This is a genomic window from Cytobacillus oceanisediminis 2691, from assembly GCF_007678455.1.
Lineage (GTDB): Bacteria > Bacillota > Bacilli > Bacillales > Cytobacillaceae > Mesobacillus > Mesobacillus oceanisediminis_A.
On record NZ_VEEP01000009.1, the window covers coordinates 204,820 to 262,490 of the forward strand.

The following is a 57,671-nucleotide window of genomic DNA, read 5'->3' on the forward strand; positions in this document are numbered from 1 at the left end:
CTTTTGCTCCGCACCTCGGTCCTGACCATGAAATGGCTCAAATCCTGTTTTTCGATGATTTCTTCCTCTTGGATTGGTTTTGTAAAGCTCGGCCAGCCGCAGCCCGCATCATATTTATCCCGGGAGCTGAATAACGGTTTTCCTGAGACGATATCTACATAAATCCCTTCCCTCAGGTCATTCCAATATTCATTCCGGAATGGTGGTTCTGTCCCATTGTTTTGTGTCACTTCATATTGCATCGGCGTCAGCCTTTTCTGTAAATCTTCTTGATTCTTTTTCATTTTCTACTCCCCCAATGTTCCCGGATATAAGCTTCACGTCCTGAACCTTTATGATAAGCATTATATCGTTCCGGATTTTTTTTATAATAACCCTGATGATAGGTCTCAGCAGGATAGAAGGTCTTCGCCGGCAGAATTTTTGTCGCAATTGGCTTCGAGAACTGTCCGCTCTCACCAAGCTTCCTTTTCGACTCTTCAGCAAGCTGCCTCTGTTCTTCATCATGATAGAAGATGGCGGTCTGGTATGATTGGCCCCTGTCATAAAACTGTCCGCCCGGGTCGGTCGGATCGATTTGCTGCCAATATAAATTCAGAATCTCCTCGTAAGGAAATACCTCCGGATCAAATGTAATTTGCACAGCTTCATAATGGCCGGTAGTCTCACTGCAGACCTCTTCATATGTAGGGTTTTCCTTCGTGCCTCCTGTATAGCCCGACACAACACTGTAGATTCCCGGCTGCTCATCAAATGGCTTCACCATACACCAGAAACAGCCTCCGGCAAATGTCGCAAGCGCCCGATTTCCTTTATTCATGATTCCACCTCTTCCAATTTCTAAATAACTCCACTTAAATACTTATTCCCTATTGTATAACTTTTAAAGCAAAAAACCCATTCATTACACTCAACAGTAAAAGCCCCTTCCGGAGAAGAAGCTTTTTGCTTTTGATTATTTGAATTTTGTTTTTTTGCGAATTTCTTTATTGATATTTTTCCAGTGCCTTTTTTCTTCAGCTTGTGCTTTCTTATCCACCTTCCGGTCAATATAAGCCAGTTCTTTTTGCAGCTTTTTATAGCTGGCCAGCCTGCTTACATCCAGGAGACCTTCATCAATCGCCGAACGAACTGCACAACCCGGCTCGTTACCATGGGTACAATCACGAAATTTACATTCTTCAGCGAACTGATCGACATCTGCAAAGCTTTCGCTGATACCCTCTTCACCTGTCCATAGCTGAATCTCTCTCATACCCGGTGTGTCAATGAGTACTGCACCACAAGGCAGCAAGACCATTTCCCGGTGTGTTGTCGTATGCTTGCCCTTATCATCGCTTTCACGAATTTCCTGTACCAGCTGTTTTTCGTATCCGGAGAAATAATTGACCAGGCTTGATTTTCCGACCCCTGACGATCCGATTAAAGCGACCGTCCGTCCCGGGCCTAGATATCTTTGTACTTCCTCCATGCCGGTTCCTAAAAGTACACTCACTGGTATGACAGGAACCCCAATGGCCACCCCTCTCACCAGTTCCATCTTTGTTTCAAGGTCATTTTCCAAATCTGCTTTGCTCAATATGATGACCGGATTCGAACCGCTCTCCCAGGCAAGCAAAAGATACCTTTCAATCCGCCTTAAATTCAGATCATCATTAAGTGAATTTACGATGAACACCGTATCAATATTAGCAGCGACAATCTGCTCCTCGGTGACCTGACCTGCAGCCTTCCTGGAAAACTTGCTTTTTCGTGGCAGGATTCCCCGGATTGTTCCTCGCATTTCACCTGGTGAGGTCTTGACGGCCACCCAGTCACCAACCGCCGGCAATTCATCCCTGCCATTTGCTTCATATGTCAATTTGCCTGAAAGAGTACAGAGATATTCACCATCTTCGAGCCATACCCTGTAACTATGCTTGTGCTCCAACGCCACCCTGCCAGGCTTGTAACCTTGGAATTGACCTTCCTCGAAAAACTTTTTTATTTCAGCAGTCATTCCGATATTTTCAAGTTTATTCATTCAATTTTTCCTCCATCATGCTTAATTAATAAAAAAAACCACAGGAATGCACAGTCCCGTAGTTTGATAAGCATGTAGAAAAAAAGACGAATAGTCGATTGTTCCGCTTAGGTTAGTGGGACGTGCAATAAGTAACGGCCATCTTAAAAACATTTAACATTCTGCTCATTGCACTCCACCTGCCTCTCGTATAATTATCTTCAGTATATGGAAAAATTTTCTCTATGTAAACCCTTTTTTATAAATCCCCCTGTTCATAGCGACAGTTCCGCACCGATCATGCCCAATTTGCATATTTTACATTTGAGTATTCTATTTAGGAGTGAGGGGTATGTCCACCAGAAATCAGAATGAGTACCTGCATAAAGCTTCCATGTATGATTTATTGGCGAATTACTATAAATATATTGACCCGAATATGCATGTCATGTACTACCATAAACATTTGCGTAACCTGAACAAAGCAGTACAGTTGATGCGTTCCTATAGTGCACCAGTTAGTACACCAAACACTTTACCGTCAATGCTGCGCTTCTTGCACGCTTCCCCCGGGCTAAAGGCTGTAGATATTTATTTAAATGGCAGCCGGGTACTGCGTGACTTTGAGTATAAAAACAATAGCAGCCATATGCAGCTGCAGCCTGGAAAGTATCAGGTTGACATCTATCCTGCAGGAGATAGCGTTTCCACCGTCATCAGCAAAAAAATAACTGTCGACCCAGGAAGGATTTACACTGCCGCAATCGCCGGACCTGCCAATAAACTTCAGCTGCTGACATTTGAGGATCACCCGCAAACACCTGTCGGAGAAACGAAAGCAAGATTTATCCATCTTTCACCAGACGCCCCGGCAGTAGACATAGCCGGAATGAATGGGGATATCATCTTCCCGAATGTATCCTTTAAGCAAGCTACCACATACCTGGCACTGACCCCAATGACCATCACACTGGAAGCAAAAATTGCAGGCACCAAAAACACCGTATTGACAATCCCGGATGTCAAACTACTGCCAAATAACGCCTATACAATTATTGCTGTTGGGACAGCAAAGGGAGAGCCACCGCTTGAAGTACTTTTATTGCAGGGATGATCCTGGCCGGGAGACCGGCCATTCTTATTTGCTTATGAATACTGCAATTCAGCAAAAGTCATGCAAAAAGGCGCTCACAAAGAGCACCTTTCTAATCTGCAGGAACCAGCAGTGTAAATTTAATATTGTCTTTCTTTAAATCAAATTCATTGACACGTACCTTTATATCACTTTTCAGCTTAAGCCGCTGCATCGATACGTATACCCTTTCTTCCTTGGGCTGGATTTCAACAGCTTCCGGCAAATGGTAGCTGTCCCGAACGAACTTTAACACAGTTGAAACGGGAAGGTTCAATCTTCCAACTGATATTGACCTTTGTTTCAGGATTAAATCTCCATTTTCCAAAGCCTGCGGTTCGAAGGTCAGCTTCAATTCCAACTCCTGACTGAAGATTGGGATTGTCCCATATAATTCAACTTCATCTGTTAGCAATACTTGATATTCAAACTGGCTATTTTTCATTTCTTCTTCTAAATAATGATTGATGACCCTGTTCAAGTCCCGTTTGTTCGTCGATACATGAAAGGCAACATCATCCATTGCCGCATTATTTCTGTCAGGCTCTATCTTCGATTCCTCAGCAGGCATTGAGATCAGAATCCAAAAGAGTAAAATCGAAGCTGCAATGAGACCCAGCAGGATAAAGAATCCTATCTTCCACTTATTTTTCACCATCAGTCTTTATAACTCCTCTGTTCAATTCTATTCATTCAGCGAATCAAGGACCTGTTCATCCAGCAGTCCATATATCCGATCGGCAATTAATTGGTAACCCCGGTCATTGGGGTGAAAATAATCTGTGTACAAAAGATTCTCTTCATTGTTCAGGAAAATATCATGGATGTCCACAAAGAACGCATTCCCGTCCCTCTCCACTATAGAAGTGCTTTCCCCATTCCACTCATCCACTATTAGATTCATTTCATCCACATCTGCAAACCAATTGTAAAATGGATTATAAAGTCCCACCAACACAATAGGGGCTTTGGGATTTAAATCGCGGATTGATGCGAATATTTCCTGTAGCTGTTCAGCGAACATCTTCTGTCCGTTTTGGAATTGATCAAGTCTTAGATTGGAAAAATTCTCTTTGACTACCTTCATTAAATCATTACCGCCGATGGTTAAAATGATTAAGTCGGCTTCCTCTACAGATGATTGCAAGTTTTTATTCTCCAGCCTTTTTAACAGCTGGTCCGTCCTGTTGCCACGAACTCCAAAATTCTCAAAATTAGCATTCCTGATTGATTTTTCGCTTTCAAGGTCATCTGCAAGATATGGTATATATCCACCAGAATTCGTACTGTCACCGACCCCCTGTGTCAGAGAGTCTCCGGCAGCAACAATATGCAGCTCCCTTGGAAAAAAAGAATCCGGCAAGGCTTCCTTTATTTCCATCCCTGTTTTCTTCACGTTATTGAAATTCCCTTTTTGCAGGTTTTCAAACGGATTGCAGGCACCTAAAAAGAAAATCATCAGGACATAAAGTAAGGTGAATTTTTTGAGCAATTTTTATCACCTACCTATGAAAAGTATAATCATTATAACATTTAATAGCTTTGTTTGTTCATTTGCAGAAGCATGCATTAGGCCCAACCTTTTATTTTAATCTGTGCAATCAGCCGGTGTGGCAGTCCCGACCGCAAAAAAACAGGCCACATAAGCGGCCTATTGAAGTGTTTTAATATCTTCGACGATCTGATCAAAAGGTACTTCTTTCAGACCTGTATAATACTTCCTCATTACTCCTTCTTGGTCAATCAGATAGAAGTCAGTTCCATGAATGACCTGGTCTCCTTCTTCAGGTTTCTTAACAAGGGCTTTAAAGCTTTCAAGCGCAAATTTTTCTATTTCTTCCTGGCTGTAACCAGTCAGGAATGACCAATTGCTGAAATCCACATTGAACTTCTGGCCATATTCTTTAAGAACTTCGGGCTTATCGACAGTTGGATCGACACTGAATGATACAATTTCTACATTCTCTAGCTTTTCTTCCTTGATCATATCCTGAAGTTTGGCCATATTAGCAGTCATCGGCGGACAAACATCCGCACAGTTCGTGAAAACGAAATCCGCAACCCATACTTTCCCTTTTAAATCTTTTTTGCTAAGCTGTTCACCATCTTGATTCGTAAATGTAAAATCCTCAATCGGATAATTTACCTCATCCTTTAATCCGCTGTTTCCACAGGCAGCTGCAAAAACCGCAACAGCAGCCATCATGATCAGCAAAAGTCCCTTCTTCACGTTCATCACCTGCATTTTCTTATAATGTCCATATCCAATTTTAGCAGACGAGTTTGAGAGAAGAAAGAAAAAAGATATGAGGAAACTGTGAAAAGGACGAAACTCAATTTGTTCCATTTTGGCTTTGGGAATTTTTCATTGTAGTGAAAAAGTCTTTGATGAAGTCAGTATAATTAAAGTTAACAGCGACTTGATGGACATTAAATTCAGCCTTGCTGACCGTGTCCCTGAAATCTCCAATACTCTGTCCAAATGCCTCTCCGCGATTCACGACAATCTTGACAGGGATTTTACGGTAAACGACCATCTCCTCATTCAATAATGCCCATAAAGTAAGAACATCGTGGAGAGGCGCACCTGTCAAATCTGGATTCCGCTTCTTATAAAATTTATAGTAGTAATCGTACATGGGCTTTACAAGGCTTCCTACTTTACTACCGATTGATTGATAATATGCATCCAGCTCATCAATAAGCGCAGGTGTCACAATGGCGCCGCTGGTGACATTGAGAGGGATGATTTTGACTGGTTTTTTTGCTTGTGCCAGGACAATATTTGCAGCGTAAGGATCACCATAGAAGTTTGCTTCTGCGACTGGTGTGACATTCCCTGGTTCATTGAAAGCACCACCCATGATGTAAAAATCCTTTACTTTTTTCATGGTCTCAGGATAAAGGATGAACGCAGCAGCCAGTGATGAAAGCCTGCCGACGTTCACAATCACGATTTCATCTGGATTTTTTTCGATGATTTCCTGGATGCCATGAAAGTTTTCAAGTGTAGCATCCACTTCAAAATCAGGAATGATAGGGCCAAGCCCTTCAACGCCATGCACATCTGGTACATATTCAGGCGGCTCTCCTGTTAATGGCAATTCTGCGCCAGCGAAGGCAGGAATATCATGTCTTCCTGTCAGCTCCTGCAAATAGGCGGCATTCCGGAGCGCATCCTGTTTTGATACATTCCCGTAATCCGCCACTACGCCCAGCATATCAATTTCCTTGTTGAAAAAAGCATATAATACAGCAATATTATCATCAACTCCAAAATCGCTAAAGAACAGCACCTTTTTCGCCAAAACGAAGCACCCCCTTGTAAAATTATATTGAAAGGGTTGAAAATAATGGCAAAAAAGTAAAAAGCCCTGAATTTTACTCAGGACCTTCTGTTAGGATCGGGACCAATATCTCAAAAGTGGTTCCCTCTCCTTTGATACTGGACACTTTAATTTGACCTTTCATCCGTTCTACAATCTGGTAACATACCATCAATCCCATGCCAGTTCCCCGCTCCTTTAATGAATAAAAAGCCGTTCCCAGCCTTGAGAGCTCCTCAGCCGTCATCCCAACCCCTGTATCCTTGATTATGAAGACACCATAATCGCCCTGTTTTTCAACGGTCAAACTGAGCTTTCCTCCGTCATCCATTGCCTCGATTCCATTTTTCAGGATATTGATCAGCACCTGTTTTAATTCGCTCTTGTTACCTTTGATTTTCACGGGCTCCTTTATATCGGTGTGCAGGGATATATTCTTGGACATCATCGCATAAGAGCTCATTAGATCCATTACCTGCTCAGCCAAGTCTTTTCCTTCGATGGTTTCCAGCTTCCCTACATCAGGTTTTGCCAGGCTTAAATAATCATTGATGATCGTTTCCGCCCTGTTCAATTCTTCAATCATCAGTTTTAAATATGTATGCTCTTCTTCACTCATGTCCTTAGCGAGGAAAATTTGCAGGAATCCTTTCACTACCGTCATGGGGTTCCTGATTTCATGGGCAACAGAAGCAGCAAGCTGGCCGATTGCGTTCATCTTTTCAGCACGCTGGAGCTCTTGCTGCAGCTTGGTCCGTTCAAAAATATCCTCTATTGTGTTAATTGCTTCCTCAAGCAAAATCGATTCATTCTCTTCGAGAGAAGACTGTCCCAGTTCTCTTGATGCAGCTGATACACTTTTGAATAGCTGAGAAAGCTGGGAAGCCATCTCATTAAACTGTTCACTCAATATACTCAATTCAGACTGGTCGCGGACAGGCAGCTGTACAGTAAAATTGCCGGAACTGATTTCCTTTATGCCATAAAACAAGTCATCTACAGGTTTCATCACCTTTTTGAGGCCCCAATTCAAAATGATATAAACCGCAACTAAAATGGCGGACATCTGGACTATTAACAGGAAAAGGATTTCCATCTGATTTTGCCTGATGATCGTTGCCTCTGCATCTATCCCCAGAATCGCGACTACTTTCCCGCTATTATCCATGATAGGGGCAAAGGATGAAACCCATGATCCATACTGGTCCGAGAAAATATCTGTACTTGTCACCTTATGCTGATCCCGGCTGGCGCGAAAAGCACTTAGAAATTGATCACCTGCGTCGTAAAACATCTGAGACCCAAAGGAATAATCGCGATAAATGTCAGATGCGGCGAGGATGTATACTTTTTGGTTCTGGTATTCATCAGGCAGTATGACATACGCTCCGAGGAAAGAAGCACTTTTCTCTCCGACCATGGTCAATATTTTCTCAAGCCGCTCGCTTGATTGGTTTGTCTCATTCCTGAGAGGTTCTGCATTTTTTATATCATCCGGGTCAATTGTCGATGACCAAAGCCCCGCAACCCCCTCAACCTTGTCAGCCATTTGGTCTTTCAACTGTTTAGACTGGAGGTAAAAACTTGTCCCCATAATCGAAACGACTACAACTGTTGTAATCATATAAGAAAACATCCATACTTTATTGAATATTGAAAGGTTTTTTAGATTGAATTTCATATTTTCATGGTCACTTTCCGTTCCATCAAGAGTGAATAGTTAAAAACATTCGACATTTTTTTATGATTTCCTGTATGCTTCAATAACTTTACTGACCGAATTTATAATATTAAAACTGCCTTTGTCGAGTTTGGTTTTAGCTGGAATGCAAAAAGGCCTGTGATTCAGGGTCCCAGGCCGTATCACATTCTTTATGTAATTCACTCGAAGTAATACATGAAGCCGATTGCGCCGGGGCCAGTATGGGTGCTGACGATGGGCGTTGTGTCTTCAATGGTAAAATGGTCATAGCCTGAACTTTCGAAGACAGCTTCCTTAATCTTTTCAGCGAGGCTTAACCCCTCCGCATGGACCAACCCTACCCCTTTTATGATTTTCCCTTCAGTATCTTCAGTAAATTGTTTTTTTAGATATTTAACGACTTGGGAATGACTTCTTGCTTTAGATACAGGAGTGTATTCTCCACCTTCCAGTGAGGCAATCGGCTTTATATTCAACAATGACCCAATCATCGCTTTTCCTTTACCGATCCTTCCGCCCTTTACAAGGTTTTCAAGTGTATCAACGACAACAAATAAGCGAGTCTGTTTTCTTACTGTATCCAGTCTTGTCAAAATCTCATCTACTGACTTCCCGGCGGCTGCCATTCGAGCTGCCTCAAGTACCTGAAAAGCCAATCCTTTCGAAATGAACCGGGAGTCCACCACATTCACTTTCGCACTGGACATCTGGGCAGCGCTTTCTGCCGAGCGTACTGTACCGCTCATCCCGCCTGTCATATGGATCGAGATAATTTCATATCCATCCGCAGCAAGCTCGTCATACAACTTGAGGAATTCGCCAGCAGGAGGCTGCGAACTTTTTGGCAGCTCAGAAGAAGCCTTCATCTTCTCCATGAATTCACCTGGACTGATGTCCACCCGGTCCAGATAATTTTCTCCATCAATTGAAATGGATAACGGGACTACGATGATATCCCATTTCTTAATGGTCTCATCATTCAAATCACAAGTAGAATCCGTTACTATTTTAATTTTAGCCATAATATCACATCCCTATCAAAAAACACTATTACTATTATACCTATTCGTCATAACAATTTAAAATATTTGCTTGCTCTCCTATGACTCTGCACCCTTTTTATATGTTCACCCCGAGTGAAATTTCTCGTATTCCACCCATACCGGCAGGCAGAACTGCAAAAAGAACAAAAGCGCCCTTCGAGGAGGCGCTTCAAAAATAAATCTTCAGGCGTTATTTTTCAATTCGGCAGATTTGAACAGCTGCTCATAATCCGGCCATTTCATGACTCTCTTTAAATACTCTTTGAACGAATAAAACTTTTTTGCGTTTCTTTCCTGATAGATTGCTGTAATAAAAGTTTGCAAACGGACTTGGATCATAAAATAAAAAGAACTCTCTTCTTCCAACACAGGAATTTCCACGACTTTAACCTTCTGTCCAACAACATTTTTGAACTCCAGGCTTTTGAATAACAAAATATCAATCCTCTTTTATCCCCGTTTGTTTATATTATACCTTAAATACTGGTCGAAATGTGTCTGTTTGCGCTGAATTCAAAAAAAATTAACACATTTCCCTTTAAATATTCACAACCTTAAAAGCCGTTATATTTCCGGCATGTTAGGCAGCACATATACAAAAGACAAAAAAAAGTATGGGGATGCCCACACGTTTTTAAGACTATTTTTCTATTGATCCTTATTAGCTCATATGTTAAAAGGAGGTTTCCTCATCATCCATATCTCCATATTTCTCCTGCCACTCTTTTTCCTTCTTAAGCTTCCGTCTGTATACCACTTTAGACAAGTTGATGCTGACCTCATACAATAACAGCAGCGGAATCGTCACCAGTATATCTGACATGAAATCCGGAGGTGAAATAACTACTGAGATGACAACCAATATGAAGTATGCATACTTTCTGACTTTCACTAAAACATAGGGATTTATGACCCCAAGTGAGGTCAGGAACATTACGACAACTGGCAGCTCGAACAGCACTCCGAACGGGATTGTCATATTCATGATGAACTTGAAATACTTTTCCGCTGTAAAATTTGTGACCAGCATGTCCCCGCTCAATTCGACCAGGAAACTAAGTACTGTAGGAAAAATCACGAAATAGCCAAAAGCAAGACCAACGATAAATAAGATGAACAACGCCGGGATGTACGAAAGGGAAAGTTTCCGTTCAATTGGTCTGAGAGCCGGTTTGACGAACAGCCATATTTGTACAGCCAGTACCGGTATCGTACCAGCAATAGCGATGATCGTAGCGATCATGAAATAAATCCAGATTATATCGCTGGGCCCCAGGACTATTAACTTTACGTCCAAATCCCGGACAAAGAAATGATATATGTCTTTGACAAAATAAAAGCCTAAGCCAAAGAAAATAATGAAGGCAACAGCAGAAACAATCAGCCTGTTCCTCAGCTCATCAAGATGATCCACCAGATTTAATTCTTTATCTTCCATACCAATCCCCTGCCAATTCCATTTGCTGCATTTCCAATTTCATAATCAAGACTGTAAACTTCAGCCTCCGAAAGAAAAAGGGGTAAGACAAAAGCATCTTACACCCTATTTAGTGACTTTCGTAATTTCCTTTTTTTCATCTTCGAATTCTTCCATAACATCACTTGTCAATTCGCGAGTTGATTTCTTGAATTCACGAAGTGTCTGGCCAAATGCACGTCCAATCTCAGGAAGTTTCTTTGGTCCAAAGATAATGAGGGCTAAGACAAGGATTAAAATCAATCCAGGAACTCCGATGTTTGATAACATATCAACATCTCCTTTTTCATATTGTAAATCTACTATGATTATAGTACTTTTCATCCACAAAGTGGAGGAATGCTGCGAAAGTTCATAAGAAATTCACAAAGGGCACAGTGTGCCAACTAATTGTGACATTTCCTATTCTATAACATTTGTCCTCAATTATCTATTATTAATGTTATACCAGTAAATTAAACAATTGATGTTCCTTGTTCAATTCCATGAAGGCAAAGCCCTTTTTCTCCATGCTGGAAATGAGCCTATTGTATTCATGTTTATTTTTCAATTCAATACCGACAAGCGCCGGCCCGCTTTCTTTATTATTTTTCTTCGTATATTCGAACCTCGTAATGTCATCTCCTGGTCCAAGAACATCATCAAGGAATTCACGCAGCGCCCCAGCCCGTTGAGGAAAATTGACTATGAAATAATGAAGCAGTCCTTCATGGAGCAAAGACCTTTCTTTGATCTCCTGCATCCTCCCTATGTCATTATTACCGCCACTCACTACACAAACGACCGATTTGCCTTTGATTTCTTCCTTCAGAAGGTCAAGGGCGGCAATTGGCAGAGCACCTGCCGGCTCAGTAACAATTGCATGCTCATTATATAATTCCAGGATAGAAGTGCAGACCTTCCCTTCAGGAACCGCGACCAGCCCGTCTACATGCTCTTTGCAAATTTCATAGGTTTTGCTGCCCACACATTTGACAGCGGCACCATCAACAAATGTATCAATATTATCAAGGGGAATTGCACTATTCCTGTCAAACGCTGCACTCATGGACGCAGCACCGCTTGGCTCAACACCAATCAATTTTGTAGCAGGGGACACGCTTTTTATGTATGTGCTCAATCCAGCCATCAAGCCTCCGCCGCCAATACTTGCCAGGACATAATCCACAGAATCCTGGCAGTCATTAAGGATTTCCACGGCAACGGTTCCCTGTCCGGCAATTACATTTTCATCATCAAATGGATGGATAAACTCCCTGCCTTCTTTCTCGGCACATTCCCGTGCCTCCCGATATGAATCATCAAAAGTGTCCCCGACGAGGACGATTTCTATAAATTCACGGCCGAACATTTCCACCTGGCTGATTTTTTGCCCCGGTGTGGTCGCGGGCATGAAAATTTTCCCGTTAACACCTAGTTGTCTGCAGGCGTACGCCACACCCTGGGCGTGATTTCCTGCACTTGCACAGACAACTCCATTTTCCAATCCATGTTCCCATAGCAACCTGACTGCATAATACGCTCCTCTTAGTTTGAAAGAACGTACATGCTGAAGGTCTTCTCTTTTCAGATAGATATCGGCTCCATATTTTTCTGATAATCGTTGGTTCAATTGCAGCGGAGTATGGGCAACAATCTCTTTAAGATGCCTATAGGCAATAAGAATATCCTCTACACTTACCCATTTTCCTTTTAATGTTTTCTGTTCCATATCATGTCACCCTCACTTTGCAAAATAATTAATTTGTTCATTATATCACAGAAAAATTATTTGTCGATTGAATTTTTAAAATATTTGAAATTCCGGGCTTTACATTGAATAAAATGAGAGTAAAATAACATATAATAACGAAAATACGCTGGAGGGAATTATAAAATGGAATTTTCTTTGAACAGTTTTGACGGGGCTTTGCCAGTAGAGGTGACTCTCGATGAAGACAACGGGCGTTATATGATTCGCAAAAGTGATACTAGTGGAGAGTTTTTCAACAGTCCTATGGAAATGGTGAAATGGATCCGCGATAATTTGAAGCCTGAGGATTTTTGCATTCCCTCAGAATTCACCAGGATGATGAATAGCCTTTCACAATTCGAATAATAAAATCCATTGCTTCGTCCAGCCAGATTTCGAGATAAAAAGACAAAGCCCCTGCGAAAAGCAGGGGCTTTCTTGGTGGAAATTTGAATTAGATCAGGAAGCAATTCTTTTTTCATCTCTAGACCGTATGATTTTGTCTCGAACATCATCAGCAATTGCGATTAAATCCTTATCCTTGTATTGCCGACTGTAAATTGGCTGACTGATGATAACATTTATTTTTGCGGGTTTGACTAGACGGCCATTCTTTTCAAAGACATCAGCCGTACCCGTAATGGAAATCGGGACGATTGGGACACCAGAATCTATGGCAAGACGGAAGCCACCCGCTTTAAATCGGCCTACCGGTCCCCCCTTGCTTCTAGTTCCTTCCGGAAAAATCACAAGAGAATGACCTTTCTTTAACAGATCCACTCCTGTTAAAATGGAATCAGCCGCCCGTTCGCGATTTTTCCTGTCAATGAACACACAATCAATCGCTTCCATCCAGGCAGACAGTATCGGAACTTTCTTGACTTCAATCTTGGAAATGAAGCCAAATGGTTTATCAATGGCCCCAATCAGGACCGGTATATCGAAATTACCTTCATGGTTGCTGGCGAACAGAACAGGCCCTGACGGAATATTGTTCAGCCCTTGTACTTTAATCTGGGAACCCGTCAATGCCATGAACGTTTTTGACCAGTTTTTCGGCGTTTCATGGATTCTCCGCTTCTTTTGCTCAAACTCCATATCATCCGGCAACCTTTTTAATCCTGACAGTTTTGGCAAGCTCCAGACAAGATAGCCACCCATATATAAAAAACACGCAATTAAACGAAGCATTGTTTCCTCCTAAGTCCATTCTTTTGCCATTATAATGGATTTGTTTTATCAAGACTATATGATTAAACAAATTAATGAGAAAAGTGTTTTAACTTTTTTAACTGATTATGGTCGTTTCCCTTTCCCTCCATTGCTCTCAAAAGGAAAAAAGCAATCCTTTTTGAGGATTGCTTCAACGTACATGCTATTTGTGTTTAAAAATCAGGAATTCATAATCGTATGGATTCTTTTCATTCTTTGGACCGACTTCCCTTGTCTGGAGGTTCCACTTTTCTATGTCAAAGACCGGGAAGAAGGTATCTCCTTCAAACTGATGATGGATCAAAGTCAAATAAAGCCTGTCCGCTTCCGGCAAAACTTCCTTAAAAATCTCTGCACCGCCGATGACGAATATTTCCTGTTCCTTTTGGTTTGCATATTCTCTAAATTCTTCAATGGAGTTCATGACCGTACAGCCGTCAGGCCTGTAGTTTTCGTCCCGTGTTATGACAATATTTTCTCTGCCAGGAAGCGGCTTCCCTATAGATTCGAATGTTTTTCTTCCCATCATGATCGGATGTCCCATCGTTACGCGCTTGAAGAACTTTAAATCCTCGGGAAGCCTCCAAGGAAGCTGATTATGGTAACCAATTACTCTATTTTCATCCATTGCCCAAATTAATGAAATCATACACTGACAACCCCTTTAATATGAGGATGTGCTTCATAATTAACTAATTCAAAATCTTCATATCTAAAATCAAAGATCGATTTGACATCAGGATTCAGTTTCATTTGCGGCAAAGGTTTTGGATCCCTTGTCAGCTGGAGTTTAACCTGTTCAACATGGTTGGAGTAAATATGCGTATCACCAAAGGTATGCACGAAATCTCCGGGCTCTAAATCGCAAACATGAGCAACCATCATTGTCAGGAGCGCATATGAAGCAATATTAAATGGCACCCCCAGGAATACATCCGCCGATCTTTGGTACAGCTGGCAAGATAGCTTGCCATCAGCTACATAAAACTGGAACATACAGTGGCAAGGCGGCAATGCCATATTCTTGATTTCCGCCACATTCCAGGCATTGACAATCATCCTTCTGGAATCTGGATTGGTTTTAATAGTATGGATCAACTCGGAAATCTGATCAACGGTCTCCCCATCAGCACCGTCCCATGAGCGCCACTGATGTCCGTACACCGGTCCTAGTTCACCCTTTTCATCTGCCCACTCATTCCAAATCCTCACACCATTTTCCTGTAAGTACTTAACATTCGTATCACCATTCAAAAACCAAAGGAGTTCATGGATGATCGATTTCAGGTGAAGCTTTTTAGTCGTCAGCAGTGGAAATCCATCCTGGAGATTAAAACGCATCTGGTAGCCGAATGTACTGATTGTCCCTGTACCGGTACGGTCTTCCTTTTTCACACCTGTGTCCAAGACATGTTTGCATAATTCTAGATATTGTTTCATGAATTTCCCTGCCCTTCAAAAGCTACGATTTATTTCTATTCATTTTAGCAAGTATAACGGATGGAATAAAGGATATTCCTCTTTTATCTTTGATGTTCTCTAGCTAAATTCCTGCTTGTTTTTAGCAGAATCCTTGAAAAATACTACTTAAGAGCTTCAATATAATGATAGGTTTGCGGAGCTGCTTCCTTCAACAAACGTGCCGGCATCCCGCCAATATAGTACATCGCAAAGCATTCGGCAAAATATTCCTCGGGATAATCCAGGAAATATGCCCTGCCGGGAAAAAGCACGCGGCTTTCCTGTTTCCATATAGTCAGGAACCTTTCTTCCTCCCTGATTCCGTCATAGACATGGCGATCGAGTGAATGTGCAAGTTCGTGCAATTCAAGGTTGACCGACCCATGCCCCTTGCCCTTCTCACTGCTTCCAATTTTCACAAGCACAACTCTAGATCCACCAATCCCCGGAACCTGGTCCCATGTCCGTTTCGATGTGTAGCCGCGCGGAATGACTCCCTTTAAGTGACTGGCCGTAGGATTATCAGTGAGGTTGCCTTCAAATAATCGAACCTTGATATTTTGATTGATCGCTTTCTTGATCATGGATTCAGGCAAAAGGGTGAGACGCCCGATAATATTCGCTGCCTCCACCTGATCGAAGTCATCCTCCGGAAGCACCACCAAGTTTCCCGCCAGACTGGCTGCTTCAGGATCCAAAGATTCATATAGTAATGATTGTTTTGGGTATTCAAAAAGAAAAATGCCATCCATATTGGCATTTGAGCTTCCTAGTAGTGTGAAGGAAAGAATGATAACAACGAATATTTGAAAAACTTTTCGCATGTATTATCCCCTTTCCTGAAGAGTTTTTTCTGGGCGAATAACAATAGATGTGGATAACGATAGAGTGAGGGATTTCCCAATAGTAATCTATTAAAATTATAACATACGTTCGCTTGCCTGCTGGCTGAGAAATTCAGGAAACATTCTATTCTGTGGATTTTCCATGTAGAGTGGAAGATGAGCATCATAAGTTTATTGCGGGAGAACGATGGATTAAAATATTTGAAAGAGAGTTTGTTTGCGGTATCAATCATTATTTGTAGTAAAAGCAAAAAGACTCATCCGGTCAGAATGGATGAGTATGCCACAGGATTGATCATTGGGATGCACTTATTGTTTTTAGCAGCTTCACCAGACGCTCTCTGCTTTTTTCCTTCACACGCTTATTTTCCTCTTCAATTGACCTGGTTTCCTGCATACCTTTCATAATAATATGATAACATTCCTCAATCAGCTCGATCTCAATGGTCGGCGCATCCAAAACGGGGGGGACTTCCCTACTTTGCGGGTTGATGTTCTTGTTTTTCACGATCTCATTCGTCCTTTTGCCCAGCTCCCTCAACGAGTCCCCAACCAGCTTCTGTCTTTTAGCAGCGATTGACTGAATCAATCCATCTTTAAATATAGGAATGGTGCTCATGAATGACGAGTTCATCTTGGCAACCAGCCTGTCATTTCCGCTCTGCAGCATCTTTATTTGAGGTACCGCCTGTAAAGCAACCATTTTAGCCATTTCAAGATCATAAATTCTATGCTCAAGGGCATTTATCGCATTCTGCAATGTGTCAACTTCCGTTGAGACCATAAGATCTCCAGCAGGTTGTTCCAGCCTCATCTCTTTGCTTGCTGCCCATTCATTGAGCCTCATTTCGGCAGCCACTATATATTTTTCAAGCGTCAAGTAATATTGGTAGTTTTGTTCAAGCATCTGCCCCAGTCTATTCGACATTTCTGCCATTTCTCTTTTATATTTGAATATCTTCACATATATTTGATCTATTTCCTTGCCAATCGACAGATACTTATTAATTAACCTATCCATCATATTATCGGTTTTCTTGAATAGTCTGCTGAACAATCCGACTGCTGTTTTCTGAAAATCCTTCCTGTCAAACCGATCCATAATTTTACCCAGCTGAATGAGTATGTGCTCAAAATCCTCCTGGTTATCCTTCATAATAAAATCAAGAAGCTGTTCAGAGAAACGGGAAACATCAACAGCAGGTTTCATGCCAAATTCAAGGATATGAATAAGATCCTGGTCATCTATGCTCCTGGCCAGATGCTGGGCCTCCTGTTCATTCCTCAAAGCCTGCTTTAATTTGGACACCTTCGCATCGTTCAACTTCCCGTGGGAATGATTAGAATAAGGGCTTACATTTTGATCATTGATCGGAAACATCATCTTAATCACTCCTTAGACTTTTGAATAGTCCTTGAACAATGATTTTTTTCAAGACAGAAGGTTCCCTCATCTCCTGTTCAAATATGACGTCCTCAAGCCAATGGGAAACAAAGATTCTCTTATTGATGAATTTTTCTATATCGCTGTGGCCTGCAGGATTAAAAATGATCAAATCTATGCCTAATTGGTTCAATAACAGCAGCAAGGCTGCATCTGGCCTGGTAATAGTTCCATTCAGCCCGTTATTGTATATGATCACCTTGGGCACTTCCTGGGAATAATCGAACTTCTGCAGCATTTTCAATATACTTTCTGGTATCTGCATGGCCTGTGTAAACAAATAGACCCTTAAATCATCTACTTTCTCATTGTTTTGAGGTTTCAGGTTTGGGTCGGCACAAATCCTCCTGATTGCTGAAGCAATGGCTGTTTGAAGCCATTCGGGCATGTGTTGATACTTCCAATAGTGTGCGCCGGCCATCTTTTGCGGGTCAAGAAGTCCTTCTCTGTCTAGAGCCTTGTGATAATGGAACCGGAAATCACTATTTGCCCCTGTGGAAAATGGGAGCGTTTTAATGAGTAAGGCATTCTCCTGGAGGATCAGCCGATGAAGCAGCTTCCAATACTCTCGCCGGTTATTGCTGACCCCATTGACTTTTGCAAACAACGCAGGAATCCTTACTGTTTTATCCTTCATTTCAAAATATGGCCTGACCATTGCTTTTTCCTCTGCTACCAGAAACAATTCTTCGTAAGTTGTCTTTAGAGTGATAACAGAAGGCACATAGTCTCTCAACTGCCATTTTTTGTACAATAGGCTTCCAGAATCGGTCAAAATATTTTCAATCTCTTTTGATGCCTGATACGCTACTGTAGCACTGCTGTTTCTATATTCAGCGGGAAATCTTTCTGGCTCATGCTTTTCTGGATATACACGCAAAAAGCAGGTACGCTCCCGCTGTACAGCCATTTCAAGTGCGTCGTTTCCTGACGGTGTGAATGAAATGACATCACAGCCTATTTCCAGTAAAAATAACAAAAGGTACTGGTGGCTTTTTGTATAATTCCCATACCAGAGAAATGCTGGCATGTTCTTTTCCGGATCTGCTTTTCTCAAATATTGGCCGAGTTGGTTCTGGATCCAGCCGAGGACATCGTCAAGGATATTAATGGAATCCTCGCCCGCCAGTCCGAAGTCTTCATTTTTACCGAATAGCTTAAGCATTTCAATTAGTGCTAGTTTTACTTGGCTGTTGAGGATGGGATGATCGGATTTCAGCAGCAAATCCTTTTCTTCGAGGACTGAGACGAAGTCAATTGTTGACGCATTTCTTTTTTGGCAGGAGAAAACTGCTTTTTGGATTGTAAGCATACGGGCAGGTTCCGAGCTGTTGACTAATGACTCCTCAGTTAACAAAATCAGGTTATGGGAGCGAACATAATCAAATAACTGGTTATAATATTCATCCTCATCATACGGAATACCTGTGAAACTGGCTGCTACCTGTCCAATATGTAGGATATTCCCCTCTTTTTTATAAGCCGGCCGCTCATTTCCAGGCGTTTTTAAGATGGACAACCAGTTCTCATCTGTTATAGGTAATGAATGCTTCATTAAAAGATACTCTGATGGATACATAGAATCACTTCCCACTGAAGAAAAAGTTCTAACAAGCCCCTGCCAAGCTGCCTGATTCCATTATACTGGAAAAGCCATCTGCGGACCTCTACTACCTTTACGTGCTGGTTCTTAAAATGTTTCACGAATCAGTAATATGCCTGATTTTCACTTCCAAAGCCGTCCTTGCATATAGATAAATACTTCAATCTGGAAGGGTGATGCACATGCGCTTTTTATATAAGAGGCAGCCTATTGGCGAGATGGAAGACGAATTATCACAGGTCTGGCAGGCTATGTCTTCAGGCTGGCTGGTATTATTTGATCTGTTATTCTATTCGTTCATTCTCACCCTTCTGATCATGCCACTAACCTTTACGATAACCAGGTTGACCGGCACATTCATTATTATCTATTCTTCACTTGTCTGCTTATTCCTATTGATCAGGAAGGCAGGGAAGGAAAAGGATGATACTAATATAAAGTGAGTTTGCTAAACCTCTGTCCATCATGGACCTGATGATGGACACTTTTGATGGTCGACTCCCGATTTCTGTCCATCATGAACCTTATGACGGACACTTTTACTGGCCGTTTCCTGATTTCTGTCCATTAAAAGAGGAACAGACATGCCTCTGTTCCCCGACAACTCGTTTTATTGGACATTCTTTTGCTGTTCAATTCCTGCAGCTTTTTTCTTGTTCATGTAGTGAACGACAAAGGTTGCTGTGAATGTGATTAGCAGCAGAATGAAAAAATGTGCATGTTCGATATGGAGGCCGAAAACACCGGCCAGCATTTTCGCAGATATGATAAAAATAAGGGTATATGCAGTTGTCTCGAGTTCAGGGATCCGCTCAATCAATCTGATGAAAATTCCTGCAACACCTCTCATCATTAGAACACCCAGCATCCCGCCAAGCAGCAATACCCAAACTTCCTCACTGATGCCCAAAGCTGCCAGGACGCTATCAACGGAAAAAGCAATATCCATCATTTCCACTGCGGCAACCGTGCCCCAAAATGTCCCGAACATTCGGATCAGTAGCCCGCTTTTATTAATTTCAGGAATTTCACCGTTTTCAAGGCTCTCCCCTTTTTTCTTTTCCAAAAAATATTTAGTCGCAAGCCAAGCCAGATAACCTGCGCCAAGAACTTTAACCCACCAGAATTCAATAAGGTATACACCGATTCCGATTGCGATGAACCGGAATGCATAGGCGCCGAGCAATCCATAGAACAACGCTCTTCTCCTCTGTTTTTCTGGCAAATGCTTTACCATAACAGCCAAGACTAAAGCGTTATCAGCAGATAAAAGTCCTTCAAGGATGACGAGAGTCCCGATCAGCCCCCAGCTGACTGGGTCCGTTAATACTTCGATCCACATATCCCAATTGAAAAATTGGGCATATGTATCAACAAATCCTTGTATGATGTCCGTCATTCTAGATGTTCCTCCCATTTTTCAGCTGTAGGTCCATGTAGTATAGAAAAACCCAGCATCCGCCGGGCCTTTACTAAAAACATATTTCGTTTTACTTAATTTAAGTCCTATTGCAGCAAAAAAATGAGAAGCATTTAGTCACAGTGCTTGCTGGCAGATTTGATTCAACTTTTCCATTTTGGAGGAGTGTTTTTGGCCCAAAAAATCCTACCCAGCTCATAATGAGTCTGGAACTCGTCATGATAGGTATGGTAATGGAAGTTAAACCAGTGGCCATCCTTCGGCGGCTGGTCTCTTCTGACATGGAAGCGGATAATGTCCTTGCCATTATCTCCAATTATATGGAATATCTTTTCTGATTCGCCACCGCCTGGCATTTCGGTGATCTGCAATGTATTGAGTTTTTCGCCGGGAAATTGCACAGCTACCATTTCAATAGCCTTTTCAATGTTTGGCAGGATGGTCTGCCTGAATTCGTCCTCAATCACAGGGCCAATTTTGGCACCGAATTTCTCGAAGGACTGATGTTCCGCTTCCCTCATTGCCCTGTCAATGAACCGGTTCCGTTCTGCATCTTCATCAAAAGTGTCATCAAGGGAATCAAGGTATGCCGTTTCAGCGGCAGTCGATCTATCGGATCTTTCAGCTGTGGTTGTCAGGAACCCATTCACCTGTGCAGGAGATACCATCCCAAAGGTGACAATCGATATCAAGACAACTAACGATTTACGGAGCCATGCAGGCATTTGGATCACATCCTTATGTAAATAGGGAAAATTATTAATTGTTAAAATAGGAATCTATCGTCATTGTGAAAATATGGTTTAATGCAGCCTGTCCTGGTAAAAATAATATCAGGACTTTTGCTTATTATCATTATAACTTGTTTATACGTATATGTGGGCAATGGGTTTCAGATTTTTCAAAAATGGTTATAAGGAAATATTAGAGGTTTGATTACCGAGTTAAAAAGGGAGGTCTAAAAATATGGAGTGGATCACTATAGCTGTAAGTCTATTTATGCTAGCTTATTTTGTATATTTAGCCATTGCTGATTAAGCAGTGGAGTTTATGTGGACGGACAGTAAAGATCTATTTATTGTCCGTCACTCACTCTAAATATGCCCTTCACAACCACCATCTTTTTCTATGACCCCAAAGTGGAATTTCGCCGATTTCCTGACGATTACATTGAAACTATACTCTTCAAATCTTCTGCTCCTGAAATGATCTTTTAAAATAATCCTCTTCCTGGCAACACGTGCTGCGTGGTCCATCAGTTCATCCGAAAGTCCCTCATAAACAGCAAAATTCGTTAAGCTCCTGATTCCATCCGACTCAAGGATCGACTCGTCAAACATTGGATCAAAATAAACACAATCGATGCTGTTATCGCCCATTCCCTTTAAGATATCCAGTGAATACCCTTCTATTACATGTATCCTTCTCATCGCCCTGTTGATCAGTTCATTGCCAGCATCCCATGTACGCAAGCCTCTTTTGACTAAATAGGAAAGCTCCTGCCTTGCTTCTATTCCAGTAACAAAACCTTGTTCACCGACCGCAAAACTGGCTACGATACTATCCGAACCAAGACCAAGCGAACAATCAAGGAAACTCATCCCCTCATGCAATTGTGCCGCGTCTATAAGAGGATCTCTTTCCCTGTTCATAAGTCTTTTTATTCGAAACATCGCTGAGTTGGGATGGAAAAAGAACGGCTCGGTCTCTCCAAGCGGAAAAAGCTCTAACCTCTCCTTTCCAACTACCAGACAGTCGTCCTTTAACTGTTCCTGTATCTTGGAAACTGATCTTTTTTTTCTTGGAATAAATTCTGTTTCAAGTTCGACCGCAATCGCTTTTGCCTGGGCAGTCATATGTTCATCTGTCCTGCCCGCTGTAGTCACAAACACAACATACACCTCCTGCCTAAAAAAAGAAAAAGGACGTCATTTGACATCCTTTCCCGATTGGCAAATCTGATTTTACATGGATTTAAGCCCATCGTAAAAGATTACGATTGAATCTAATATCCTAAGTGCAAACTGCGGGTTATCCCGCCATTAAGTTTAGCAATTAGCTTCAAAAGCAGAAGTTAGATTCTCCATGATGGTTTCCATTGGCTGGCCTTCGATATCGTGACGAGGGATAAAGTGGACTACTTCTTTACCTTTCAACAATGCCATTGATGGTGAAGAAGGCTCAAGGTCTGTAAAATATTCACGCATTTTTGCTGTTGCATCCTTATCCTGCCCTGCAAAAACCGTCACAAGATGATCTGGTTTCTTTTCACTTCTTAAAATTGCCTGTGTTGCTGATGGACGGGCAAGACCTGCCGCACAGCCACATACAGAATTAACAACGACCAAAGTGGTACCTTCCGCATTTTTCATGAAATCTTCTACTTCATCTGCAGTAAGCAATTCTTTGAAACCTGCGCGAGTCAGTTCTTCACGCATCGGCTTAACCATTTGCTTCATATATTCTTCATATGCCATTGACATAAATAATCCCTCCCAAACATTGGTTTGCAGTGTTAGCATACTATATAATTTGGGCCCAACGCAATAAAAGAACGTCTCGATTTAGGAATGAACAGGTTCCTGTACTTTTTCTCCTTCAAACAGGTCCGTTACAGCTCCTCTGGAAGAACAGGAAACAAGTCGTGCATATTTAGCCAAAGTCCCTCTGGATGGCAGTGCCGGCGGAGTCCAATTCAGCTTTCGGGCAGCGAGCTCTTCCTCACTCAGTGCCACAGATAACACCTTTTGTTCACTATCAATCGTGATCATATCCCCATTTTGTATCAATGCAATCGGTCCGCCAACCTGGGCTTCAGGAGCTATATGGCCAATGACAAGACCGTGGCTGCCCCCGGAAAACCTTCCGTCCGTAAGCAGTGCCACACTTTCTCCCAGGCCTTTCCCGACAAGGATGGCTGATAATGACAGCATCTCCGGCATGCCCGGTCCGCCTTTTGGCCCCTCATATCGAATGACTAATACATCCCCGGCAACGATTTCATCGGACATTACTGCCTTTGATGCTGATTCTTCATCGTCAAAAACTTTTGCTGGACCAGTCATACTCTTCACTTTCAGGCCAGAAACCTTTGCTACTGCTCCGGATGGGGCAAGATTCCCTTTAATGACCACAAGCGGCCCATTTTCCCTGAAAGGCTGATCAACCGGCCGGATTACTTTTTGGCCTGGATTCAAGTCCGGAAAGTCCTGAAGGTTCTCTGCGATTGTTTTGCCAGTGACCGTGAGACAATCTCCATGAAACATTCCTTCTTTCAAAAGCATCTTCATGACAGCAGGGACTCCTCCTGCTTCAAAAAGGTCCTGCATGACGTATTGCCCGCTCGGTTTCAGGTCCGCAAGGTGAGGGACTTTTTCCTGAATTCTATTAAAATCTTCAAGGGTAAGGTCAACTTCAGCCGCATTGGCGATTGCCATCAAATGGAGTACCGCATTTGTGGACCCGCCAAGTGCCATTACCACGGTAATCGCATTCTCAAAGGCTTCTTTCGTTAAAATTTGCCTTGGACGGATATCCTTTTCAAGCATCTGATAAACTACTTCACCGGCCTTATAACAATCATCCCGCTTCTCATCCGTTTCTGCCGGATGGGATGAACTTCCCGGCAGGCTCATCCCTAGAGCCTCAATCGCACTGGCCATTGTATTGGCTGTGTACATACCACCGCACGAACCTGAACCTGGACAAGCATGACACTCAATTTTATGCAGCTGTCGATCCCCGATTGCACCTTTATTGTATTGGCCAACTCCTTCGAACGCAGACACTATATCAATGTCCTTGCCATCAAGCTTCCCAGGCTTGATTGTCCCTCCATAAACAAAAACAGAAGGAAGATCCATCCTAGCGATCGCCATCATGCAGCCTGGCATATTTTTATCACAGCCGCCGATTGCAACAAAACCATCAAGGCTTTCCCCCTGGACTACAGTTTCGATAGAATCAGCTATCAAATCACGGCTTGGGAGGGAATACCGCATCCCTTCTGTTCCCATCGAGATTCCATCGGATACCGTGATCGTATTGAAAATAAGGGGAGCACCACCTGCTGCTCTCGCACCTTCTTTGGCTTTAACGGCCAGCTTATCGATATGTATATTACACGGAGTTACCTCGCTCCAGGTACTTGCAATCCCAATCATTGGCTTTTTAAAATCTTCATCATTGAAGCCAACTGCACGCAGCATCGCTCTGTTTGGTGCCTTCCTGGCATCATCACTGAATACATGGCTTTTAATTCTTAAATCTTTTCCCATTGATTGTCCCTCCCGATTTTTTATTCATTACCTTACCTCTTTTCTCGTCCAATTGCAATAATAATCTAAATATTTTAATTATTAAATATTTGTAAGCGGATTCATTTGAATAAAAGAAAACACACAGGAAATATTGCAGTATTCCTGTGTGTCTATTATAAATTATTGTTTTCTTGATTCTGTCATCTGTTTCCATACTGACCCTTTTGCTTCTTCGCCATGTTCAATCCGGGCAATAGCCAATTTCACCTGCATGCTTACTTCAAATTCGGAATCATCTTCAGCTTGCTTTAGCGCAGGCAAGGCTCTCTCATCCCCAACTTCATACAGGAACATGGCTGCACGCCAACGGACAAGCTTGCTTTGATCTTTAAGAGCTTCCATCATTGTGTCCATCGCTTCCGGGAACCCAAGATCCGATAAGCAATCTCCTGCTGTCCTGCGAACCGTAACAGTTTTATCCTGCAGGGCATTATACAATAAAGGCAGTGCTATTTTATCCTCAATCATTCCTACATACACTGTTGCCAGGCGGCGTATGGATGCTTTCTCATCCTGTAACGCTTTTTCGAGTACAGGCAGGTCATCTATTGTCGGGTCGTCCATTTGTTCAAGGAACTGATATCTGATGCGCCAATCAGGATTGTCCAAATCTGCCTCCGTTAGCCTGATCCTCTTTTTTGCCGCTTTCAACTGGGCTTCCTGTCCTGGATTTTGCGCTAATCTGACCAAATCCTCCAGCCTTTCCGGAGGATAAGCTGCCAAAAGCTCTTCGACAACCTCATTTCCAACGTGCTCAAATTCGCCATAACGGATACCAAGTTCTTTCCACCTACGGACCATGACCACGTTATCCTCAGGAGTCTGTACCTCTCCTATTTTTTTCACAAATAATTCCGGAAGTCCGAATCGCTTCTCTTCTGTTCCATCCGTTAGCTTCACTTGCATTGGGATTCCTTTATACATTTGGACCAGCACTTTGATTTCTCCAAAATGTTCATTGATTTCAAGTGAACTATCCCCGGATTCTTCTGCCTCTTCGCCGAAAGCTTTCCTCACTTCAGGAAGAATGACCTTCCAGTCAAATTTGGCATTCCTTTCGACTGCCAGGAAGTCTGCCACATGGTAGACCCCTTTTAACCCTTCAATATCCAATATGTTCAACACGACTTCCGGTGCCCCAGCCGCCGAGTCTTTTTTATAATTATTGCTCTTGCCCATAGGAAGTTCTTCGTCTAGATTGATTTTCATCGTATTCGGGCTTGGTGTTGGTTCAATCGATAAAATTTTCACATTCCCACCCCTTTATATTATTCAGGAATGAAGCCATTTTAACATAACAAATGAACAATCGCATTTAGGAGACATTAAACAAGGCCTGGAATCCAGGCCTTATTCGTCAGCGAGCTCAGATAAGTAGCTCCATCTTTCAATTAAATACTCTAGCTGTTCATTCAACTCTTCTTCTTCTTTCATCAAGGCCTGGCCTTTTTCGAAATCGCTTCCGATATTGGCCATTTCTCCCTGTACTTCTTCGAGTCGGGCTTCAGTACCTGCAATCTTATCATCAATTTCTGCCCATTCCTTTTGCTCTTTGAAACTTAGTTTCTTTTTCTTCGTTTTTTCAGGCTGCTCCGCCTTTTCTTTCTTCGGCTGGGAAGAAACCGAATCAGGTTTCGGGCGTTTTTCCAGGTAATCGGTATAATTGCCGTAATAAAGGTCTGTCTGGCCATCACCTTCTAATACAAGCAGCAGGTCAACGACTTTATCAAGGAAATAGCGGTCATGGGACACGGTAATTACAACACCAGGGAACTCCTCCAGATAATCCTCCAATACAGTCAAAGTCTGTGTATCCAGATCATTAGTTGGTTCATCGAGCAGGAGGACATTCGGTTCCTCCATCAACAGCTTCAACAGATAGAGCCTGCGCTTCTCTCCTCCTGAAAGCTTTCTGATCGGAGTTCCATGTGCATATGGCTGAAACAGGAATCGTTCAAGCATTTGCGCAGCCGAAATCGTTTTTCCATCGGTTGTATGGACAATTTCTGCTGTTTCCTTCAGGTATTCAATTACCCGTTTATTCTCATCCATGTCTTCATTTTCCTGTGTATAATAAGCAATTTTAACTGTCTGGCCCGTGATGATTTCACCAGAATCAAGTTCTATTCTTCCCGACAGGATATTCAGTAAAGTGGATTTCCCTGTTCCATTTCGGCCGATGATTCCCAGCCTGTCACCCGGCTTCACGAGAAGGTTGAAATCATCCAGGATGATTTTGTTCTCATATTTTTTGGTTGCATCCTTCAGTTCAAGCACCTGCTTGCCCAGACGGCTGCCACTTAAGGAGATGTCCAGTTTTTCAGTGGACTTAACATTCGACACTTCTTCATCCAGTTTATCAAAACGCTGGATCCTTGCCTTCTGCTTCGTTGTCCTGGCCTTTGCCCCTCTCCTGATCCATTCCAGTTCCTGTCTGAATAAATTCTTCTTCTTCTCTAGTGTCGCGGCTTCATTTTCTTCGCGGATTGCCTTTGCTTCAAGGAAACTCGCATAGTTTCCTTTATAGCTGTATAGGCTTCCCCCGTCCAGCTCAAAAATCCTGTTCGTCACTCTGTCAAGAAAATACCGGTCATGGGTAACGAGTAAAAGTGATCCGGAATATCGGGAAAGATAGTCTTCCAGCCACTTGACTGTTTCATAGTCAAGATGGTTGGTAGGCTCATCCAGGATCAGCAAATCAGGAGATTCAATCAGCACCTGTGCGAGTGCGACACGTTTTTTCTGACCGCCAGATAGCTCACCCATTGTTCGTGTGAAGTCTGAGATCCCAAGCTGCATCAGAATCGACTTTGCCGCCGTATTCGCATCCCAGCCATCAGAACTGTCCATTCTCCGCTGCAACTCGTAAAATCTTTCCTGAACTCCTTCATCATCTGGTTTTTGGCCTAACTCAGAGAGAACCAATTCATAATCCCGCATCAGCTTCAGGATAGGAGCCTCTCCGCTGAAAACCTGATCAAGGACGGTTTTCTCTGGTTCCATTTCAGGTTGCTGGGATAAAAACGAGACTTTATAGTCTTTTGCAAAAATCAACTCTCCAGAGTCCGGCTGGTCAATCCCCGCCACGATTCTCAGCAAAGAAGATTTTCCGGTGCCGTTCACTCCGATTAATCCGACCCGTTCACGCTCGCCTATCGTAAATGTTATTCCTTTGAACAGTTCTTTTTCTCCGTATGTCTTTGTCACGTTTTCAATCGTGATCATTTTCATGCCTTACCATTCCATTCACTGTAAAATTGTTCAAGGAAAGCTTCCATAAAACGGTGCCTTTCCTCAGCTAGTTGTTTTGCATGGGGTGTATTCATTTTATCTTTCAGCTTCAAAAGCTTTTCGTAGAAGTGATTGACCGAAGAACTGCTGCCATTCCGGTATTCCTCAAGAGTCATCTCTCCTCTGACACCAAGGCTGGGTTCATAGATTGGATGGCCTTTCTTGCCTCCAAAAGCAAAAGTCCTCGCAATCCCGATAGCACCAAGGGCATCTAAGCGGTCTGCATCCTGGACGATCTCTGCTTCTATACTGCCGAGTTCCAGCACCCTGCCGCCCTTAAAAGAAACCGTTTCAATACAGCTCTTAATCCTAGAAGCAGTGTCACCATCTAATTCTATGCTTTGTAAAAATGAATCAAGCTTCGCCCATCCAGCTGCTTCCGATTCATTCAATTTATCATCCGGTATATCATGAAGCAAGGCAGCCATTTCGATTATGAACCAGTCACCCTGCTTTTCCTTCTCCCAAATCAGCTGTGCATTTTTCCTCACCCGGTCAATATGATGCCAATCATGTCCGGAAGAATCACTGCCCAGTTCCTTTTTCACAAATTCCTCTGTGATTTTTATTAACTCTTTCATATTCAGCACCTACTTTCCTACCGAACTCATTTTACCATATAAATCGGATGGTGATGGGAGTATAAGTACAGAATTGGACAGTAGGGCTTTATCTACATCTTATAGACATTTTGATTTTTTCCGCGTATTGAAATGTCTATTAAAACCGGTTTCTTGGACTTTTTGACCTCTTCCCCGCGTTGAAATGTCTATTTAAACCCGGTTCTTGGACATTTTGACCTCTTCCCGGCGTTGAAATGTCTATTAAAACCCGGTTCTTGGACATTTTGACCTTTTCCCGGCGTTGAAATGTCTATTAAAACCGGTTTCTTGGACATTTTGATCTCTTCTCAACGTTGAAATGTCTATTAAAACTTGTTTCTTGGGCATTTTGACCTCTTCTCAGCGTTTAAATGTCTATAAAAATCGGTTTCTTGGACATTTTGATCTCTTCCCGGCGTTGAAATGTCTATTAATCTCAGCTTATTATTCCCAAAGACAAAAGAAAAAGTGCCAAATCGGCACTTAGACTTTTGCGTTATTCCAGCTGATTCCGATGGTATGTTCACCGGCATGGACGCCGATGACTGCTCCAATCGGGCAGCTGAGGAATTGAATACCCGGGAATATTCCTTCAAGCTGGCTTTGCCATTCATCAGCAGCTTCTTTGTGAAGTCCATAGAGGATGTATACCTCTTCTACTCCGTATTTTTCTTGAGATACCTTTAGATACTCGAATATTTTGTCGCGGGCCTTCTTGTCGCTTCGCACCTTTTCCTTGGTATTCAATCCGCCATCTTCAATGCTGATGATTGGTTTTATGCTGAGCATACTTCCGAGGTAAAATTGCACCCCCGACATTCTTCCGCTGCGATGAAGCTGTTCCAGATTCCCAATCATCACATAGGTTTCATTTGAATCACGGATGATTTCAAGTTTTTCCTTTATCTCCTCAACGGTGGCACCTTGCTCAGCAAGATAAATCCCCTTTTTCAAAAGTGATGTCAGCGGATAAGTGAGGATTTTCGAGTCAAAAGTGATGACCGGTATGTTCACAGCTTGTGCCGCCTGTACACTTGAAGCGACTGTTCCGCTCAATTTTGAGGAAATCAAAACCGCGAAAACAAGGTCATATTCTTTTTCAAGTTTTTCATACAACTCCATAAAGACACCCACAGGCGGTTGTGAAGTTTTAGGCGGCGTCTTCACCTCTTTTAACTTTTCATATAATTCTTCTGCCGTTAAGTCCTTGCCATCCAGGTATTCAACATCATCCAAAACAATTGTCATTGGCACCTGGTAGACATCGGGATTGTTTTTCAATTCCTCATCCAGATAAGCAGTACTATCCGTTACCCAAGCTATTTTCTTCAAACAATCTCCCCCCATTTAAAACCTGTTTTCTCCCCGGACATCTATACATGTCCAAAGTTTATATTAAACATAGATAGTTTTCTGCAGATTAATGTTTAAAAACATTCTGATAATAGATTATTCTGAAAACAACATAGAAATTCCTGCCTATTAAAGCAGGAATTATTATTCAGCCAATAATTTTTTTAGTTTATTCAACGAGTCAATCATATAATCGATCATTTCTGTTAAATCATCAATCTGCTCCTCATAAACGAGGCGGTTAAATGAAACCCTGGCATTATTTTTGATCCATTCACTTTCTGCCAGCGGAGAAACCTGTAAGGATTGGACGATTTCCCTTTCCTTTCCCCAGATATCTTCCAGTTCTTCCTGTATGGATTGATAAACCTGAACTTCTTTTCTCAGCAGCAATGAGAATGAAATGTCGACTATGCATCCTGCAAGGGGATTAGCGCCTCCGCTTCCTAATAATTCAGCGGAAAGATTCTCTAAACCAGCCTCTAAAGTCAAGGTCGCCGCAATTTCTTTTTCATTGTATCCACTAACAGTGAAGCAAATTTCGTATTTTCTCGATAGCTTGGCTGAATTGATCCAGTCATTCCGATCAACTACTTTGATTTCCCCGCTCAAATCCCTGTCATATATTTCGCCTTCTATTACGACTTTTATGTTTTCAAAAGCTGTCGGATCAAACAAAACAGTTCACTTCCTTTAAATTTCAAATCCAATATTAAGGAACCAGCCTCCCATATGGAAGGCTGGCACTTAGATTTCGAGACGATTTAGACTAAAATAGGCCAACTGCATTCCCATCTTCATCAACGTCCATATTCAGCGCAGCCGGCATTTTAGGAAGTCCAGGCATCGTCATGACTTCACCTGTCAGGGCGACGATGAATCCCGCTCCTACCGATGGCTTCAATTCTCTGACTGTAATGGTAAACCCTGACGGACGGCCAAGTTTTAGAGGATCATCTGATAAAGAGTATTGTGTTTTAGCCATACAGACTGGCAGAACACCCCAGCCAAATCCTTCAAAATCCAGGAGCTGTTTCTTAGCCTTTGTTGAGAACTCGACTCCATCTGCACCATATACCTGAGTGGCAATCTTCTTGATTTTATCCTCTAGTGTATCGGATAGGTCATATAGATGGGCAAAGGAATTTTCACTTTTTTCAATCACATCGAGCAAAGTCTCAGCCAGCTCAATTCCACCAGCACCGCCCTTTTCCCATACTTCTGTCAGCGCAACTGGTATGCCTGCATTCTCACACATTTCTTTCAGTGTATTCGTTTCAAGCTCTGTATCGGTAATGAATCGATTGATTGCAACAACATACGGCAATCCGAAGCTGGCAATCGTTTCAACATGCTTTTTCAAGTTTGTGAAACCGTCCTTTAATGCCTGGACGTTCTCGTTAACCAACTCGGTTTTCTTCATGCCCCCGTGCATTTTCAGCGCACGGATGGTTGCCACGATGACAACTGCTGCTGGGTCGATTCCAGATGTTCTTGCTTTGATGTTCAGGAACTTTTCTGCCCCAAGGTCTGCCCCGAATCCCGCTTCGGTCACAACAAAATCAGCCAGCCTGGATGCCGCTTCAGTTGCGATGACACTATTGCAGCCATGGGCAATATTCGCAAAAGGACCTCCATGGATCAATGCAGGAGTATGTTCAATCGTCTGGACAAGATTTGGTTTAACGGCTTCTTTCAGTAAAAGTGTGAGTGCACCTTCTACTCCAAGATCGCCTACTGTAACAGGCTGTTTGTCAAAGTTATAGGCAACAACCATATTGGATAGGCGCGTCTTTAAGTCCTTTAAGTCGCTTGCAAGACATAAAACCGCCATGATTTCAGAAGCAACCGTGATATCGAACCCATCTTCACGAGGTACACCCTGAAGCGGCCCGCCAAGTCCGATGATAACCTTCCTTAATGCACGGTCATTCAAATCAAGTGCCCGCTTCCAGACGATTCTGCGCTGGTCAATATTCAGGTTATTTCCCTGTTGAAGATGATTATCGATTAAAGCAGCCAGAGCATTGTTGGCTGTGGTTATGGCGTGCAGATCGCCTGTGAAGTGAAGATTGATGTCTTCCATTGGAAGCACTTGTGCATAGCCGCCCCCTGTTGCACCGCCCTTGATCCCCATCGTCGGTCCGAGTGATGGTTCACGCATGGCAATCATTGTCTTTTGTCCCAGCTTATTTAAAGCATCAGCGAGTCCGACCGTCACAGTCGATTTCCCTTCCCCAGCAGGAGTCGGATTAATCGCAGTGACAAGTACAACCTTGCCGCTTTCCTTTGTTTTCAGTTTCGCCAAAGCTTCTGATGACAGCTTTGCTTTATACTTGCCGAACATCTCGATATCATCGGCAGCAAGTCCTATGCTTGCAGCAATATCAACGATCGGCTTCATTTGGCTTTCACGAGCAATTTCAATATCTGACTTAACCTGAACATTCGTTTCCATTCCCAAACCCCCCAGATATTATCTATGTGCTTACCATCTTATATTCTACCATCAGAAAATTACTATCAGGTAAAAAATATTTATTTGTCATAAAATTTCCTCTTTAGCCAATTGCTCCATGAAAGAATTCAGACTATAATAAAAATTACTGACTTTAGTTTGTTAAAAGGGAGGTTATGTTATGCCAATCAAAATCCCGCTGCATTTGCCAGCGAAAGAAATATTGGAAAAAGAAAACATTTTCATCATGGATGACACTCGCGCTTCAAGGCAGGATATCCGCCCATTAAATATTTTGATCCTGAATCTTATGCCTGAGAAAGAAAAGACTGAGAGACAGTTGCTTCGACTGCTCGGAAACACTCCGCTCCAGGTTAACATCACTTTTTTGAAAACAGCTACATATGACTCCAAAACCACATCCCGATATCATCTAGACGAGTTTTACCAAACCTTCAGCCAGGTAAAAGAAAAGAGATATGATGGGATGATTATTACTGGTGCGCCAATCGAACTTATGGAATTCGAGGAAGTGGAATATTGGAATGAGTTGAGGGAAATCCTTGATTGGACAAAGGAAAACGTGACATCGACTTTGCATATCTGCTGGGGAGCGCAGGCTGCCATCTATCATCACTATGGCATTGGCAAATACGTCCTTCCGCGAAAATGCTCAGGAATCTTCAATCATGTAGTCCTGGATGAAACGGAAAAGTTGTTAAGAGGGTTTGACGATGAATTTTTTGCACCCCATTCACGTAACACCGAATTATCTATTAATGAACTTGAAAACCATCCGGATTTAAAAATTCTTGCGGTTTCCGATGAAGCAGGACCATTGATCATTTCAAGCATGGATGGGGCCAGAATCATGATTACTGGCCATCTTGAATATGAAGCTGCAACTCTAGCAGAGGAATATGCACGAGACAGGGACAGGGGAATTGATATCCAGGTTCCTGAGCATTACTTTCCAGATAACAATCCTGAAAAGAAACCGGCCAATCGCTGGAAGTCTCACGCACATTTGTTTTTTTCAAACTGGCTCAATTATTATGTGTACCAGGAGACTCCTTTTGAATGGAATTAAAAACAGGCACCGACAAACCTCGGTGCCTTTCTTCGTTCTCTAAACTGGCTTAGGAACCTGGAACATGAAAACCCACATAAAAGAAAGTGATTGCTGAAGCTCCAACGGAAGGGACCCCAGGGAAAGCTGTTCGGCCGCTTTTTTGTAGACACCATATTCCCCAACCTTTTTCCATCCAATCTCCCCTGCCAGTTTTTCCAACTCCCAGGGCATGATTGTATTGCAGAACACTTCTTCTCCGTACAGTCTCCGGAAACTGTTCCTTCTCGGGGCAGCTGTTGGTCCAAGGATGGCAATGCAAGCAAATCCATCAGGCTTTAATACCCTTGCAACTTCCTTCAAAGATTCAAATGGGCTTTCCGTCCACTCAATCGAGTTGATTGCCATCACTGCTTCAAAGGTATTATCCTCTATTCCGCAATCAGTTAAATTACCCTTCATAAAATCACAATCACTTGAATTTTGCCTGGCTTTATCAAGCATTTCCCCGGAAACATCCATTCCCGTGACCACAAATCCTGCTTCCGCCAGCTTCCTTGTGCCGACACCATCCCCACATCCTAAGTCACAAATCGCCGCACCTGGTGAGACAAATTTTTTGATGAAGGGAACGATATCCTTACGGCTTCCGTCCTCCCACATCCCCTTGCTTCTTGAATTCCATGATGTTGCCATGCTGTCCCACAGTTTTTCCGATTCCTTCTTCCAATCTGATGTATTCAAAAGCTCACCCGCCTATTTCTTCTAATAATAGTTAATTCGTCAAGAAAAGCAGAATTCCTGTTAAGTTTATTTTTCGAGGAAAAGTGCAAGACTAGGTGGATGAAAGGAGAGATTGGATTGGAACAAGAACAGTTAGTCGCAGTACATAAAAACAATGCTGGTGAAATCATCAGCTTCCAGACCTCAAGCGGGAGGATCATCTCTTATCGCAAAGCCTTGTTGGAAGCGTATGCCGGGAATATTTCCGGGGTGAACATAAATGAGGAAACCAATGGGATTTCCTCATTAATTTCAGCAGACGGTTCCGACTTTCAAACTTATCCAGATATATACTGAAGACAAAAAACACCTGACAGCAGTGCCAGGTGTTTATTTTATTGGTCATCGTTTTGTTTTTGGATCGCCCTTAATTCCTGGACCCTGGATTTGTCTTCTTCGAAAAACTGGACAAGGTCACCGATCCTGTCGATTGCATCCCAGCTTAAATGATGTTCAATGCCCTCGACATCATTATAGATGTTTTCTTCCTTTACACCGATTACCTGTAATAATTGCTCAAGTAATTCATGGCGGTAAACCAGCCTTTTGCCAGTTTTGTATCCTTTAGGAGTCAGCACAAGCCCGCGATATTTTTCATAAACCAGGAACTGGTCTTTATCAAGTTTTTGGACCATTTTTGTTACTGAGGAGGGATGGACCGATAATGCCTCTGCGATATCTACTACCCGGGCATAACCTTTTTGTTCTATTAAAATAAAAATTTGTTCAATATAATCTTCCATACTAGGTGTTGGCATCCCATGACCTCCAATGCTTATACAATAGCCATATTAAAGTTTACTATAGAAGGACAAGGGTGACAAGGCGCTACTCCCCTTGATTGACAGGCTGTGGAGCCAGATCGAATTTCAGTTTGTTTTCGGCCGTATCCCAGTAAAGCTTTGCGTTGAAATTTCGATCTTTGCTCTGGAAGCCTTCGATTACATCTGTGCTTCCTTCTGCCAGCAGCTTCTTTATATTTTTTTGGGTCACTGCCTTTCCAAGGATCTGTTTGGATAGGGTGAAATTACATTTTGTTTTTTGGTAGTTGGAGCAACCATAAAACGTCCCCTTGTCCACAACCATGCCATCGCATTTCTTACATTTCCCCAGATTCGTGCCGCGCCTTGCCTTCCCGCCTTTTTTTCCGGGCACAAAGGCGTTGGTGAGTTCCTCGGAAAATGTCCAGCCTGCTGAACCTTCGGTTGTTTCCGTAACCAGGTGCTTGATCATTTTTGAGGTTTGCTCGATAAACTGTTTGGGCGATGCCTCCCCTTCGCCTATCTGGTGCAGCCGCTGTTCCCATTTAGCTGTCATTTCCGGTGAAGCAAGGACTTGTCCGCCAACTGCGGCGACGAGTATTTTTGCTTTGGCTGTGGCATATACAAGATTTTTACGGACCTCGATATAGGCCCGGTCCTTAAGCATGGTAATGATTCCTGCTCTCGTAGCTTCAGTTCCAAGCCCTTCTGCCTTCATCAGGACTTTTTCCAGTTGCTTGTCTTCAATATGCTTGCCGGCCGTTTTCATTAAAGTGATCAACTGTCCTTCAGTCAGTCTCTTTGGCGGCTGTGTTTTGCTTTCTTTTACTTCTGTTTTCACGACAGTTCCCGTTTCACCCTGCTGAACAGCAGGCAGCTCTGGTTCTTTGTCTGCGTCTTTTTGCGGAAGCACCTTCTTCCAGCCTTCCTCAAGCTGGACTTTCCCCTTCGAGATAAATTCAGCCCTGCCATCCACGACGGTCTTAATGGTCGTATACTCCGCTATATAAGGTCCATAGTGGGCGGCGATCAGCGTCCGCACGAGCAAATCATATAGTTTAAGCTCATCTCCCGAAAGCCTGCCCAAGTTGGGAACTTGTTCGGTGGGGATGATCGCATAGTGGTCTGTCACCTTTTTTTCATTTACATATCGTTTATTATTTTCAATGGATTCCACTGGCAACGGATATAACGGTCCATAATCAGGAATCGCCTTGAGTTTATTCAGGATTGCCGGAAACCCTTCCGCTTCGCCTGGAGTCACATACCTTGAATCCGAACGGGGATAAGAGACGATTCCCCGTTGATAGAGCCCTTGTAAAATGTCGAGCGTCTTTTTCGGCGACATCTTGAAGCGCCGGTTTGCTTCAGCCTGAATCGCTGAAAGATTGTATAATAATGGCGGCAGGAATTCTTTTTTCTCTGAATTGACTTCTGCTGCTTCCGCAGCTTTGCCGTTGCAGAATTCAGCAATTTTTTCAGCCATTTCTTTTGTTTTGATCCTTGAGTCACCATCTTTTTCCCATTTGCCCGTGTATTTTTTGCCATTGATATTAAATTTCCCGATTACCTCCCAGAATGGTTCTGAGACGAAGTTTTCGATCTCCAGCTCACGTTTTACAATGAGAGCAAGTGTGGGCGTCTGGACTCTTCCAACGGAAAATACATCTGAATACCCCTTCTTCTGCAATAAAAGAGTGTAAAGTCTGGATGCATTCATGCCGACAACCCAGTCAGCACAAGCTCGGGTATAAGCTTCAAAATACAAATTCTTTGTATCTGATTCACTTAACAATTTCTGAAAACCTTCTTTTATCGCTTTTGGGGTGAGGGAGGAAATCCACAGCCGTTTCATCGGTTTCGTGCAATTTGCAAGGCGAAGGATATTCCGGATGATCAGCTCCCCTTCCCGCCCAGCATCACCTGCATGGATGATTTCAGTTACCTGGGGGTCCGAAACCAATCTTTTTATAATATTGAATTGCTTTGCTTTTGATTTTACTACTTCATACTGGAATTGGTCTGGAATGATCGGCAATGTATTCAGGGACCACTTTTTCCAGGTTGGGTTGTACTGTTCTGGCGCGGATAATTCCGTTAGATGGCCAATTGCCCAGGATACATAAGCACCATCGGGAAAAATTTCATTTGGAAGGATCTCAATGTATCCATCTTTCTTCTTCATTTTAAAAACGGAGGCCAGCGTTCTGCCCTGGTCAGGCTTTTCCGCAACGATCAACTTCATAATTTCCTCCTGAAAAGCTTTTATAAGAGCGTAGTGTAAACCTAAATTCTATTTTATCTTTTTTTCGACAAGAGCGTAAAGGACTTTTATCTCAGCATCTAAAACACATAAACAGGCAGCTGATTGCTCAGCTGCCTTCTAAAAATTTTCAATATCGAACGGCTCGACTTTATTATTATCATTGATGTACCAGCGATCCCTATGAACAACTGCTGAAACAGTCAAAATCAATGAAGGAACTTTTTCAATCCTGACTACGATCGCACCGACTAGCTCCTGGAAAATCACGAATGACTCGCCGTGGCTGAAAGCAGCCCATTGCGGACCCATGATGGCGATGGAACGAATGATTTCTTCCTTTTCTTTTTGTTCAAGGGAAAGATGCGGAGAAAAAATGATAATCCAGTCCTCATCACCAATCGAAAAGCGATACATGCCCTCACCCTTTTATTCATCATATTTGACTATTAAAAGATATGATTGGCAGGTATATTTTATACCCCTACGATTGAATCATTTAAGACCCGTGAAATTCTCAAACCGCGGTTGAGACGCAAATCAATCAGAGTATCATCGGTCTTGATCAGAGCCCTCAATGGTTCAAATTTATCGACCATAAGGATTGTCCCTTCTTCACCATTGCTTAAAAGAACGCGTTTCCCGACAAGGCTGTCCATGATCCTGTATAAAAAAACCAGCATGATTTTCGGGTCGAATTTGCCGAAAACATCATTTTGCATCTGGGAAATGACTATATGGAATGGTTCTGCCTGATGGTAAACCCTCGAAGACGACATGGCATGATAGACATCAGCAATCGCCACAATTTTGGCAAACTCGTCGATTTTATCGCTGGGCAGACTGAACGGATAGCCGCCACCATCCTCCCGTTCGTGATGCTGGAGTGCGATGAGGGCAACCCTGTCATTCAACTCGGGTATATCCTTCAGCAATCTGTATCCATACACAGTATGCCGTTTCATTTCGGCGTACTCTTCAAGTGTCAGCCTTCCTGGCTTATTGAGAATGTCAGCCGGTATCCTGGCCTTTCCGATATCATGAAGGGTAGCTCCCAGAGAAAGATCATTCAAATCGGACTGATTCAGATTCAGCCATTTTCCAAGCAATGTTGAAATGATACCGACACAGACTGTATGCCTGTAAGTATACTCATCTTTCGACTTAAGTTCATAAAAAAGATGGTAGATATGAGGTATTTCTGCTGCCTGTCTGATCGCTGGCATGATTTCATTCTTGATTTCGGAAACAGGTACAACGCCTGTTTTCGCAACTACCTCGAATATTTCTTCCATTTGTATGGAAGCTGCGTCAAGTTTCCTTGAAATATCATCGATTTTAGTATTTACCGCATTCTGTGATGTAGGGTCCTGAACGGGCTTTCCGTTCCTGATTGAATCCAATAATGTCTCAATTTGATAATCAGATAAGGACGTGAACGCTGATGGAGTGGTCTTCATCATAGTACCCTCCTCTAAGCTAATAATAGACTTGTTTTTTAGTTGATTGCTGTTCTTAAAACTTTTGCAGTTCAAAAGGAATACTTTAATAAGAAAATAATAACAAATTTTTCCGGAAATAGGAACCTGGAGGCTGATTTTTAATTAACTAAATTTTAAGATTATTTTCAGTATAATAGCGCTTACAATCTTGACTAGGACTATCCCAATATTGTATATTTAAGACATCATTTAATAGAATATATTTGCCATGTCAGAGAATGCAGGTGTATCCAATTAGATGATAATATTCAACTTGACGCAGACATTGTGTCGCGAAAGACATGGGAGGAAAGTTTAACATGCAAAACGGTAAAGTTAAATGGTTTAACAATGAAAAAGGTTTCGGCTTTATTGAAGTAGAAGGTGGAGACGATGTATTCGTACACTTCTCAGCGATCCAGGGTGATGGCTACAAGTCATTAGAAGAAGGCCAGGAAGTATCTTTCGAAATCGTCGATGGAAACCGCGGACCACAAGCAGCTAACGTAGTGAAACTATAATTCCAAAAGTTAAAGGCTGGCGCCAGACGCCAGCCTTTTTGATTGTATTTGATTATAGACATTTCGCATTCTCCATGCCCCTGAAATGTCCTTTAATTCCTCTTTCTTAGACATTTCGCCTTCTTCATGACCTCAAAATGTCCATTAAAATCACTTTCTTAGACATTTTGCATTCTTCATGACCTCAAAATGTCCATTAAAACCACTTTCTTAGACATTTCGCATTTTTCATGACCTCAAAATGTCCATTAAACCCTCTTTCTTAGACATTTCGCCTTCTTCATGACCTCAAAATGTCCATTAAACCCACTTTCTTAGACATTTCGCCTTCTTCATGACCTCAAAATGTCCATTAAAACCATTTTCTTAGACATTTCGCCTTCTTCATGACCTTAAAATGTCCACTAAAACCACAATGATTATAATTTCTGTCCGCACTTTTTTATTTTCTCGCCGACGGTGCATTCTGTTATGCAAAACCGGTGTGCGGATCGTTTTCCGTGTTCTTGCCGGTTATGCTTTTTCAGGAAGCATCCATTGCAATATGTATTGAGCAATGTTTCTACCTCAGCAAGGATTTCATTTCGAGTCAATCGTTTCCCTCCTGGCTATATTATTTGCATTTTGCTGTTGATCATCTTCCCCTGCAAAGCTTGGGTTGCCAGCTTGTCAGCCTCTTTGTTCTCTTTCCTTCCTACCGGATTGTATTTTGGGTGCAATCCGAGGTCCTTTATCTTCTTTTCGATCCGGTCCAGCCAGCGGTTGAGAGTTTCTTCATAGCAAGGCCACTCACCCTCCAGCTGCTTCAAAACCACCTGGGAATCACCTTTTATTTCACAAGACATGTTCCTGACGCCCATTTCCTCAAGGATAGAAAGCGCAAAATAAAGAGCTGCATACTCTGCTTCATTGTTCGTTTCCAGCTCATCGAATACTTCATTGGCGCGCAGCCTGTATTTCTTTTTGCCCTGCTTGTAATAAATGATTGTGCCAAGTCCGGCCTTATAATGGGCATTATCGAATCCTCCATCGAAATAAACAGTCAGGTCATGAGGCTCTTCTTCCACCTCTGCAAGAAGTTTGCGCATTTCCTTGATTGACCAGGAGGTACCAATTTCATCAGTGAAGGAGATTTCCAACGCTTTGCCCGATTTTTCGAGTTCTTCACCAGCCTGAAGTGCATGTTCTCCATCCAGATAATCAGAGCTGAACAGGATAGGAGCCAGACCTTTTGTTTTATATTCCCATTCCAATTTATATTTCAAGACTTCTCCCCACTTTCCGATCAGTTGTGTCTCCACCATTTTTAGTTATCTTACCCATTTTCCATGACCGTTACAATGAAAAAGAGTTGTTGCTGCAGAAAATGCATTTGTATATTTTTATAAATAATCGCTCCTATTATGATACACTATCTATTATCTGTACAAACCAACCGGGAGTGATCGTTTTTGTTCGAGGTATATATCGATGGAGCAAGTGCTGGCAACCCGGGACCAAGCGGTGCTGGCATTTTTATTAAGGGGGAAGGGGAGGTTTTTAGATATTCCATCCCTCTTGGCGTCATGTCAAACCATGAAGCTGAATATCATGCATTTATAAAAGCATTGGAAATCTGTATTGAAAAAGATTTTAAAGTTGTTTCCTTCAGGACTGATTCACAACTGGTCAATGCTGCGGTCGAGAAGGAGTTCGTCAAAAACAAACTTTACGCCCCACTTCTTGAAAAAGCGTTGATGCTTGCCGGGCAATTCGATCTGTTCTTCATGAAATGGATTCCATCGAGCGAAAATAAAACAGCTGATGAATTAGCCAGGAAAGCGATAAGAGACAACAATACGAAAGGAACCGATATCTAAATGAAAGCATCAACTTTTGCAGACTTAAGCTTATTATTTGTTGCTCTTATCTGGGGTGCAACTTTTGTCGTCGTACAAAATGCCATCTCCTTCCTTGAGCCATTAGCGTTTAATGCCGTCCGATTTAGCATTGCCGCAATCCTGCTGGGACTATGGCTAGTGATCTTTGAAAGGCATCAACTTCAGAAAGTTGATAAGAGATTGCTTTTATCAGGGATCATGCTGGGTTTTTGGCTGTTCATAGGCTATGCCTTCCAGACGTTTGGCCTTTTGTACACTACCTCTTCAAAGGCTGGTTTTATCACTGGCTTGAGCGTCATACTGGTTCCCTTGCTGATGATTGGGATTTTGAAACAGCGCCCTGGAATGAACTCAATAGCAGGCGTTTCAGCGGCCACCACCGGCCTCTATTTATTAACGATGTCAGATGTGTCGGGCCTTAACATCGGGGATGCTTTTGTGCTGATTTGTGCTGCAGGTTTCGCCCTCCATATCGTTTTTACCGGCAAGTTTTCAAGCAGTTATCCTACACTGCTTTTGACAGCTGTGCAGATTTCGACTGTTGCCGCTCTTTCAGCAGTATCTTCTGTCCTTTTCGAGGACTGGCAAAGGGTTTTTCAGCCAGAGGTCATTTTTTCTGCGGATGTGATGGTAGCCTTATTGGTTACATCGATTCTTGCAACCGCCCTTGCGTTCTTCATCCAGACGAATTTCCAGAAGCATACGACTGCTACACGAGTTGCCCTGATCTTTGCAATGGAACCTGTTTTTGCAGCGATTACCGCTTATTTTTGGGCAGATGAGCGCCTGACCTATAGCGCATTGGCGGGTTGTGCGCTGATTTTTGCCGGAATGATCTTCGCTGAATTGCCATCAGGAAAATTCGAAAGCTTCGTTCGTAAAATATTCCCGAAAAAAGAGGCTGATTTCAAAGCATGACGCTTTGGAACCAGCCTTTTTTAGGAACTAGCTTAGAATAATTTCCACTTAGAGAATCGCCAGGGTTCAGCGCATAGCCAGTTTTCTCCTCTTGCTAAATTTTCTCTAAAGTATATTGCGATAAGCGTTAGCGCTGAGCAGCTTATCGGGGCTGACCAAGGCGCTTCCGCTTTTCGTCATACGGCCAAAAGCTCGATTTTTTTGACAAATTGCAATGCTGCTTTGCGGGAATCAATTTTATTAGAAGCGAACGTTTCAAGCAATGAAATATAAAAGCTCCCGTCAAAACCTTTTTGAGCCATCAGGGTGATTTCAATGGCTGCATTCGCGAGTTCATCGGTGGAATTCGTATATTGCTGTCCGAAATAAATGAAGCCGATTGCATCTTCGCGAAAAAGGAACCCCTTGCTCTTCAAATGAAGCAGATAATCTTCAACTGTCCGCACTGACTGAATCAATCCTCTCTCTTCAAGCCGTTTCTAGTAAAATTTTACCGCATTAATCGAGCTTTTTCTACCGTTTTTTCGTTAAATAATAACCAGCAAATCCCATAAGCATACCTAAAAGGGCGCCTCCAAGCACTTCTTTCGGCTGATGCCCGAGCATTTCTTTCAAAGGATCCGGGGACTTTTCCTCAAACTCCACTGGGTCGTCCTGATGTATTTTATCAATCAATTCATCAAGGTCATTCACTTTTAAAGTAAGTTCTCCTGTCTGCCTTCTGATCCCCTGGGCATCATACATAACTATCATGCCATAAACTAGGGAAAGCGCGAAGTCAATCGAACGCACTCCCCTTGTAAGGGCAACATAGGTGGTTAAGGATGAGACACCAGCTGAGTGTGAGCTGGGCATGCCTCCTGTAGCCAAAAACAAATCTGGTTTCCATTCCTGCGTTTTTGCATAATGAATCGGTATTTTTAAAGCCTGAGCCAGGCCGATACTTGATATCGCGATCACTGCACCTTTATTCATATCTGTCACCTCCATGTTATTTTGAAGAAAAATGATTGCTTTTATTCTTGACCGTTCATAATAAGGATTAAGCTGTTCAAGCAGACAACCTATTAAGGTTAATTCACTTTTCTATGAAGTTTTAAACAAAATTTTTTGGAGGGATCAACTGCGATGAGTAAAAAGGGAAACAGAGGAACAAAGGCACCAGGAGTTAATCCACAGGGCTACGGGCAGGATGCTGAATTTGCTGAAGAACCGAAATCAAAGCTTGAGAATGCCGCCAAGAAGAAGAATACAAAATAATTGGCAATATAAAAACGGCTGGAGCAGAATCCAGCCGTTTTATTAAGCGTACATTGTATCGTTTTCAAAAAGGCGGTGCAAGCCTCGCAGTTCTACTTCATTAAACTTGGAAAGAAGCTTATCCCTGTCAATTCTAAATAGGGCATCGTCCATCCTGCATTCAACCGGTACATCGCACTTGATTTCAGCAAGCTGCCTGCTTAGATGAAGCATCTCGAGGTCCGCCTCGATTTTGGCACGCTGTGATTTCGTCAATTGATGCAGGTTAGCGATGACACCTTCCACATTCCCGTGTTCCTGAAGTAATTTAATGGCGGTCTTCTCACCAATACCGCGGACACCGGGATAGTTATCGCTTGGGTCCCCCATAAATGCCTTCAAATCGATCATCTGTTCAGGCCAAATTCCCTTTTCTGCAAACAAAGTATCTCGATTGTGAACCAGATAATTCCCATAACCTTTTTGCAGCAGAATGACTGAAACCCGGTCATCAATCAACTGAAGGATATCCTTATCCCCGGTCAAAATCGTGATCGAATCCACTTCCCTGGCAGTCTTTGCAATCGTGCCGATACAGTCATCTGCTTCAAAGCCTGGAAGGCCGATATTCGGAACATCAAGTGCTTCCACTACTTCTTTGACAAGATCGAATTGGGGCAGTAGCTCTAAGGGTGCATCAGGTCTGTTTGCTTTATAATTATCAAACATTTCAGTGCGGAATGTTTTGCTGCCCATATCCCAGCAAACCGCTGTATGGGTAGGCTTGAATTTAGCAACAGCAGTCGCGAAATGCTTGACGAAACCATGGACTGCGTTGGTCGGCACCCCTTTGGAATTGATCATGAACTGTCCGGAAACAGCTGTTGCGAAGAATGCCCTGAACAACAAAGCCATTCCGTCAACTAGCATTAGTGACGATTTATTAGTATCCAAAGCTAGGCCTCCTTAAAATATTGTTTTGATAAGTCTTTATGTTAAACGCTTGGCGATATTTAATATACAACTTTTATATTATAACATATCTCATGGTCATACTTCGCACGGAAAATTACGCCTATTGTTCTATGTAAAGACGAGGGCCTCTATCAACCTCCGATCACGAAAACACCAGGAAATTGCATTTTTAAAAAACTCCACGGCCCCGCAACCGCCATTTTTTTGCGGAAGCAGACCGTGGAGGCCTTCGACATCACTTACTCTTCGTGTTTCACTCTTCCCCGGAGACAGGATTTTCTTTATATGAAACCCAGTCACTATAACTGCCAGCATACAGTTTGACATTTTTGAATCCTGCTTCTTTCAGGGCAATATAATTAGGAGTTGCTGTCACTCCTGATCCGCAATATACGATGACAGGCTGGTTCCGGTCAAGGTCGGCAAAACGCTTTTCTTGCTGTTCCCTGGACTTAAAAGACCCATTTTCCAAGCCTTCCATCCACGGTTTATTGATGGCAGTTGGAATATGGCCCGCAATTCTGTCAATCGGCTCTTCAATCCCTTTATAGCGTCTGCTTTCCCGTGAATCGATCAGGACCGCGTTTCCTGAGCCATTGAGTGCTATATCCTTTACTTCTTCATAAGAGGCCAGCATATCTTTCTTCTCTGTTAAGGTATATGCTGTTTTATCATACTGGGGTTTGGTTCGATCAATTGGATAGCCTTTATTTTCCCACCCAGCGAAGCCTCCGTTCAGGATATACACCTTTTCATGACCAACGTATTTCAGAATCCACCATAACCTGGATGCAAAAGCACCTTCCTTGCCATCATAGGCAATGATTGTTGTTTCATTGTTAATTCCTTCAGCCTGAAGTTTATCTTTAAGCAGGTTCAAATCAGGAAGCGGATGCCTGCCGCCGTGCTCACGGACAGCGCCAGACAAGTCCTTTTCAAGATCGAAATAGACTGCTCCAGGAATATGACTTTGTTCATACTGTTGTCTGCCCTCTTCAGGATCTCCAAGCTTGAACCGGCAATCCACAACTCTTAGATCCTTCTCGTCAAGATGCTCCTTAAGCCAATCAGCGTCTACATAATTTTGCAAGGATACCACTCCTCAGCTTTTAGTTTTAGCCATCAATTTCTTTACATGTTCTTTTGGATCCCAGCAGGCAAATTGATAGTGGCTCTTAGTCTCATACCCTAGCCTGCTGCAATAATACTTCATTTTCCCATCCTGTTTTACAGCCTGGAAATTAACACATGTTGCACATGCATGGAATCTTTTGCCGCTCATGCTTACAATAAACCCTTATAGTTGTTTTCAATTTTCATTAGTGCTTGTTTAACCACTTCTATTGAGAAATTCTCTTCAAGCGCAGAGGTGATCCCTTCAAAATACTCATGGATTTGTTCTGAAAAGTCATTTTGTACTTTTTCGAACTCCCGCTTCATTTCTTGCATATAATGTTCTTTCAATCTTGAATTCTCTTCCTCTAGATATTCCCCGGAAGGTCCGTGTAAAAGCTGTTCAAGTTCCTCTGCCATATATCTTTTTTCATTTTTCTCAAAGAACGACTTCGGATTTTTGAACATTCCTAGCGCTTTCTTGAAAATGGCACGGTCGATGCTCTGGTAAGCTGTCTCAAATTCAATTCCTGATAGTGGTCCATTTTCAGTGAATGAAATGGATACCGAAGAATTAATTTTTGACAGTTCAGTTATAAGCGCTTGCTGGAATTCCTTGAGCAGCTGGGCAATATGGTTTTCAACCCTTAATGAAGTTGCTCGCATTTCCTGTGCCAGGTCATATCCAATACTTTCAATCAAATCATCCAACGCCGACTCCAGAGCTTTCTTCAAGTTTCGTCCATCATCCTTCAAAAGCGCAGGATTGAACGCCTCCCTGAAGAAGTCACCAAAGCGAATGAAGACACGCTGGCGAATATAATAAGTCAATTCGTCCCCCTCCTGCTTCAAACGCTCTTCAAGGATTGCGGGATTCTTCTGGGCCAGAACAGCCAGCAACCGTTCTTTTTCAGATAGCAGGTTTTGACGTTTCTCAGCTTTTGCTGCCTTATCTTCTTCTGCCGAACGGATCAATTCTTCAATCATGCTCACAGCCTGATGCCATTTAGCCTCAGCAGACTCGACAGCCATGTTCATCAGGTCATTGGCAATGAATCTATAAAACGCTTTTTCAAATGAGTTAAAGAACTGGTCACCGCCACTGTCCGGCTGCAGTTTTGCATTCAGCCCTTTTAAGCTGGATACAGGGAATAGATGCGGGTTCCTTATTCCGTACTGGACAAGCTGCCCTTCAACATATTCCAGAACAGCCTCCTGTTCTTCCACTGAGTTCGCCAAATCGACTGCATTGACGATGAAGAACATTTTATCAAGTTCAAAGCTGTCCTTTACCCTGCCAAGCTGAATCAGGAATTCCCGATCCGCTTTTGAAAAGGCGTGATTATAATAGGTGACGAAAAGAATGGCATCAGAATTCTTGATATAATCAAAGGCAACTCCGGTATGGCGTGCGTTGATTGAATCAGCGCCTGGAGTATCGACAAGAGTGATTCCTTCCCTTGTCAGCTCGCAATCATAATAGACTTCGATCCATTCAACAAAACATGATTTCTCCTCTTGTGCTACATACTCCCGGAAGGAATCCAGGTCAACGGATAACTGTTCACCGAATTTTCCCCTGAAATGATTAAATCCTTTCGCAAAGGCCTGGAGAAATGAGTAATGTGTCTTTTCTATTGCACTATAACCGCTGTCTTCCCATTTAATGCTTTTGATTTGATCGATCGCTCGCTCAAAATCAGTGATATTCTCGCCGAATAATCCAAGTGAACGTTCAAGTTCTTTCGTGAGTTCTTTATCCGTTTTGATTTTAACAATAACTGAACCATGGGGATGTTCTGGCGTCACCGGTTTGATTTTATTGATTGCGGCCGTTGTCGGGTTAGGTGATACCGGTAAAAGTCTTTCCCCTACCAGCGCATTGGCAAATGAGGATTTCCCAGCACTGAATGCACCAAAAAGGGCAACAGTGAATTCCCTGTCTTTGATCCGCACTGCTTTATCCTTCAATTCGCGGGCAATCTTTTTCAGTCCCGGAATCCCTTCAATCTGTTCAGATGTGAAGTTTAATTTCCCCGCCAAATTTTTTTGCACTTCATGGAACTGTTCTATATCATTACCTTCCTGGTCAATGGAAGATATCTCATCCTTTACAGGTTCACCTTTTTCTTCGGCAGGTTCCGGTGTGCCAGGATCCAGGTTTCTGATCACTTCCGGCTCATCCTGTTCAGCATCGAAAAGGCTAAAGTCCTCATCTTTTAACTGAATTGGCTCTCCATAAAGAATCTCAGAAACATGCCTTCTGTCCTCGTCTATTTTTTCCCTGATTGCGGACAAACCTGACCAGGCGTCCAACAGCTTTTCATATTTCTGTTCCTTCTCGACAAGTTCATTCACTTGCTCATCATCATTGACTTTTGCATATTGAAGGAACATTTTTTTAATTGGTTCGAGCTCTTTTCGCACGAGGTTTTTCAGGGCCTCAGCGACATCATTCGTATAATTCAGGACATAATCACCTGACAGCCTGGCGCCAGACTTGACGGCTCCAGACAGCAATTCTTCACCAAAATCCACCTTGAAACCATTGGCAGCTGCCTGAAGATCAGGTTGTGATAATTGGTGTTTTTTAAATAGCTTTGTCAAAAAGTCTTTGATGTGCCAATTTAGCTGTGATTGGACCTTTTCCTCGAGATCCTGATAGAAACTGGCCAATCTGGCTGCTCTTTCCTGTTCGGTTTTTTGTTTTGAAAAAAACAAGCCTACTTTAAAATCCGGCTGCCTTGCCTGCAGGTATGATTCTGCCAGCTCCCTTGTCTGGAACGGCATAAGATATGCATTCTTCAGGATGTCATTCTGGCCTGACCTGAACTCTTGTTCTGGGTCTTGCTCTATTTTGATTTTGGCAATATGGCTTCTTATTTGATCCAGTTCGTTTGAAAGCTGCTGCCTTTCGCTTTCAGAGAGATCTCCGAGAATGGATTCATATTGTTCAACCTGAGCCGAAACATCCTGTTTTAGGCGGCCTAAATGATCCTCTGAGAGCTTCTCCAGGGACTTGAAGATTGAAACAGGCAAAATTTCCGCCCTTTTGCTTTTTCGCTCAATGATGAATTCACGAAGCTCTTCAAACTGGTTTAATGGCGACTCAGGAACTTTAAGCGACGTATAAAAAATTCCTGAATGCTTTACTCCCCAATCTGAAAAAGAAACTTCCACACTTTCCTTGAATTGTTCAAATGACAGCTCAGCATCCTGATGCTTATCAACCTGATTGATAATTAAATAAAGCTCTTTTCCTGCATCGGTCAGCTCTTTCGTAAAAAGAAAGTTCAGCTCCGATTGCACATGATTATAGTCCATGACATAAAAAACAAGGTCTGAAAGATGAAGGGCAGATTCTGTCGCGATCCGGTGTGCATCATCCGTGGAATCTATTCCAGGTGTATCCATAATGACAGCCTGCTGCAGGAATTCCGCACCGTTGTGGCTGATTTCGATTGCCTGGATCTGGTCACCATCCTTACAATAGCTTTTGACCGTTTCATAATCATATGGAGCAGGGTAAAGCCTTGATCCTCCGTTTTTAAAAAAGACCTTTGCATATTCTGCTCCTGATTTAATTTTCACCAGATTTGCGCTTGTAGGGATCGGACTTGATGGCAGGATATTGTCGCCGATCAATTTATTGATCATGCTCGACTTACCTGCAGAAAAATGGCCGCAGAAGGCAATCGAAAATTCTTCTTCAACCGCTTTCCTCCCCAGCTCCCTCACTTTTTCAGCGCTTTCTCCATCTTGATTCGTTTTTAATAAATGATATAAAGATAAAATCTTCCCGAGAAGTTTATGATCTTGATGTGCTACAGTCTGGCCCATTCCTCAAACTCCTTGTGACAAAATTGTGAATAACTTTATTTTATACGATTTTTCGGCCTTTTCCTATTATTACATTTTTTCTAGTAAAAAAAGAAAAACCCGAACATCATGTCCGGGCCGCCATTTAAATAATATTTTAAGTTTAGTGAGGTTTTAAAACATTGCTCAAAACATATTTCATAACTAAGGAGTAAGCAGCTATCGTTGAAACTACTAGCATGGATACCATTTATACGACACCGTCCTTGAAGTTCTTTTGATTGAGAACTATTTTCATCCTAAGGAAAGTGTAGCACTATTGATTATCATTTTCAATGAGAGATGGTTAATTGTCACACTTCTTTAACAAATTCGGCAGAAATCGCCCCTGATTCGTGAAAGCTGATTCATATTTAGTCAACTCTTTCAAAGCCCTTTCCTCAGCAGGAATCCTGATTGAAAGAATCAGGATGTTCAGTAGGGTGAAAAGTGCCATCGTAATATAGGCATTGAACATCAGGGGAATGACCAGAATTTCAATGGTTACGATCAAATAGTTTGGATGCTTTATGATTTTATAGGGTCCTCTTTTAATGACTTTTGCTCCTGGAAGGATGATGATTTTTGTATTCCAGAACCTTCCCAATGAAGCAAGTGCCCAAATCCTCATCCCCTGTGCGAATAGAAACAGCGCCAGCAGAACAGGCCAATAATCCGACAGCTGTTTATTCAACAGCGTCACTTCAGCAATAAAAAAGAGGAAAAAAGCAGTGTGGATCGCCACCATCGCAGGATAATGGCCCTGCCCGAATTCCATTGCTCCCTGTTTTTTCATCCAGGCCTCATTTTTTCTGGCAATCACTAGTTCCGTTATTCTCTGGAAAATAATCAATCCGACAAATAGATAGAATACCAAGTTACTCCCACCTCATTAAAAGCAGCTCTGAACTAAACCCAGGCCCAAGGGCTGCCCCCAGTCCAAGATCGCCCTCCTTAGCAGTTTCCATGAATCTTTTAAGCACATATAAAATTGTCACAGATGACATATTCCCGAATTCTTTCAGGACGTCAAGGGAGTTTTTTGTCATGGTTTCTGGCAGCTTTAATGCTGAAACATAGGCATCAATAACCTTCTTGCCGCCTGGATGGGCAATAAAATGGTCAAGATCCTGCACATCAAGGCCGTTTGAGTTCAAAAACCTCAGTACATTAGGCTGAAGCCAGTTTTCAATAATAGTAGGTATATCCTTTGAAAATACAACATAAAGACCTTCATTTTTCACATCCCAGCCCATGACATCCTCGGAATCCGGCATTGTCGTGGATTGAGTTCCAACTATATTAGGGGCTGCATTCTTTTTGGTGATTTTTTCATAGCCCGAATCATCACCGCAGACAAGGGCACATGCAACTCCGTCGGCAAACAGAGAGGTCCCGATCAGGTTGCTTTTTGACCGGTCATTTCGCTGGAAAGTCAGGCTGCATAGCTCGATGGAGAGCACGAGGACTTTTGCCTTTGGGTATGCAAGGCAGTATTCATAGGCACGTGACAATCCTGCCGCTCCGCCTGCACATCCGAGACCCCATATCGGGATCCTTTTAGTATATTGTGAGGACGGCAGGATATTCATGATTCTTGCATCTATGCTTGGCGTCGAAAGTCCTGTACTGCTGATTGTAAAGATAGCGTCTATTTCTTCAAAGTGGATTTCATTTTTCAGGAAATCATCATTCTTCAAACAATTCGTGATTGCCTCCGCACCAAGCTTTACAGCCGTTTCGATATACGCATCATTTTTTTCCTCAAATGTATGATCTACTTCGAACCAGTCAAGATCCCTGGCAAAATGGCGTTTCTCGATCTGGCCATTCTGGAATACAGACAGCAGACGTTGTATGTCCTTAAAGGACTCTTTAAATAACTTTTCGGCAAAGTCCATGACTTTATCCTGCTCAATTGAAAACGGCGGAACAGCTTCTGCGATGGAAATAATTCTGGGCATGACAATACTCTCCTCACATATATGTACGGTTACTTTTTCCATTTACCCTGAGAGTATGCAAGCAAACAAATATTGATTGAAAACAAAAAAAAGCTTCCCCCGGGATGGAGGAAGCCTAACGTTTTGAAGGAGTTGCTGTGCAAGTTCATTATACAATGCAGTTGAGGCCCGTACATTATTAAATCATTACCAGTTGACAAAGGCACAATGGGAGACAACGTTGTGATGGCCAAGTGAAATCAACTCCTGGCAAAAAACCGTTCCATTTTTGCTGGAAGCGGATAATGAGGAATCCTATTTAAAAACCGTGAATGGTCATTCCGCCATCGACAAATAGGGTTTGTCCTGTTACATAATTCCCGGCGTCTGAGCTTAGGAAGACCACTGGTCCCACAAGCTCTGGCAGCTCGCCGATCCTTTTCAGGGGTGTGACGGCAAGGATGTCTTTTACATATGACTCATCTTCTAAAAGTTTTTCAGTCAATGGTGTTTTGAAATACCACGGGCCAATGGAATTTACATTGACGCCATATTGTCCCCATTCCATTGCAAGGACTTTAGTCATCTGCATGAGAGCTGCCTTTGTTGCGGCATAGACGACGCCAGTCCTGAGAGCAACCTGGCCGGCTACTGACGCAATATTGATGATTTTTCCGCCGGATTGCTGGCTTTTCATGATGCGTCCAGCTTCCTGGGACATCATGAAGGCAGACTTCAAATTGGTGTCCATGATCTGTTGCCATTCCTCATCTGTCGCATCCAGAGCCTTAGACCGGATATTCATCCCGGCATTATTTACAAGAATATCAATCTTTCCCCATTTCGCTTCAATCTCAGCAATCGCAGTATGTATCTGTTCCCTTTCAGTGACATCCGTCGGAAGTATAAGAGCTTTTTTTCCTAATTCCTCAATCATTCCTGCAGTTTCTGTGAGGTCTTTTTCGGTTCTGGCAAGAAGTGCGACATCAGCGCCGGCTTCAGCTAACCCTACCGCCAGCGCTCTGCCAATTCCCCGGCCTGCACCCGTCACTATTGCCGTTTTTCCGCTCAAATCAAATGAAGGTAAGAACATACCTATCAGCCTCCCTATGTAAAATTGCTTTCATTTTACCATAGTACAGTGGCCTTTTGTTGTATGTACACCTCAATAAACAAAAGCACCCCTCTCGGTGCTAGTTGTTCTCATCTGACTGCTTCTGCACTTCAATCCAGATCTGTTTTTCGGCTGCTTCCCCGCAATTCATGCATATCCTTTTCTCATCATAGATAAGTCGGCAATGATCACAATAATATTTCTGCAATGATTTCACTTCCCGAAAAATGTTCTTTCTGACAGTATATTAATTCCTGCTCAGAATGGTGATTCTTTTTTAAGATTTGCTGTTAATAAAATGTCAAGCCTTCTTGTCACACACTGGTTTTGACATATGTCGTTTTGCTCATATAATCACAAAACTATTTTCACAGATTATTCACAATTACCCCACGTTCCATGTGACTTAAATCACTGTATTTACGCGTTTTCACCATTAACATAGTAAATATGTCAGGTATGAACAATTTGTGAACTGTCCGAAACCATATTTACGTTTCCAAATTGTTTTGTATGATGAGAATGTACTTATCAATTAATCAATGGACTTATTTTATGTGAAGGGAGTGGACCGGGATGGCGCAGCCTGGAATTGGGAAGAAAACACATACAAAGGTGGAAGATCGATCTTCCTTGAAAGGAACACTTGCATCCGTTTTCTTATTAGGATTCTTTTTGATTGTCACTTGGTTAGGCGTTTATTTCTTATTTGTAGATCGTTTTTAAGAGAGACCAAAAGGGGAGAAAGAAGTTATGCATATTCATAAATTTGAGAAAATCTGGCTTATCTTCGGGATAACGACATTGATCGTCTTCCTGACTGTCATCGGGGTCAGCGCTTTTTACCTCGGAAACCAGCCTCCAAGCTGTCTGGCAACAATCAATCCGGAAAAAGTTGACACCACTGCACCATTCAATGAGCCTGGATTGAAAAAGGTTGAAGGAAAAGAGTGGGATTACGAACTTGTATACGTTGCATCCGCATTCTCTTACAACCCTGGAAAGGTGGAAGTTCCACTGGGAGCAAAAGTAAAAGTCATCGCTACAACTAAAGACGTCATCCATGGTTTCGAGGTTGCAGGAACCAATATCAATATGATGCTCGAGCCTGGCTTCATCAGTGAATATGTCACTACATTTGACAAGGCTGGCGAATATCTGATCGTTTGTAATGAATATTGTGGCGTCGGCCACCACATGATGACGTCTAAAATCGAGGTGGTAGAATAATGAATACTAATTCAATGAATCCAAAAGTTGACCGCCGTGACGGAAAACTGTCCATGGCCCACTTTTATGTCGCTTTCACCGCACTTGCCATCGGCGGGTTAGCAGGCCTTCTGCAGACACTTGTCCGTTCAGGGAAATTCGAATTGCCTTCATGGACTGGGTATTACCAGATCCTTACGATACATGGAGTCGTACTTGGGCTTGTCTTAACAACATTTTTCATTATGGGATTCCAGCTCGCTCTTGTAAGCAAAACATCAGGAACCTTCACTGACAAACAGCGCCTGACCGGATGGATCGGTTTCTGGACCATGACCATTGGTACAGTAATGGCTGCCATCATGATCCTTACCAACCAGGCTTCTGTCCTGTATACATTTTATGCTCCATTACAGGCACATGCACTCTTTTACCTGGGCCTTACACTCGTGATTGTCGGAAGCTGGATTGACGGTGCCGCAATCATCATGGCTTACACTTCATGGAGAAAAGCAAACCCTGGAAAGCCTAGTCCGCTGCTGACTTTCATGTCCCTTGTCAACACACTTATGTGGATTGTTGCAACAATCGGCGTAGCAGCAACTGTATTGTTCCAACTGCTTCCTTGGTCATTGGGCCTTGTTGATCGCGTTGACGTACTTGTCAGCCGTACATTGTTCTGGTACTTCGGTCACCCGCTTGTGTATTTCTGGCTATTGCCTGCCTACATGGCATGGTATGCAATCGTTCCAAAGATCATTGGCGGAAAGATTTTCTCAGACTCATTGGCAAGGATGTCCTTCATCCTGTTCCTGCTGTTCTCAATCCCGGTAGGTTTCCACCATCAGCTGATGGAACCTGGAATTGATCCGGCATGGAAGTTCCTTCAGGTAATTTTGACATTCCTAGTTGTCATTCCATCACTAATGACGGCATTTTCATTGTTTGCTACGTTTGAAATGTTTGGGCGTTCCAAAGGGGCGACTGGCCTATTCGGCTGGGTGAAAAAGCTTCCTTGGGGAGATGCGCGTTTCGCAGTTCCATTCATCGGCATGCTTGCATTCATTCCAGCTGGTGCCGGGGGACTTGTCAATGCTTCCCACCAATTGAACCAGGTAGTCCACAATACAATCTGGGTTACTGGACACTTCCATTTGACACTTGCAACTTCTGTTGTATTGACGTTCTTCGGGATTTCCTATTGGCTGGTCCCTCACCTGACCGGCAGAGTCCTGACAAAAGCAATGAATAAATTAGCGATTATCCAGGGTGTTATTTGGGCGATCGGCATGACCTTCATGTCAGGTGCAATGCACGCAGCCGGCCTGCTTGGTGCTCCACGTCGTTCATCTTTCTCAACCTACGGCGGTTCAGAGCAAGCTGCAGAATGGATTCCATACCAGATTGCACAGGCGGTTGGCGGAACCATTCTGTTCCTTGGAATCATCCTGATGCTATACATTTTCATCAACCTTGCTTTCTTCGCACCAAAAGGTGAAGAAGAATTCCCAGTCGGAGAGGTTGCTGATCAGGCTGAAAAAACTCCAATGGTATTCGAAAACTGGAAGTTATGGCTCGGTATCACTGTTCTTTTGATTCTGTTCGCGTACACAATTCCGTTCATCGATATGATTCAAAATGCACCAATTGGGTCGAAGGGATACAAATTCTTCTAATAATGAATGTGCTCTCTTTTTTTAAAAAAACCAAGCAAAACAGGGTATGAAATCTGTCTCGATTTCATACCCTGTTTTTTTAGTTGGCTCTGTTAACCAAGACTGTTGATTTTCGTTCCAGGCGCTTCGCTTTCCGCTGGAAGAATATGAAAAAGACCAACTGCCGTCTTTTTCATAAGCAATTCTTCCTTGGGGCTGGCGCTGAGCCTCCTCGTCGCTTTGCTCCTGCGGGGTCTCACCTGACCAGCTGTGCCCGCAGGACATTGATTTGGCTTCCTTGAACCTGCCCACGCACGAAGGAAATGAGTTAGCATTTTCGAGGAGTCTACGCGCCTTCCACTACAATCAACAGGTGTTAAAACAACATTAGGCTTTAAAGAGCCTTTTAGTTACAAGGCATAAAAATTATAAACAAAGAGCTAAATTAACTAGTCTGCATCCGGATCATGTTCATTCCAGCTATATAAAAAAAACAAAAGGATGCCGCAGCATCCTATTGTTCATTATTTACATGGATTTAATTAAAAATCTGCATTCCCTGGTGTACGAGGGAATGGAATGACATCACGGATGTTCTTCATCCCGGTTAAATACATGACAAGTCGTTCGAACCCAATTCCATAGCCGGAATGCTTGGTGCTGCCGTATTTTCTAAGCTCGAGATACCACCAGTAGTCTTCTTCGGCCATACCAAGTTCTTTAATCCGTTCTGCAAGGGCATCTTCTCTTTCTTCACGCTGGCTTCCGCCGATTAACTCGCCTATGCCGGGAACCAAAAGGTCGGTCGCAGCAACAGTCTTGCCATCCTCATTCGCTCTCATATAAAATGCCTTGATGTCTTTCGGATAGTCAGTTACGAAGACAGGGCGCTTATAAATTTCCTCGCTAAGATAACGTTCATGTTCTGTTTGCAAATCAGTACCCCATTCTACAGGGTATTCAAATTGCTTACCAGAGTTCTTTAATAATTCAACAGCTTCGCTATAAGTAACCCTTCCGAAATCAGAATTTAATGCATTCTGCAATCTTTCAACAAGTGTTTTATCGATAAAGCTGTTGAAGAAGGCCATTTCTTCTGGTGCATGTTCAAAAACGTAATCAATGACATACTTAATCATTTCTTCTCCAAGGTCCATGATATCCGGTAATTCCGCAAAGGCAACTTCCGGCTCGACCATCCAGAATTCTGCAGCATGTCGTGCAGTATTCGAATTTTCTGCCCTGAATGTCGGGCCAAAGGTATACACATTACGGAAAGCAAGAGCAAAGCTTTCGGCATTCAATTGACCGCTCACGGTTAAGTTGGTTTCTTTGCCGAAGAAATCAGCACTTTCATCCACGTTACCGTCTTCTGTTTTTGGCAGCTTGTTCAAGTCCATTGATGTCACGCGGAACATTTCCCCTGCCCCTTCAGTATCGCTTCCAGTAATGATTGGTGTATGTACATAAACAAACCCTTTGTCCTGGAAGAATTTATGAAGAGCATAGGATGCAACAGATCTTACTCTGAAAACGGCTGAGAAGGCATTGGCTCTCGGACGCAAGTGAGCGATTGTCCTTAAGTATTCCAGCGTATGGCGCTTTTTTTGTATAGGATAATCTGTATCCGATAAACCTTCGACGACAATTTTTGTCGCTTTAATTTCAAAAGGCTGTTTCATTTCTGGAGTTGGAACAAATTCACCTTCCACTAGAACAGAAGAGCTGATAGGCAACTTTGTTATTTCTTTGAAGTTATCAAGCGTATCCTCAAAAACAATTTGTACACTCTTAAAGAATGTACCATCATTTAACTCCATGAAGCCGATCGTTTTGGAATCGCGAAGAGTGCGGATCCATCCTGTTAATTGAACAGTTTTGTCTTTATAACTATCTTGATTTCTGTATAGATCTTTTACTACAGTCTTGATCATAATAAGCCTCCTTATGGTAACTTTTTGCATTAAAAAAAGCCTTCTATCCCCCAAAAAAGGGACGAAAGGCTGAACTTCCGCGGTACCACCCAAATTGTCATAAAATGACCAACTTCATAATTACTTTTCCCAGTCTATAACGTGCTGGCCACGTCTAAGCCTACTCATGATATCCCTTTCGGTTAGAACTCAAAGGTGTTCTTCATTTATGCATCATCACCAGGCTTCCACCATCCCCGGCTCGCTATTGAGTATAGCAAAAACTACTTTCCTTTTCATCGATTTAAAATATGCAGTTTATAAAAGGATTTTTACTGTAATAATTTATCACATAATATCATCCTTTGTCTAGTTGGCCCCTGCTATATAACTATTTTGATCAAACAGTGAAGTGCTTTTTTTGCCTCCTGATTGGAATAGAGATATTGATAGCAATGACTGACATGATAATCAACGCGGATCCGAGCAGCTGAATACCGCCCAGCCTGTCGCCATACACCAGCAATCCCAGCATGGTGGCAATGACAGGTTCC

The 57,671-nt window shown here is 42.6% G+C and carries 60 protein-coding genes and 1 other annotated feature (2 of these 61 only partly in view); of the genes, 12 read left to right on the forward strand and 48 right to left on the reverse strand.

From position 1 onward, the window contains the following. From msrB to rsgA, 3 genes are all read right to left on the reverse strand, one after another. Positions 1–284, reverse strand: partial view of a peptide-methionine (R)-S-oxide reductase MsrB gene (gene msrB, locus FS736_RS18175; protein WP_144479889.1) — the 5' portion only. The gene continues 151 nt to the left of window position 1, outside the view; only the first 284 of its 435 coding nucleotides appear in the window; its start codon is at positions 282–284; the stop codon falls past the left edge of the window. Next, positions 281–820, reverse strand: coding sequence for a peptide-methionine (S)-S-oxide reductase MsrA (msrA, locus tag FS736_RS18180; protein ID WP_144479891.1), 540 nt, complete (start codon positions 818–820; stop codon positions 281–283). The genes msrB and msrA overlap by 4 nt, the downstream gene beginning before the upstream one ends. A 135-nt stretch (positions 821–955) precedes the next feature. Beyond that, positions 956–2,023, reverse strand: coding sequence for a ribosome small subunit-dependent GTPase A (rsgA, locus tag FS736_RS18185; protein ID WP_144479893.1), 1,068 nt, complete (start codon positions 2,021–2,023; stop codon positions 956–958). A 331-nt stretch (positions 2,024–2,354) separates the two neighbouring features. Here rsgA and FS736_RS18190 point away from each other — a divergent pair, with 331 nt between their 5' ends. Next, positions 2,355–3,116: a DUF4397 domain-containing protein gene (locus tag FS736_RS18190; protein WP_144479895.1), complete on the forward strand. Its 762-nt coding sequence runs from the start codon at positions 2,355–2,357 to the stop codon at positions 3,114–3,116. A 91-nt stretch (positions 3,117–3,207) separates the two neighbouring features. On the opposite strand, the gene FS736_RS18195 is transcribed toward FS736_RS18190, so the two are convergent. The 10 genes from FS736_RS18195 to ilvA all read right to left on the reverse strand — a co-directional run bounded on the left by FS736_RS18195 (position 3,208) and on the right by ilvA (position 12,393). Continuing rightward, positions 3,208–3,792 carry a YpmS family protein gene (locus tag FS736_RS18195; protein WP_144479897.1) on the reverse strand — a complete coding sequence of 195 codons (585 nt, stop codon included), beginning with the start codon at positions 3,790–3,792 and terminating at the stop codon, positions 3,208–3,210. A gap of 27 nt (positions 3,793–3,819) precedes the next feature. Then, positions 3,820–4,626, reverse strand: a complete 807-nt coding sequence (locus FS736_RS18200) for an SGNH/GDSL hydrolase family protein (RefSeq protein WP_260983646.1) — start codon at positions 4,624–4,626, stop codon at positions 3,820–3,822. Between the two features lie 159 nt (positions 4,627–4,785). Next, on the reverse strand, positions 4,786–5,370 hold the full coding sequence (locus tag FS736_RS18205; RefSeq protein ID WP_395883525.1) for an SCO family protein: 585 nt from the start codon (positions 5,368–5,370) through the stop codon (positions 4,786–4,788). 97 nt (positions 5,371–5,467) lie between these two features. Continuing rightward, positions 5,468–6,442 (reverse strand): nucleoside hydrolase, encoded by a 975-nt coding sequence (locus tag FS736_RS18210; RefSeq protein ID WP_144479899.1) that lies wholly within the window; start codon positions 6,440–6,442, stop codon positions 5,468–5,470. A gap of 73 nt (positions 6,443–6,515) precedes the next feature. Next, positions 6,516–8,084, reverse strand: coding sequence for a sensor histidine kinase (locus FS736_RS18215; RefSeq protein ID WP_260983647.1), 1,569 nt, complete (start codon positions 8,082–8,084; stop codon positions 6,516–6,518). Positions 8,085–8,341: 257 nt separating this feature from the next. Beyond that, on the reverse strand, positions 8,342–9,184 hold the full coding sequence (locus tag FS736_RS18220; protein WP_144479903.1) for a DegV family protein: 843 nt from the start codon (positions 9,182–9,184) through the stop codon (positions 8,342–8,344). A gap of 204 nt (positions 9,185–9,388) precedes the next feature. Then, positions 9,389–9,640 carry a DUF2535 family protein gene (locus FS736_RS18225; RefSeq protein WP_144479905.1) on the reverse strand — a complete coding sequence of 84 codons (252 nt, stop codon included), beginning with the start codon at positions 9,638–9,640 and terminating at the stop codon, positions 9,389–9,391. Between the two features lie 238 nt (positions 9,641–9,878). Further along, on the reverse strand, positions 9,879–10,643 hold the full coding sequence (tatC, locus tag FS736_RS18230; protein WP_144479907.1) for a twin-arginine translocase subunit TatC: 765 nt from the start codon (positions 10,641–10,643) through the stop codon (positions 9,879–9,881). 105 nt (positions 10,644–10,748) lie between these two features. Further along, entirely contained in the window at positions 10,749–10,952 is a 204-nt protein-coding gene (locus tag FS736_RS18235) for a twin-arginine translocase TatA/TatE family subunit (RefSeq protein WP_079509461.1), read from the reverse strand. Between the two features lie 172 nt (positions 10,953–11,124). Then, on the reverse strand, positions 11,125–12,393 hold the full coding sequence (gene ilvA / locus FS736_RS18240; RefSeq protein WP_144479909.1) for a threonine ammonia-lyase IlvA: 1,269 nt from the start codon (positions 12,391–12,393) through the stop codon (positions 11,125–11,127). 165 nt (positions 12,394–12,558) lie between these two features. Here ilvA and FS736_RS18245 point away from each other — a divergent pair, with 165 nt between their 5' ends. Beyond that, complete coding sequence (locus tag FS736_RS18245) at positions 12,559–12,780, forward strand: hypothetical protein (protein WP_144479911.1); 222 nt, start codon at positions 12,559–12,561, stop codon at positions 12,778–12,780. Positions 12,781–12,873: 93 nt separating this feature from the next. Here the strand turns inward: FS736_RS18245 and FS736_RS18250 are convergent, their stop codons facing one another. The 6 genes from FS736_RS18250 to FS736_RS18275 all read right to left on the reverse strand — a co-directional run bounded on the left by FS736_RS18250 (position 12,874) and on the right by FS736_RS18275 (position 18,955). Further along, the gene (locus FS736_RS18250) at positions 12,874–13,605 is read right to left on the reverse strand and encodes a lysophospholipid acyltransferase family protein (protein WP_144479913.1); all 732 of its coding nucleotides are present in this window, start codon (positions 13,603–13,605) and stop codon (positions 12,874–12,876) included. A gap of 184 nt (positions 13,606–13,789) precedes the next feature. Then, positions 13,790–14,275, reverse strand: a complete 486-nt coding sequence (locus FS736_RS18255; protein ID WP_144479915.1) for a dihydrofolate reductase — start codon at positions 14,273–14,275, stop codon at positions 13,790–13,792. After that, complete coding sequence (locus tag FS736_RS18260) at positions 14,272–15,066, reverse strand: thymidylate synthase (protein ID WP_144479917.1); 795 nt, start codon at positions 15,064–15,066, stop codon at positions 14,272–14,274. The genes FS736_RS18255 and FS736_RS18260 overlap by 4 nt, the downstream gene beginning before the upstream one ends. Positions 15,067–15,209: 143 nt before the next feature. After that, on the reverse strand, positions 15,210–15,911 hold the full coding sequence (locus FS736_RS18265) for an anthrax toxin lethal factor-related metalloendopeptidase (RefSeq protein ID WP_144479919.1): 702 nt from the start codon (positions 15,909–15,911) through the stop codon (positions 15,210–15,212). A gap of 316 nt (positions 15,912–16,227) precedes the next feature. Further along, complete coding sequence (locus tag FS736_RS18270; RefSeq protein ID WP_144479921.1) at positions 16,228–17,316, reverse strand: toxic anion resistance protein; 1,089 nt, start codon at positions 17,314–17,316, stop codon at positions 16,228–16,230. 1 nt (position 17,317) lies between these two features. After that, positions 17,318–18,955, reverse strand: coding sequence for a YceG family protein (locus tag FS736_RS18275; protein WP_144479923.1), 1,638 nt, complete (start codon positions 18,953–18,955; stop codon positions 17,318–17,320). Between the two features lie 206 nt (positions 18,956–19,161). On the opposite strand from FS736_RS18275, the gene FS736_RS18280 reads away from it, so the two are divergent. Beyond that, a complete protein-coding gene (locus tag FS736_RS18280) occupies positions 19,162–19,422 on the forward strand; it encodes a hypothetical protein (RefSeq protein ID WP_144479925.1) in 261 nt (86 codons plus the stop codon). Between the two features lie 167 nt (positions 19,423–19,589). Here the strand turns inward: FS736_RS18280 and FS736_RS18285 are convergent, their stop codons facing one another. The 11 genes from FS736_RS18285 to FS736_RS18335 all read right to left on the reverse strand — a co-directional run bounded on the left by FS736_RS18285 (position 19,590) and on the right by FS736_RS18335 (position 32,422). Further along, positions 19,590–20,378 (reverse strand): TerC family protein, encoded by a 789-nt coding sequence (locus tag FS736_RS18285; RefSeq protein ID WP_144479927.1) that lies wholly within the window; start codon positions 20,376–20,378, stop codon positions 19,590–19,592. A gap of 164 nt (positions 20,379–20,542) precedes the next feature. Continuing rightward, positions 20,543–21,124: a YpjP family protein gene (locus tag FS736_RS18290; protein ID WP_144479929.1), complete on the reverse strand. Its 582-nt coding sequence runs from the start codon at positions 21,122–21,124 to the stop codon at positions 20,543–20,545. Between the two features lie 369 nt (positions 21,125–21,493). After that, a complete protein-coding gene (locus tag FS736_RS18295; RefSeq protein WP_144479931.1) occupies positions 21,494–22,291 on the reverse strand; it encodes a class I SAM-dependent methyltransferase in 798 nt (265 codons plus the stop codon). Between the two features lie 156 nt (positions 22,292–22,447). Then, positions 22,448–22,882, reverse strand: coding sequence for a BrxA/BrxB family bacilliredoxin (locus FS736_RS18300; RefSeq protein ID WP_144479933.1), 435 nt, complete (start codon positions 22,880–22,882; stop codon positions 22,448–22,450). An 81-nt stretch (positions 22,883–22,963) separates the two neighbouring features. Next, the gene (ilvD, locus tag FS736_RS18305; protein WP_144479935.1) at positions 22,964–24,676 is read right to left on the reverse strand and encodes a dihydroxy-acid dehydratase; all 1,713 of its coding nucleotides are present in this window, start codon (positions 24,674–24,676) and stop codon (positions 22,964–22,966) included. 162 nt (positions 24,677–24,838) lie between these two features. Continuing rightward, positions 24,839–25,969: a conserved virulence factor C family protein gene (locus FS736_RS18310; protein ID WP_144479937.1), complete on the reverse strand. Its 1,131-nt coding sequence runs from the start codon at positions 25,967–25,969 to the stop codon at positions 24,839–24,841. Between the two features lie 99 nt (positions 25,970–26,068). Continuing rightward, positions 26,069–27,949: an ABC-F family ATP-binding cassette domain-containing protein gene (locus FS736_RS18315; protein WP_144479939.1), complete on the reverse strand. Its 1,881-nt coding sequence runs from the start codon at positions 27,947–27,949 to the stop codon at positions 26,069–26,071. Next, a complete protein-coding gene (locus tag FS736_RS18320) occupies positions 27,946–28,590 on the reverse strand; it encodes an HD domain-containing protein (protein ID WP_144479941.1) in 645 nt (214 codons plus the stop codon). The genes FS736_RS18315 and FS736_RS18320 overlap by 4 nt, the downstream gene beginning before the upstream one ends. A 504-nt stretch (positions 28,591–29,094) precedes the next feature. Next, positions 29,095–29,943, reverse strand: coding sequence for a DegV family protein (locus tag FS736_RS18325; protein WP_144479943.1), 849 nt, complete (start codon positions 29,941–29,943; stop codon positions 29,095–29,097). Between the two features lie 165 nt (positions 29,944–30,108). Further along, positions 30,109–30,642 (reverse strand): hypothetical protein, encoded by a 534-nt coding sequence (locus tag FS736_RS18330; RefSeq protein ID WP_144479945.1) that lies wholly within the window; start codon positions 30,640–30,642, stop codon positions 30,109–30,111. Positions 30,643–30,733: 91 nt separating this feature from the next. After that, complete coding sequence (locus tag FS736_RS18335; protein WP_144479947.1) at positions 30,734–32,422, reverse strand: formate--tetrahydrofolate ligase; 1,689 nt, start codon at positions 32,420–32,422, stop codon at positions 30,734–30,736. Positions 32,423–32,603: 181 nt separating this feature from the next. Between FS736_RS18335 and metA the strand changes: the two genes are divergently transcribed. Continuing rightward, the gene (metA, locus tag FS736_RS18340) at positions 32,604–33,512 is read left to right on the forward strand and encodes a homoserine O-acetyltransferase MetA (protein WP_144479949.1); all 909 of its coding nucleotides are present in this window, start codon (positions 32,604–32,606) and stop codon (positions 33,510–33,512) included. 39 nt (positions 33,513–33,551) lie between these two features. Here metA and FS736_RS18345 read toward each other — a convergent pair whose 3' ends face one another. Next, complete coding sequence (locus FS736_RS18345) at positions 33,552–34,235, reverse strand: class I SAM-dependent methyltransferase (RefSeq protein ID WP_144479951.1); 684 nt, start codon at positions 34,233–34,235, stop codon at positions 33,552–33,554. A gap of 117 nt (positions 34,236–34,352) precedes the next feature. On the opposite strand from FS736_RS18345, the gene FS736_RS18350 reads away from it, so the two are divergent. Further along, positions 34,353–34,571: a DUF3892 domain-containing protein gene (locus FS736_RS18350; RefSeq protein WP_144479953.1), complete on the forward strand. Its 219-nt coding sequence runs from the start codon at positions 34,353–34,355 to the stop codon at positions 34,569–34,571. 38 nt (positions 34,572–34,609) lie between these two features. Here the strand turns inward: FS736_RS18350 and mntR are convergent, their stop codons facing one another. The 4 genes from mntR to FS736_RS18370 all read right to left on the reverse strand — a co-directional run bounded on the left by mntR (position 34,610) and on the right by FS736_RS18370 (position 38,761). Next, a complete protein-coding gene (mntR, locus tag FS736_RS18355; RefSeq protein ID WP_144479955.1) occupies positions 34,610–35,032 on the reverse strand; it encodes a transcriptional regulator MntR in 423 nt (140 codons plus the stop codon). A 70-nt stretch (positions 35,033–35,102) separates the two neighbouring features. After that, entirely contained in the window at positions 35,103–37,280 is a 2,178-nt protein-coding gene (locus tag FS736_RS18360; protein ID WP_144479957.1) for a DNA topoisomerase III, read from the reverse strand. 138 nt (positions 37,281–37,418) lie between these two features. Further along, complete coding sequence (locus tag FS736_RS18365; protein WP_144479959.1) at positions 37,419–37,715, reverse strand: hypothetical protein; 297 nt, start codon at positions 37,713–37,715, stop codon at positions 37,419–37,421. A gap of 59 nt (positions 37,716–37,774) precedes the next feature. After that, on the reverse strand, positions 37,775–38,761 hold the full coding sequence (locus tag FS736_RS18370) for an HD-GYP domain-containing protein (protein WP_260983648.1): 987 nt from the start codon (positions 38,759–38,761) through the stop codon (positions 37,775–37,777). Between the two features lie 338 nt (positions 38,762–39,099). On the opposite strand from FS736_RS18370, the gene cspD reads away from it, so the two are divergent. Further along, entirely contained in the window at positions 39,100–39,300 is a 201-nt protein-coding gene (gene cspD / locus FS736_RS18375; protein WP_144479961.1) for a cold-shock protein CspD, read from the forward strand. A 419-nt stretch (positions 39,301–39,719) separates the two neighbouring features. Here cspD and FS736_RS18380 read toward each other — a convergent pair whose 3' ends face one another. Continuing rightward, positions 39,720–39,893 carry a zinc-finger domain-containing protein gene (locus FS736_RS18380; RefSeq protein ID WP_144479963.1) on the reverse strand — a complete coding sequence of 58 codons (174 nt, stop codon included), beginning with the start codon at positions 39,891–39,893 and terminating at the stop codon, positions 39,720–39,722. Positions 39,894–39,908: 15 nt separating this feature from the next. Beyond that, complete coding sequence (locus FS736_RS18385; protein WP_144480057.1) at positions 39,909–40,565, reverse strand: reverse transcriptase-like protein; 657 nt, start codon at positions 40,563–40,565, stop codon at positions 39,909–39,911. Between the two features lie 186 nt (positions 40,566–40,751). Here FS736_RS18385 and FS736_RS18390 point away from each other — a divergent pair, with 186 nt between their 5' ends. Together FS736_RS18390 and FS736_RS18395 are read left to right on the forward strand one after the other, a co-directional pair. Then, entirely contained in the window at positions 40,752–41,159 is a 408-nt protein-coding gene (locus tag FS736_RS18390; protein ID WP_144479965.1) for a reverse transcriptase-like protein, read from the forward strand. Continuing rightward, positions 41,160–42,098 (forward strand): DMT family transporter, encoded by a 939-nt coding sequence (locus FS736_RS18395; protein ID WP_144479967.1) that lies wholly within the window; start codon positions 41,160–41,162, stop codon positions 42,096–42,098. A gap of 176 nt (positions 42,099–42,274) precedes the next feature. Here FS736_RS18395 and FS736_RS18400 read toward each other — a convergent pair whose 3' ends face one another. Both FS736_RS18400 and FS736_RS18405 read right to left on the reverse strand, forming a co-directional pair. Beyond that, entirely contained in the window at positions 42,275–42,556 is a 282-nt protein-coding gene (locus tag FS736_RS18400) for a DUF6123 family protein (protein WP_251540633.1), read from the reverse strand. Positions 42,557–42,611: 55 nt separating this feature from the next. After that, entirely contained in the window at positions 42,612–43,073 is a 462-nt protein-coding gene (locus FS736_RS18405) for a divergent PAP2 family protein (protein WP_144479969.1), read from the reverse strand. Positions 43,074–43,226: 153 nt separating this feature from the next. Between FS736_RS18405 and sspL the strand changes: the two genes are divergently transcribed. Next, positions 43,227–43,358 carry a small, acid-soluble spore protein L gene (sspL, locus tag FS736_RS18410; RefSeq protein WP_023627620.1) on the forward strand — a complete coding sequence of 44 codons (132 nt, stop codon included), beginning with the start codon at positions 43,227–43,229 and terminating at the stop codon, positions 43,356–43,358. A 42-nt stretch (positions 43,359–43,400) separates the two neighbouring features. On the opposite strand, the gene FS736_RS18415 is transcribed toward sspL, so the two are convergent. The 6 genes from FS736_RS18415 to FS736_RS18445 all read right to left on the reverse strand — a co-directional run bounded on the left by FS736_RS18415 (position 43,401) and on the right by FS736_RS18445 (position 52,319). After that, positions 43,401–44,291, reverse strand: coding sequence for a 5'-3' exonuclease (locus tag FS736_RS18415; RefSeq protein WP_144479971.1), 891 nt, complete (start codon positions 44,289–44,291; stop codon positions 43,401–43,403). A gap of 274 nt (positions 44,292–44,565) precedes the next feature. Next, the gene (locus tag FS736_RS18420) at positions 44,566–45,411 is read right to left on the reverse strand and encodes a sulfurtransferase (RefSeq protein WP_313959735.1); all 846 of its coding nucleotides are present in this window, start codon (positions 45,409–45,411) and stop codon (positions 44,566–44,568) included. Between the two features lie 185 nt (positions 45,412–45,596). After that, positions 45,597–49,265, reverse strand: a complete 3,669-nt coding sequence (locus FS736_RS18430; RefSeq protein WP_144479977.1) for a dynamin family protein — start codon at positions 49,263–49,265, stop codon at positions 45,597–45,599. Positions 49,266–49,590: 325 nt separating this feature from the next. Then, positions 49,591–50,160 (reverse strand): isoprenylcysteine carboxyl methyltransferase family protein, encoded by a 570-nt coding sequence (locus tag FS736_RS18435; protein WP_144479978.1) that lies wholly within the window; start codon positions 50,158–50,160, stop codon positions 49,591–49,593. Position 50,161: 1 nt separating this feature from the next. Next, entirely contained in the window at positions 50,162–51,247 is a 1,086-nt protein-coding gene (locus FS736_RS18440; protein WP_144479980.1) for a type III polyketide synthase, read from the reverse strand. Between the two features lie 298 nt (positions 51,248–51,545). Beyond that, positions 51,546–52,319, reverse strand: a complete 774-nt coding sequence (locus FS736_RS18445) for an SDR family NAD(P)-dependent oxidoreductase (protein ID WP_144479982.1) — start codon at positions 52,317–52,319, stop codon at positions 51,546–51,548. A gap of 597 nt (positions 52,320–52,916) precedes the next feature. Between FS736_RS18445 and FS736_RS18455 the strand changes: the two genes are divergently transcribed. Genes FS736_RS18455 through FS736_RS18465 form a run of 3 tightly spaced genes read left to right on the forward strand, consistent with a single transcriptional unit; the run spans position 52,917 to position 55,225 of the window. Then, entirely contained in the window at positions 52,917–53,066 is a 150-nt protein-coding gene (locus FS736_RS18455) for a cytochrome c oxidase subunit 2A (protein WP_144479986.1), read from the forward strand. A gap of 27 nt (positions 53,067–53,093) precedes the next feature. Continuing rightward, the gene (locus FS736_RS18460) at positions 53,094–53,570 is read left to right on the forward strand and encodes a cytochrome c oxidase subunit II (RefSeq protein ID WP_144479988.1); all 477 of its coding nucleotides are present in this window, start codon (positions 53,094–53,096) and stop codon (positions 53,568–53,570) included. Further along, positions 53,570–55,225 carry a b(o/a)3-type cytochrome-c oxidase subunit 1 gene (locus FS736_RS18465; RefSeq protein WP_144479990.1) on the forward strand — a complete coding sequence of 552 codons (1,656 nt, stop codon included), beginning with the start codon at positions 53,570–53,572 and terminating at the stop codon, positions 55,223–55,225. Before FS736_RS18460 ends, FS736_RS18465 begins: the two co-directional genes overlap by 1 nt. A 21-nt stretch (positions 55,226–55,246) precedes the next feature. Here the strand turns inward: FS736_RS18465 and FS736_RS18470 are convergent, their stop codons facing one another. The 3 genes from FS736_RS18470 to FS736_RS18480 all read right to left on the reverse strand — a co-directional run. Continuing rightward, positions 55,247–55,489: a hypothetical protein gene (locus tag FS736_RS18470; RefSeq protein WP_186326835.1), complete on the reverse strand. Its 243-nt coding sequence runs from the start codon at positions 55,487–55,489 to the stop codon at positions 55,247–55,249. A 257-nt stretch (positions 55,490–55,746) separates the two neighbouring features. Further along, complete coding sequence (asnS, locus tag FS736_RS18475) at positions 55,747–57,138, reverse strand: asparagine--tRNA ligase (RefSeq protein ID WP_144479993.1); 1,392 nt, start codon at positions 57,136–57,138, stop codon at positions 55,747–55,749. Positions 57,139–57,192: 54 nt separating this feature from the next. Beyond that, positions 57,193–57,426: a binding site (T-box leader), on the reverse strand. Positions 57,427–57,517: 91 nt separating this feature from the next. After that, a protein-coding gene (locus FS736_RS18480; protein WP_144479995.1) for an EamA family transporter crosses the window boundary here: on the reverse strand, positions 57,518–57,671 show its end. 752 nt of this gene lie beyond the right edge of the window; 154 of the gene's 906 nt are visible here — the last part of the coding sequence; the start codon falls outside the window, past its right edge — the gene reads right to left on this strand; the stop codon is at positions 57,518–57,520.

Excerpts from the sequence above, each read along its gene's own strand:
- msrA (WP_144479891.1), bottom strand. The coding sequence starts at position 820 with ATGAATAAAGGAAATCGGGCGCTTGCGACATTTGCCGGAGGCTGTTTC.
- rsgA (WP_144479893.1), bottom strand. The coding sequence starts at position 2,023 with ATGAATAAACTTGAAAATATCGGAATGACTGCTGAAATAAAAAAGTTT.
- FS736_RS18190 (WP_144479895.1), top strand. The coding sequence starts at position 2,355 with ATGTCCACCAGAAATCAGAATGAGTACCTGCATAAAGCTTCCATGTAT.
- FS736_RS18195 (WP_144479897.1), bottom strand. The coding sequence starts at position 3,792 with ATGGTGAAAAATAAGTGGAAGATAGGATTCTTTATCCTGCTGGGTCTC.
- FS736_RS18205 (WP_395883525.1), bottom strand. The coding sequence starts at position 5,370 with ATGAACGTGAAGAAGGGACTTTTGCTGATCATGATGGCTGCTGTTGCG.
- FS736_RS18215 (WP_260983647.1), bottom strand. The coding sequence starts at position 8,084 with ATGATTACAACAGTTGTAGTCGTTTCGATTATGGGGACAAGTTTTTAC.
- FS736_RS18220 (WP_144479903.1), bottom strand. The coding sequence starts at position 9,184 with ATGGCTAAAATTAAAATAGTAACGGATTCTACTTGTGATTTGAATGAT.
- tatC (WP_144479907.1), bottom strand. The coding sequence starts at position 10,643 with ATGGAAGATAAAGAATTAAATCTGGTGGATCATCTTGATGAGCTGAGG.
- FS736_RS18235 (WP_079509461.1), bottom strand. The coding sequence starts at position 10,952 with ATGTTATCAAACATCGGAGTTCCTGGATTGATTTTAATCCTTGTCTTA.
- ilvA (WP_144479909.1), bottom strand. The coding sequence starts at position 12,393 with ATGGAACAGAAAACATTAAAAGGAAAATGGGTAAGTGTAGAGGATATT.
- FS736_RS18245 (WP_144479911.1), top strand. The coding sequence starts at position 12,559 with ATGGAATTTTCTTTGAACAGTTTTGACGGGGCTTTGCCAGTAGAGGTG.
- FS736_RS18250 (WP_144479913.1), bottom strand. The coding sequence starts at position 13,605 with ATGCTTCGTTTAATTGCGTGTTTTTTATATATGGGTGGCTATCTTGTC.
- FS736_RS18255 (WP_144479915.1), bottom strand. The coding sequence starts at position 14,275 with ATGATTTCATTAATTTGGGCAATGGATGAAAATAGAGTAATTGGTTAC.
- FS736_RS18260 (WP_144479917.1), bottom strand. The coding sequence starts at position 15,066 with ATGAAACAATATCTAGAATTATGCAAACATGTCTTGGACACAGGTGTG.
- FS736_RS18265 (WP_144479919.1), bottom strand. The coding sequence starts at position 15,911 with ATGCGAAAAGTTTTTCAAATATTCGTTGTTATCATTCTTTCCTTCACA.
- FS736_RS18270 (WP_144479921.1), bottom strand. The coding sequence starts at position 17,316 with ATGATGTTTCCGATCAATGATCAAAATGTAAGCCCTTATTCTAATCAT.
- FS736_RS18275 (WP_144479923.1), bottom strand. The coding sequence starts at position 18,955 with ATGTATCCATCAGAGTATCTTTTAATGAAGCATTCATTACCTATAACA.
- FS736_RS18280 (WP_144479925.1), top strand. The coding sequence starts at position 19,162 with ATGCGCTTTTTATATAAGAGGCAGCCTATTGGCGAGATGGAAGACGAA.
- FS736_RS18285 (WP_144479927.1), bottom strand. The coding sequence starts at position 20,378 with ATGACGGACATCATACAAGGATTTGTTGATACATATGCCCAATTTTTC.
- FS736_RS18290 (WP_144479929.1), bottom strand. The coding sequence starts at position 21,124 with ATGCCTGCATGGCTCCGTAAATCGTTAGTTGTCTTGATATCGATTGTC.
- FS736_RS18300 (WP_144479933.1), bottom strand. The coding sequence starts at position 22,882 with ATGTCAATGGCATATGAAGAATATATGAAGCAAATGGTTAAGCCGATG.
- ilvD (WP_144479935.1), bottom strand. The coding sequence starts at position 24,676 with ATGGGAAAAGATTTAAGAATTAAAAGCCATGTATTCAGTGATGATGCC.
- FS736_RS18315 (WP_144479939.1), bottom strand. The coding sequence starts at position 27,949 with ATGAAAATGATCACGATTGAAAACGTGACAAAGACATACGGAGAAAAA.
- FS736_RS18320 (WP_144479941.1), bottom strand. The coding sequence starts at position 28,590 with ATGAAAGAGTTAATAAAAATCACAGAGGAATTTGTGAAAAAGGAACTG.
- FS736_RS18335 (WP_144479947.1), bottom strand. The coding sequence starts at position 32,422 with ATGGAAACGAATGTTCAGGTTAAGTCAGATATTGAAATTGCTCGTGAA.
- metA (WP_144479949.1), top strand. The coding sequence starts at position 32,604 with ATGCCAATCAAAATCCCGCTGCATTTGCCAGCGAAAGAAATATTGGAA.
- mntR (WP_144479955.1), bottom strand. The coding sequence starts at position 35,032 with ATGCCAACACCTAGTATGGAAGATTATATTGAACAAATTTTTATTTTA.
- FS736_RS18360 (WP_144479957.1), bottom strand. The coding sequence starts at position 37,280 with ATGAAGTTGATCGTTGCGGAAAAGCCTGACCAGGGCAGAACGCTGGCC.
- FS736_RS18365 (WP_144479959.1), bottom strand. The coding sequence starts at position 37,715 with ATGTATCGCTTTTCGATTGGTGATGAGGACTGGATTATCATTTTTTCT.
- FS736_RS18370 (WP_260983648.1), bottom strand. The coding sequence starts at position 38,761 with ATGATGAAGACCACTCCATCAGCGTTCACGTCCTTATCTGATTATCAA.
- cspD (WP_144479961.1), top strand. The coding sequence starts at position 39,100 with ATGCAAAACGGTAAAGTTAAATGGTTTAACAATGAAAAAGGTTTCGGC.
- FS736_RS18395 (WP_144479967.1), top strand. The coding sequence starts at position 41,160 with ATGAAAGCATCAACTTTTGCAGACTTAAGCTTATTATTTGTTGCTCTT.
- FS736_RS18405 (WP_144479969.1), bottom strand. The coding sequence starts at position 43,073 with ATGAATAAAGGTGCAGTGATCGCGATATCAAGTATCGGCCTGGCTCAG.
- sspL (WP_023627620.1), top strand. The coding sequence starts at position 43,227 with ATGAGTAAAAAGGGAAACAGAGGAACAAAGGCACCAGGAGTTAATCCA.
- FS736_RS18430 (WP_144479977.1), bottom strand. The coding sequence starts at position 49,265 with ATGGGCCAGACTGTAGCACATCAAGATCATAAACTTCTCGGGAAGATT.
- FS736_RS18440 (WP_144479980.1), bottom strand. The coding sequence starts at position 51,247 with ATGCCCAGAATTATTTCCATCGCAGAAGCTGTTCCGCCGTTTTCAATT.
- FS736_RS18445 (WP_144479982.1), bottom strand. The coding sequence starts at position 52,319 with ATGTTCTTACCTTCATTTGATTTGAGCGGAAAAACGGCAATAGTGACG.
- FS736_RS18455 (WP_144479986.1), top strand. The coding sequence starts at position 52,917 with ATGGCGCAGCCTGGAATTGGGAAGAAAACACATACAAAGGTGGAAGAT.
- FS736_RS18460 (WP_144479988.1), top strand. The coding sequence starts at position 53,094 with ATGCATATTCATAAATTTGAGAAAATCTGGCTTATCTTCGGGATAACG.
- FS736_RS18465 (WP_144479990.1), top strand. The coding sequence starts at position 53,570 with ATGAATACTAATTCAATGAATCCAAAAGTTGACCGCCGTGACGGAAAA.
- FS736_RS18470 (WP_186326835.1), bottom strand. The coding sequence starts at position 55,489 with ATGTCCTGCGGGCACAGCTGGTCAGGTGAGACCCCGCAGGAGCAAAGC.
- asnS (WP_144479993.1), bottom strand. The coding sequence starts at position 57,138 with ATGATCAAGACTGTAGTAAAAGATCTATACAGAAATCAAGATAGTTAT.